The sequence below is a fragment of the Nonomuraea sp. NPDC050643 genome (genome assembly GCF_040654715.1).
Lineage (GTDB): Bacteria > Actinomycetota > Actinomycetes > Streptosporangiales > Streptosporangiaceae > Nonomuraea.
The window spans coordinates 112,224-169,492 of record NZ_JBFAIM010000017.1; the positions used below are offsets into that span (position 1 = coordinate 112,224).

Sequence of the window (57,269 nt, forward strand, 5' to 3'; positions counted from 1 at the left end):
CTGCACCGACTCGAAGAACGTCAGGTCGATCGGGCCCGTCGAGTCGTCGAGCGTGGTGAAGATGACGCGCTGGCCCGAGCGCACGGCGGGCGTCTGGGTCGCCACCTTGACCCCCGCGACCAGGATCTCCGCCCCGTTGCGCTGGGCGAGCAGATCTCTGGAACGTACCACCCCGAGGGCGTCGAGCAGCTCGTCGTGGAAGCTGATGATGTGCCGGCTGATGTCGATGCCGAGGATCTCCAGCTCGGCCTCGACCATCTCCGTCTCCGTCATCTCCGGCAGTTCCCCCGGCGGCAGGTGCTCGCTGAAGCCGAGCGGGAGCTGCACGGCCGCGGCCCGGGGCGGCTCGGGCCGCGAGGAGACGGACATGTGCGAGCTGTAGCGCCTGGACTTGCGCGGGCCCGCCTGCACGCCGATCGCCGAGGCCCGGTCGAGCGCCCCCACCTGGGCGATCAGGTCGCGCCTGGTCAGCTCGCCGGGGCGCCAGCGGGGCCCGCCGGGGCGCAGGTCGTGCAGCGCGTCCAGGCCGCCCACCTGGACGATGCGCTCGATCGTGGGCCGCGAGGGCCGGGCGCGGTCCCAGAAGTCGGCCAGCGACGTGTACGGCTGCCCCGCCACCATGCGCTCCACCTCCGCCTCGCTCACCCCCTTGATCGCCGAGAACGGCACGCGCAGCGCGTAGCCCCTGCCGATCTCCCCGATCCTGAACTCCCTGCGCGGCCGGGCGCCTTCGAGCGCGGCCGGCCGCACGCGCACCTGGACGCGTGGCCCGAGCCGTTCGACCCGCCAGTCCTTGCCCGACTTGTTGATGTCCAGCGGCAGGATCTTCACCCCGCACTGCCGGGCCTCGTCGATGATGACCCGCGGCGGGTACATGCCGGGCTCGTGCGTGAGCACCCCGGCGAAGAACGCCGCCGCGTGGTGCCGCTTGAGCCAGGCCGACTGGTAGGTGGGCAGCGCGAACGCCGCCGCGTGCGCCTTGCAGAACCCGAACGCCCCGAACGCGTCCAGCACCCGCCACGCCCGGTCCACGGCCGCGTCGTCGAACCCGTTGGCCCTGGCCATGGGCACGAACGTCCTGCGCACCCGCTCGCGCCCCTCCGAGGTGTCGAGCGTGCGCCGCAGCTTCTCGGCGAACGACAGGTCGCGCCCGGTCATCACCGAGACGATCTTCAGGACCTGCTCGTGGAACACCACGACGCCGTGCGTCTCGTTCAGCGCCTCGCGAAGCCTCTCGTGCGGATAGTACGGCTGCCGCCACCCGTGCCGGGCCTCCAGATAGGGCGTGACCATGTCGGAGTTGACCGGCCCCGGCCTGAACAGCGAGATGTCCACGATCAGGTCGTGCATCCTGCGCGGCTCCAGCTTGGCCACCAGCTCGCGCTGGCCCGGCGACTCGATCTGGAAGCAGCCCAGGGTGCGGGCGGCGCAGATCATGTCGTAGGTCTCCTGGTCGTCGTGGGACACGTACTGGATCTGGGGGTCGTCGCCGTTCTGGGCGTCCAGCTCGACCACGACGTCGTCCACGCGCTTGATCTCGCTCAGCGCGTACGCCAGCGCGGACTGCATCCGCACCCCCAGCACGTCGAGCTTGAGCAGCCCGGCCTCCTCCACGTCGTCCTTGTCGAACTGCGACATCGGGAACTCCAGCAGGCTGCGCTCCACCGGCGTCCTGTCGCGCAGCCCCGAGTTGCCGATCAGCACGCCGCACGGGTGCAGCGCGATGTGCCTGGGCAGGCCGTCGAGCTTCTCGGCCAGCCGGAACACCCGCTCGAGGCCGGCGTCCCCGAGGCGGCTCTCGCGCAGCTCGGGCAGGTCGTCGAGGGAGGCGGTGATCTGCCTGGCCCTGATGTGCGGGAACGCCTTCGCGATCGCGTCGATCTCGTGCGGCGGCAGGCCCATCGCCCCGGCCACGTCGCGGATCGCGCTGCGCGCCCGGTAGGTCTCCATCATGGACACGCAGGCCACGCGGGCCTCGCCGTAACGTTCGAAGATGGCCTGGTAGCAGTCGAGCCGGCGGGCCGACTCCACGTCCACGTCGATGTCGGGCAGCCCGATGCGGCCCTCGGACAGGAAGCGCTCCATGAGCAGGCCGTGTTCGAGCGGATCGACCTCGCCGATGCCGATGAGGTAGTTGACCAGGCTGCCGGCGCCCGAGCCGCGGATGGCGCAGCGGATGCCCATGCCGCGGATCATGTCGGTGATGCCGGCCACGGCGATGAAATATCCGGACAGGCGCTTGCGCTCGATGATCGCCATCTCGTCCCGCAGACGCGCCCTGGCGTCGCCCGAGCGGTCGAGGCCGCGCCGGGCCAGCCCGTCCTCGACGCGGTGGCGCAGCAGCGGCACCGGGTCGCGGCCGATCTCGGGCAGGTTCAGGCTGGGCGGGTCGTTCTTGAGCGCGAGCAGGTCGAGCGGCTCCATCGAGCACGCCTCGGCCAGCCGCCTGGTGGTGTGGAGCAGCCGCGAGACCCGCTCCTGGTCCGCGCCGCACACCTTGGCCGCCACCTGCCACATCTCCTTGGTGCTCTTGAGATAGGCGTGGGAGGTGGTGCGCTCCAGGTGGCGCGGGTGCAGCGGGACGAGCTGGCGGGCCGCGTCGAGCACGTCGCCCACCTGGTGGTCGGCCGGGTCGAGGTAGCGCGCCGCGTTGGTGAGCACGGCGGGCACGCCCATGGACTCGGCCAGGCCGAGCATGCGCACGGCCGTGATGGCGTCGCGGAAGCCGTACTGGTCGACCAGCTCGATCACCACGCCGGGCACCGCCGCGCGCCAGAGGCCGAGCAGCGTCCTGGCCTGCTCGTCGCGCCGCTCGGCCACCGCGCGGCCCACGTCGGACCGGGGGCCGAGCAGCACCACGAGCCCGTCCTCGGCGCCGAACCCGTGCTCGCCGGGACCGCCCGCCCATTCGCCGACGAGCTCGCGGGTCACCTTGGGCGCGCCGCGCTCGCCCGTGTGGTGGGCGGCCGTGACCAGGCGGCACAGGCGGGACCAGCCCTTCCCGCGGGACAGCACCGTGACACGGTCTTCGGCGTTCGGGCCGGTCCGCGGGCGGGGCGGGCGGAGCCCCGGCACCGGGGTGAAGGCGGAGGCGGGGGCGTCGAGCGCCAGGTTCACGCCGAGCACCGGGGCGATCCCGGCCTCCGCGCACGCCTGGGCGTGCTTGATCGCGCCATAGAGACCGTCGCGGTCGGTCAGCGCCAGGATGTCCATCCCGTGCTCCACCGCCCGGCTCACCAGCGCTCGCGGGAACGCGGTGCCGTAGCGCATGGAGTAGGCGGAGCACACGTTGAGGTGCGGGAACGGGGGCGCCATCAGTCCCACGCCCGCAACAGCAGCCAGCCGTTGCCGGCGGTGTCGTAACGCAGCTCGTAGGAGCCCGACTCGCGCCCGGGACTGGCCTCCACCCGCCAGAACCGGCGCTCGCCGGGATCAGCCTCACTGGTCTTCCACCACTCGCGCGCGACCACCCAGTGGTCGAGGACACGGCGGACGAGGTAGAGCCGGTCGCGCCAGACGAACTGGGCAGGCTCACCGTCCCGGGTCCACACCTCTATCGGATCGCCATAGAGTCTGCTCAAGACGCTTCTCCCCGCGGCTCTGGTCCGTATGCTGAGCCACCCGGGGGAAGACGGGCGCTATGAATCGAACATATGTTCTCAGAGCCCGAAACGCAAGTCGCCGGCCTGCCGCACGAGGGGGTTGGCCCCGATCGAGTTGCGGATGCTGAAGGCCACGCTGCCCGCCCGGTAACGGTCGTCGGACGACTCCACCGGCCTGCCCTCGTGCGTGGTCGTCACACGTCTCTGCCGCAGGAGCGGGCTGCCCCTGCGGACGCCCAGCAGCCGGGCGTCCTCGGCCCCGGCGGGCACGGCGTCGATGAGGTGCTCGCCGTAGGCGAACACGAGGCCGACGGCGGCGTACAGGGCCTCCGTGACGGACTCGCAGTCGGCGGGGAGGCGCTCCACGGCGCCGGCCACCCACTCGGCGTAGACCGTGCGCTCGAGGAGCACGGGCTCGCCCTCCAGCGAGCGCAGGCGCAGCACCTCCAGCACCTCGCCGGACCCCAGCCTGGCGGCCTCGGCGCCGCTGGCGGGCCTGCGCCGCTGGCCGATCACCTCGCCGCCGAAGCGGTAGCCGTTCGAGCGGGCCCACTGGGCGAAGCTGTGCAGTTCGGCGAAGCTCTGGCTGCGCGTGGTGCCGAGCACGATGCGCCGGGCACCCTGGCGGGAACCGACCAGGCCCTCCGCGGCCAGCACGGCCACCGCCTGCCGTACGGTGCCGCGCGCCGCCCGGAAGCGCCCGGCCAGCTCCGCCTCGCTGGGGAGCTGGGAACCGACCGGATGAGCGCCCGAGAGGATCTCGTCCCGTAACTCATCGGCGATCAGTTCATAGCGCGCAACCATCCTCACCATCCCTATTCACGAAAGAGCAATGTTTATGCGACTTACTGGTGCTCGCTTGTTTGTACAAGTTCCCCTACGTTCTTTCCACACCCCCTGGAAAGTGGAGGCGTCGTGTTCACACCTCGCGCCCGCGCGGCCGGCGTTGTCGCAGTCCTAACCGTAGTCACCGCGGCGTGCGGCGCCGCTCCGAGCACCCAGCAGACCACTCAGGCGTCACAAGGCGGGGTGAACGCGGCCACCGCCACCTCCGCCGCCGATTTCGGAGGTCTCGACAAGCTCGTCGAAGCCGCCAAGAAGGAGGGCGACCTCCACGTCATCGCCCTTCCGCCCGACTGGGCCAACTACGGCGAGATCATCGAGAAGTTCCAGGCCAAGTACGGCATCAAGATCGAGAGCGAGACCCCCGACGCGGCCAGCGCCGACGAGATCAACGCGGTCAAGACCCGCAAGGGCCAGGACCGCGCCCCCGACGTGCTCGACCTGGGCCAGTCGTTCGCGATCAGCGGCGCCAAGGAGGGCCTGTTCGCGCCGTACAAGGTGCAGACGTTCGACAAGATCCCCGAGGGCCAGAAGGAGCCGGCCGGGCTCTGGGTCAACGACTACGGCGGCTACGTGTCCATCGGGTGCGACGCCAAGAAGATCAAGACGTGCCCGACGAGCTTCGCCGACCTGCTCAAGCCCGACTACAAGGGCCAGGTCGCGATGAACGGCAACCCGATCGAGTCGGGCTCGGCCTTCGCCGGCGTGTACGCCGCCGCCCTGGCCAACGGCGGCTCCTTCGACGACATCCAGCCCGGGATCGACTTCTTCAAGAAGCTCAAGGAGGCCGGCAACTACAACCCGGTCGAGACCACGCCCGCGACCATCGAGCGGGGCGAGACCAAGATCAGCATTGACTGGGACTACAACAACGCCGCCTACGCGCCCCAGATGGCCGCCAAGGGCCTCGACTGGAAGGTGAACGTGCCCTCCGACGGCAAGTACTTCCAGATGTACGCCCAGGCCATCAACAAGGACGCCCCGCACCCGGCCGCCGCCCGGCTGTGGCAGGAGTACCTCTACAGCGCCGAGGGCCAGAACCTCTACCTCAAGGGCTTCGCCCGGCCCGTCCTGCTGCCCGCGATGACCACCGACGGCAGCGTGGACAAGACGCTGGCCGACAAGCTGCCCTCGGTCGAGGGCACGCCCACCTTCCCGGCGCCCGAGCAGGTCGACGCGGCCAAGGCCAAGCTGGCCACCGGCTGGGACGCCGCGATCTCGGGATGAGCCGCTCCCGCTCACGGGGCCGGCTCGGCGCGCTGCCGCTGCTGGCGTTCTTCGCGCTCGTGTTCGGCGTCCCCGCCGTCGCCCTGGTGGCGGGGGCGTTCACGGTGCAGGGACGGCCGAGCCTGGCCAACCTGTCGCAGAGCCTCCAGGGCGGCTACCTCACCGCCATGATCGGCAGCGTCAAGCTGTCGGCCATGGTGGCGCTGCTGGGGGCCGTCCTGGGCACGTTCCTCGCCCAGGCCGTCGTCACCTCGCGCCGCGCGCTGCTGCGCGAGGCGGTGCTCACCGCGTCCGGCGTGCTGGCCAACTTCGGCGGGGTGCCGCTGGCGTTCTTCTGGATCGCCACCCTCGGCAACTCCGGCGTGGTCAGCGGCCTGATGGGGCTGCCGTCCGGCTCCCTGTACACGTACTGGGGGCTGGTCATCGTCTACCTGTACTTCTCGATCCCGCTGATGGTGCTGGTCATGGCGCCGGCGCTGGACGGCCTGCGGCCGCAGTGGCGCGAGGCGGCGGCCAACAGCGGGGCCACGTCCTGGCACTACTGGCGCTTCGTCGCGCTGCCGGTGCTGGCGCCCGCCATGCTCGGCGGCGTGGTGCTGCTGTTCGGGTCGGCCTTCTCCGCGTACGCCACCGCCAACGCCATGGTCGGGACCGTCGTCCCGCTCGTCACACTGAAGATCGCCAGTGCGCTCACCGGCGACGTGCTGATCGGCTACGAGAACATCGCGCTGGCGCTCAGCCTCGACATGGTCGTGGTCGCCGGGCTCGTGATGGCGATCTACCTGCCGCTGCAGAGGAGGACCTCCCGATGGTTGCACTGACCGGGCTGGAACGTGTCTCCGGGGCCGCCACCCGCCCCCGGGCGTGGCGCGGCGTGGTGTTCCTGCTGGCGGGGGCCTACTTCCTGATCCCCCTCTGCACCTCCTTCTGGTACACGGTCTACACGCCGACCGTGGGCGTGTCGCCGGCCGCGTACGGCGAGCTGCTCACGGCCGACGGCTTCGTGCGCTCGCTGTCGCTCTCGCTCGGGCTGGCCGTGGCCACGATCGCGCTGGTGCTGCTGCTGGCGCTGCCCGCGATGCTGGCCGTGCGGCTGTTCGCGCCACGGCTGCGGCCGGTGATGGAGGTGCTGTGCACGCTGCCGCTGGTGGTGCCGCCGATCACGTTCGTGGCGGGGATCGGGACGTCCCTGCGCATCGGGACGGAGGTGCTGGCCCCGACGCCGTTCTGGGCCACGCTGATCGCGGTGCAGGACCCGGCGTTCCCGGTCGTGCTGGTGCTGGCGTACATGGTGCTGGTGCTGCCGTTCGTGTACCGGTCGCTGGACGCGGGGCTGCGCACGATGGACGTGCGGACGCTGGTGGAGGCGGCCCGCAATCTGGGGGCCTCGTGGCCGTACGTGCTGGTCAGGGTCATCGTCCCGAACCTGCGCTCGGCCCTGGCCAGCGCGTCGTTCCTGACGCTGGCCCTGGTGCTGGGCGAGTACACGGTCGCGAGCCTGCTGGGCTATGAGCCGTTCGCGGTGTGGATCGTGACCGTCTCGGGCTCCAAGGGTCAGCTCTCGGTCGCGGTGTCGATCCTCAGCCTGCTGCTCATCTGGCTGCTGTTGCTGGCCGTCTCTACGGTGTTCGGTAAGGAGAAGGGGAAATGACCGCATCGGTGGAGTTCCGCGGGCTGCGGCGGGTGTTCGGCAAGACGGTCGCGCTCGACGGCCTCGACCTGCTCATCGCGCCCGGGGAGCTGGTCGCCCTGCTCGGCCCCTCCGGCTGCGGCAAGACGACGGCGCTGCGGTGCGTGGCCGGGTTCGAGCGGCCGGACTCCGGGGCGGTGCTCGTCGACGGCAAGGACATCACGGACGTGCCGGCCAGCAAACGGGACGCGGGGATGGTCTTCCAGTCGTACTCGCTCTTCCCCAACCTGAACGCCCGCGACAACGTCGCCTTCGGCCTGCGCGTGCGCAAGGTCCCGGTGGCCACCAGACGGGCGAGGGCGGACGAACTGCTCGAACTCGTCGGCCTGCCCACCCACGCCGACCGCTACCCGCACCAGCTCTCCGGCGGCCAGCAGCAGCGTGTCGCCCTGGCCCGCGCGCTCGCCCTGGAGCCGCGCGTCCTGCTCCTGGACGAGCCGCTGTCGGCCCTGGACGCCAAAGTACGCGTGGCGCTGCGCGAGGAGATCCGCCGTCTCCAGCTCGACCTGGGCATCACCACCATCTTCGTCACCCACGACCAGGAGGAGGCCCTGTCGATCGCCGACCAGGTGGCGGTGCTGCGCGACGGGCGGCTCGAGCAGGTGGGCCCACCCGCCGAGGTCTACGACCGGCCGGCCACGCCGTTCGTGGCGGAGTTCGTGGGCACCATGAACCACCTGGCCGGGCGCGTGTCGGGCGGCCAGGTGACGGTGCTCGGCCAGCTCCTGCCGGTGGACGGGCCGGCGCCCGCGGACCCGTCCGTGGACGTGCTGATCCGCCCTGAGGCGGTCCAGGTCGTGCCGTCGCCCGACGGGCCCTCCCAGGTGCTGGCGGCCTCCTTCCGTGGCTCCTCCGTGCGGCTCAGGCTCGCCGTGGAGGGCGGTGAGGTCCTGGCGGACGTGCCCGGCCACGAGGCGGTGCGGCTCGGGCCGGGGACGCGCGTCACGGTGCGCCTGGTGGAGCGGCCCGTCCTGGTGGCGGCCCGCACGGTCACCGTCCCCGCGCCCGTCGTGGCCGTCGATGCCGTCTGACGTTCCCGAGGCGGTCCTGCTGGACATGGACGGCACGCTGGTGGACACCGAGGGGCTCTGGTGGCGGGCGGTCTCCGGCGTCGCCCGCTCCCTCGGGCGTCCGCTGTCGCCGGCCGACGTCCCGTACGTCCACGGGCGCACGATCGAGGACGTGGCCGCCCACCTGGGCGAACCCGGGCTGGCCGGCCGCCTCACCGACGCCTTCGCCGACCTCGTCCGGCGGGAGCTGGCCGTCATGCCGGGCGCGCCGGAGCTCCTGTCCGGGCTGGCCGCCACCGCCATCCCCACGGCCCTGGTCAGCGCCTCGCCGCGGCGCATCGTGGAGCTGGTGCTGCCTCGGCTCGGGCACGCGTTCGACCTGGTCATCGCCAACGAGGACACGCCCAGGGGGAAGCCGTGGCCGGATCCGTACCTGGAGGCGGCGCGGCGGCTGGGGGCGGCCCCCGGGCGGTGCGTGGCCGTCGAGGACAGCCCGGCGGGAATCGCGGCGGCCAGGGCGGCCGGGTGCCGGGTCCTGGTGGTGTCGCCGCACGAGGGCCTGCCCACGTTCGAGGGGGTGCTCGATGCGGCGATTTCCGCCGGGGACTGACGCTGATCTGCGGCGAGCGGCCCCGTATCGGTAAGCTGACCCGCCGTGAGCGGTGAAACCTCCCACATCGGGCGCTACAGGCTGCTTGGCGTGCTGGGGCGAGGCGGGATGGGCACGGTCCATCTCGCCGAGGATCCCGCTGGGCAACGGGTCGCCGTCAAGGTGATCAATCCGGAGCTCAGCCAGCACGAGCAGTTCCGCATGCGTTTTCGCAGGGAGGCGGACGCGGCGCGGCGGGTGCGCAGGTTCTGCACCGCCGCCGTGCTCGAGGCCGCGCTCGAGGGCGGCCAGCTCTATGTGGTGACCGAATACGTGCCGGGGCCGAACCTCGAGGAGGCCGTACGCCAGTCCGGGCCCCTGCGCGGCTCCAGCCTCGACGCGCTGGCCGTCAGCGTGGCCACGGCGCTCACCGCCATCCACGGCGCCGGGGTCGTGCACCGGGATCTCAAGCCGTCGAATGTGCTGCTGTCGCCCGTCGGGCCGCGGGTGATCGACTTCGGCATCGCGCGGGCGCTCGACACGCTCGGCGGCGTCACCGGCACCGGCGAGCTGGTCGGCACGCCTCGATACATGGCGCCCGAGGTGCTGCGGGGCGAGCCGGTCTCCCCCGCGTGCGACGTGTTCTCGTGGGGCTGCCTGGTGGCGTTCGCGGCCAGCGGACGGGCGCCGTTCGGCGGGGACACGCTGCCGTCGATCGTGTACCAGGTGCTCAACGCCGAGCCCGACCTCAGCGCCGTCGAGCCGGGGCTGCGGGAGCCGGTCAGGGCCGCGCTGGACAAGAATCCCGCCGCCCGGCCGACCGCGCAGCAACTGCTCGACCAGCTCGTGGGGCGGGCGGCCGGGCCTGAGCAGGCGGCGCAGACCGCGCAGGTGACCTGGCAGCAGTCGTACGCCAGCGCTCCGCCCAGGAAACCGCACCGGGGCAGGCTGTACGCGAGCCTCGCGGCGGCCACCGCCGTGCTGGTGGCCGGGGGCGTGACCGCCTGGGCCCTGCTGACGCCGAGCGGGCCGCCCAACGACGTGGCCGTCCTCTACCGCGAGGACTTCACGCAGACCTCCGGCGGCTGGAGCGGCGTCTACGACACCGAGGACTCGGCCAGCTACGGCTATCGCACGGACGGGACGTACGGGCTGGACGTGGAGGACGGATACGAGGAGCGGCGGGCCAAGGCGCCCATCCCCTTCCTCGTCGCCACACCCACGACCACGCCCGACCCGTCGGCCACGCCCACGCCGATGCTGCCGTCGTCGGTCGTGGTCGCCGTCACCGCCGAGGTCAAGAAGTCCACCGGGACGGGCGAATACGGCGTCTACTGCCATGACGTCAACGATGACGACACCTATTACGAGTTCGCGCTGGACACCAAGGGCATGGCCAGGATCCGGCGCATCGTGGACGGGGCCGGGGGGACGCTGGCCCAGCCCGTACAGGTGGAGGGGTTGCCCGGCAAGGCGCGCGTGGTGGCGTCGTGCGAGCAGGCCGGGAGTGTGGTGCGGCTGACGATGTGGGTGAACGACGAGCGGGTGCACCAGGTGGAGGATCCGAACGGGCTGGGGAACGGGTTCGTGGGGGTGTTCGCGCGTACGGCCAAGGACGGCGACTCGCTGCTGAAGACGACGTTCGACGACTTCGAGCTACGCGGGCAGAAGGAGCCGTGAGACCCGCGTCCTCACCCGGAGGGCGGCAGGCTTGAGACGGCTTCCGAGGACTCCCGCCTTGGAACGCCCCGGAAACCCGTGCCCGAGGACTGCTCAGGACCTCTGCCTTTAGGACCGCTCAGAGGACCTCTGCCTTTAGGACCGCTCAGAGGGCCTCTGCCTTGGGGCCGCTGTTCGGAGGACCCCTGCCTTAGAGCTGCTGCTCGGAGGATGCTCCGGCTTGGGGCTGGTCAGAGGACTCCTGCGCGGGCGGCGGCCAGGGCGGCGTCGGCGGCGCGGTCGGCGTCCTGCTCGGTCACCGGCTCGTGCGCGACGAACAGCCGGTAGTAGACGGGGGCGACCGCGACCCTGATCACCTCTTCGACGTCGACGACGTCGGGCAGCTCACCGCGCTCGACCGCCCGCCGCACCACCGCGGCCGACTGCTCGTGCCGGGCCACGAAGAACTCGTGCAGCGCCTTGGCGGCGGCGGGATTCTGTACGGCCGCCGCCACGAACGCCGACGACACCGGACCCAGCTCCGGATCGTCGAACCCACTCCGGACGAGCTGGACGATCCCCCGCAGATCACCCTCGATCGAGCCGGTGTCGGGGATGGGCCACGGCTCGTCCCTGGCCAGCTCGAGAGCGTCGGAGATCAGCCCTTCGACGCCGCCCCAGCGCCGGTAGACCGTCGTCTTGTGCACACCCGACCGCTCGGCCACGCTCTCCACGGTCAGGCCGGAATAGCCCTGCTCGGCCAGCTCGGCGAGCGTGGCCTGCCGCACGGCGTCCCTGACCCGCGCGCTCCGCCCTCCCGGGCGCTTCTGAGACTCCAAAAACTACTCCAGTTGCGTTAGTCACCTCAGCATGGCAAGCTAACGCTACAACAGTTGCGATTGGAGTTCCATCCTGACCAGCCTTCGGAGAGTTTCCAAGTCCTACGGCGAGCGCGCCGTCCTCACCGACGTGTCCATGTCCGTGGGGCCGGGCGAGCGAGTGGGCATCGTCGGCGAGAACGGCTCGGGCAAGTCCACGCTGCTCCGCCTCCTGGCCGGAGTCGAGCGGCCCGACGACGGCGAGGTGCGGGTGGCCGACGACCTCGGCCACCTCGGGCAGACGCTCGCCCTGCCGCTCGAGCACACCGTCCAGCAGGCGATCGACGCCGCCCTGGCCGGCCTGCGCGCCATGGAGCACCGGATGCGCGAGCTGGAGTCGGCACTGACGGAGGAGGCCACCGAGGAGGCCATGAAGGAGGCCATGGACGAATACGGCGAGCTGCTGGCGGCCTACGAGCTGCGCGGCGGCTACGAGGCCGACGCGCGGGTCGACAAGGCGTTCCACGGCCTGGGCCTGGCCCACGTGGGCCGGGAGCGGCCGCTGTCGAGCCTTTCCGGCGGGGAGCGGGCGCGCCTGGGCCTGGCCTGCGTGCTGGCCGCCGCGCCCCGGGTTCTGCTGCTCGACGAGCCCACCAACCACCTCGACGAGGCGGCGCTGACCTGGCTCGAGACCCGGCTGCGCGAGCACCGGGGCGCGGTCGCCGTGGTGTCGCACGACCGTGTCTTCCTCGATCGGGTGGCCACGGCGATCCTCGAGGTCGAGCAGGGCTCCGTCACCCGCTTCGGCGGCGGCTACACCGGCTTCCTCGCGGCCAAGGCGGCGGCCAGGGCGCGCTGGGAGCAGGCCCATGCGGCGTGGTGCGAGGAGGTGCGGCAGGTCCGCGAGCACGCGGCCACCACCGCCCGCCGGGTCGCGGCCGGGCGGGTGATGCGCGACAACAACAAGATGGCCTACGACCGCAATGCCGGGCGGGTGCAGAGCTCGGTGGCCGCCCGCGTCCGCAACGCCCACGAACGGCTCCGCCGCCTGGAAGCCGACCCGGTGCCACGCCCACCGGATCCCCTGCGCTTCCACGGCGCGTTCGACGTGCTCGACGGGAGCGACGGGGGCGACGCGTTCGACGGCGGCGATGGGCTCGCCGAGGGCGACGGCGGCTACGGGAGCGAGGGGCCCGCCGAGGGCGCCGGGAGCTACGGAGGCGAGGGGCCCGCGGCTCCGGAGCCGGAGGCCGGGCCCCGGGTGCTGGTGGAGTTGCGTGACGTCACAGTGGGCGACCGGTTGCGGGTCGGCAAGCTGACGATCAAGGCCGGCGAGCGACTGCTGGTCCGAGGAGCCAACGGGGCGGGCAAGTCCACGCTGCTGCGGGTGATCGCCGAACAGGCCCGGGGCAGGGTGGGTCACCTGGCCCAGGAGGTCACGTTCGACCCCGACCTGACCGTGCTGGCCGCGTACGGTGGCGTGGGTTACCCCGACGAGCGCAGGGCGGCGCTGCTGCGTACCGGCCTGTTCAGGCCCTCGGCGCTCGACCAGAGGGTGGGCACGCTCTCGGTCGGCCAGCAACGTCGACTGGCCCTGGCCACACTCCTGGCCCGCCCCTACGACCTGCTGCTGCTCGACGAGCCGACGAACCACCTCTCACCGGTGCTGGCCGAGGAGTTGGAGCGGGCCCTCGACGACTATCGCGGCGCCCTCGTCGTGGTCTCCCACGACCGAGCCCTCACCGGTGGCTTCCGTGGCACCGAGATCGAGATGACGGAAGGCCACATCCGTTGACCACCACCCCACCCACCCCCCGAACCCGCACCTCTCGGATCCACCTCCATCAACCAACACCCCGGCTCACCGACATTCCCCACCCGAACCCACGCCCCTCGGCACGACCTCCATTGACTGACACCCCAGCTTGCCGACAGTCCCCACCCAAACCCACCCCTCCAGAGCACCTTCGTCAACCAACACCCAGCTCGCCGACGTTCTGGCCCGAACCCTCGCCCCTCAGCACCACCTCCATCAACCAACACCCCAGCTTGCCGACGTTCCCCGACCGAGCCCACGGCCCCTCGCTCTCATCTCCGCCGGAGCGCCTTGGCTTGCCGTCGTCGTTCCCCACCCGAACCCACATCCCACGGGACCACATCCATCGGCCGACACCCGGCTTACCGATATTCACCCTGCCTCGTGGAAGGAGCATCCATTGACCGAGACCCCGGCGAACCGGCATTCCAGAACTCTCGAAGGGACACATATGTTGACCATGATCGGCGAAGGCGCACCATACGGCGTCGCCACCGCACCGGATGGGGCCTTGTGGTTCACGCTCGTCCATCAGGGGCGGGTCGGCAGGATGGTGCCCGGCCAGGATCCGGTGATCCACCAGCTCGAACCGGCCGACGGGCTGCCGACGGTGATCACGCCGGGCCCTGACGGGGCAATGTGGTTCACGGAGTCGAAAGGCGGCCGAGTCTGCCGCATCACCGCCGACGGGCAAACGACGGCCTATCCGATGACCTCTCCATACGGAATCGTGGCGGGGCCTGACAAAGCCATGTGGATCACTCTGATGGAGCCCGGCAAGATCGGCCGCATCGGGGCCGACGGGGTGGTGACGGAGTTCGAGGTGCCGGTGGAGGGTGGCATGCCCTCCTTCATCACGGCGGGTCCCGACGACGCCCTCTGGTTCACCCTCAACCAGGGCAACGCCATCGGGCGCATCTCACTGTCGGGTGAGGTGAGCGTCCATCCGCTTCCCACGGAGGGTGCGGGGCCGGTGGGCATCGCGCCGGGGCCGGACGGAGCGCTCTGGTTCGTGGAGATCGGTGCGGGCCAGATCGGGCGGATCGACACATCGGGAAAGATCACCGAATACCCCCTTCCCGATCGGGCCGCACGACCGCACGCGATCATCACGGGCCCCGACGGCGCCCTCTGGTTCACCGAATGGGCCGCCAACCGCCTGGGCCGCATCACCACCGACGGGGCCATTGAGGAGCACCCGTTGCCGAGCGTGCCGGGCAAGGGCGACGACACCCCAAAGGCCGAACCTCACGGGCTGACGGTCGGGCCTGACGGGGCAATCTGGGTGGCCTTGGAGGCGGGTGCCTTGGCGCGCATGAGCTGACGTCTGATCCGAAAGCAACGATCCAGGTATCACCGGCACCCCTGCACATGGGCGGAAGCGGGGCTATGACGTGCGCGAGGGCAGAGCTGTGGCGAGGGTGGAAGTGAGGGCTTGGGGCGTAGCGGGGGCGGGGTGGTGGCGAGGGTGGGAACCGAGGTTAAGGCTTAGGTGGGGATGGTGGCGAGGGTGGGAGCCAGGGTTGAGGCTTAGGTGGAGGTGGGAGCTGAGGTTGGGGCCTAGGTGGGGCGGGGCTGTGGTGGGGGTGGGTGGCAGGCGTCGGTGGCTGGGGGGTTGACTAGGGGCATGCATGCCATCATCGTCTCCGCCCAGGGCGGCCCAGAGGTTCTCGAGTACGTCGAGCGTCCCGATCCAGTGCCAGGTGAGGGTGAGGTGGTGGTCGACGTCGCCGCCAGCGGGGTCAACTTCATCGACATCTACCACCGCTCCGGCGCCTACCCCCTCAACCTGCCCACCTCCATCGGCTCCGAAGGAGCGGGGACGGTGTCGGCCGTGGGGCCGGGGGTGCGGGACGTTGCCGTGGGAGACGTCGTCGCCTGGGCGAGCGTGCTCGGGAGCTATACCGAGAAGGCCGTCGTACCGGCCGATCGGGTGGTGCCGGTGCCGGAAGGCGTACCGGCCGAGGTGGCGGCGGCGGCGATGCTGCAGGGGATGACGGCCCACTACCTCACCCACTCCACCTACAACGTACGCGAGGGCGATCAGGTGCTCGTGCACGCCGGTGCGGGCGGCATGGGTCAGTTGCTGATCCAGCTCGCCAAGCTCAAGGGCGCCACGGTCTACACCACGGTCTCCACCGAGGAGAAGGGCAAGCTGGCCCGGGAGGCCGGCGCCGACGAGGTGCTGGGGTATGACGACGTCGCGCAGGCCCTGAGCGGCAAGATCCACGTCGTGTACGACGGGGTCGGCAAGACCACGTTCGACGGCGGCCTCGTGGCGCTGCGCCCGCGCGGCCTCATGGCCCTGTACGGCGCCGCCAGCGGCCCCGTCCCCCCGGTCGACCCCCAGGTGCTCAACAAGCAGGGCTCGCTCTTCCTCACCAGGCCCACGCTCGTGCACTACATCGCCGCACGTGAGGAGCTGCTCCAGCGCGCCTCCGACCTGTTCGGCTGGATCGCCTCGGGTCAGCTCGCGATCAATATCTCGCACCGCTACCCGCTGGCCGACGCCCGCCAGGCCCACGAGGATCTGGCTGGCCGGCGTACCACTGGGAAGCTGCTCCTCATACCCTGACCTTCATGGACATCGCAGGATCAATTTGGTCGTTCGCTGCCGTGGCGGCTCTGCTCACGCTCACCCCCGGCCTCGACACGGCCCTCATCCTGCGGACGTCGTTGCTGGCGGGCCGACGCCCGGCGTGGGGAGTCACGCTGGGCATCCAGCTCGGCACGCTCGTCTGGGGCGTGCTGACGGCGGCCGGCCTGTCGGCGCTCCTGGCCGCCTCGCAGCTCGCGTACGACGTTCTGCGCTGGGCCGGGGCGGCGTACCTGGTGTGGATGGGTTTGCGCATGCTCCTGGCCCGGTCGTCCGGGGCGCAGGAGGTCGCGGAGGGGCAGGAGGTCCGGTTCGGTACGGGGTTCCGGCGCGGGCTGGTCACGAACCTGCTCAACCCCAAGGTGGGGGCGTTCTATGTGGCCATGCTGCCGCAGTTCATCCCCGAGGGGGCGCCGCATGCCTTGATGGGGCTGGCGCTGGCCGGGGTGCATGTGGCCGAGGGGCTGGTGTGGAGTGTGGCGCTGATCGGGTTCGCCTCGTTGATGAGCGGGTTCCTGCGGTCGCCGGTCGTGCGCCGGGTCCTTGACCGGGTGACCGGGGTGGTGATCGTGGGGTTCGGGGTGCGACTGGCCGTTAGCGACTGAGTCGGCACGTTCTTCCGCGGGCGGCACGTTCTTCCACGGGCGGCACGTTCTTCCGTGATCGGCACGTCCGTTCGGCGGTGGCTCCGGCGGGGTCGGCCTATCTCGTTCAGGACGACGGCGGCGGTGGAGCTAGCTTGGGGCAGCCTCTCGGTGTCCGGCGGTGGGCTTTGAAGTGGGCCTTCGGGTCCGGTGGTGGGAGCTCGGGGCTGTTCATCGGTGTGCGGCTGTGGCTTGGGGTCGGCTCCCAGTGTGCGGGTGGCGAAGTTCGGGTCAGCTCCCCGGGGTCTGGTGGCGGGAGCTCGGGTCCGCTTCTCGGCGTGCGGCAGTGATTCGGGGCGGCTCCCCCGGTGGACGGCTGGTGGAAGTCGGGGGCGGCTCCCGGGGTCCGGTGGTGAAGGATCGGGTCCGTTTTCCGTGGCTTGGGGCGGCTTGCCGGTGTGTGGCGGGTGGGGGTCGGGTGGTTTCCGGGGCTGGTGGTTGGAGTTCGGGGAGCGATTGGTGGTGGGGTGGGGTTGCTCTTGATCGGTTTTGCTCGGGGCTCTTTTGTGGGGGCAGGGGGTGGGGCGGGTTGGGACGTGTTTTGCTTCCGGGACACGGCGACGAGAGGGTGAAGGGTGTGGAGACCGCGTTCGTGCTCGGTGGCGGCGGTGTGCTCGGTGCACATGAGGTGGGCATGCTGCAGGCGCTCGACGAGGCGGGCGTGCGGCCCGACATGGTGGTGGGCACGTCCATCGGGGCGCTGAACGGGGCGGTCATCGCCGCCGCGCCCACCGAGGCGGTCGAGAGGCTGACGTCGTTGTGGCGTTCCGACGTCGTACGTACGGCCTTCGCCGGTTCCTGGGTGGCCCGGTTGTCCACGCTGGCCAGGACCGGCACCCACCTGCACCCGAGCGGGCCATTGCGTGCGGTTCTGAGCGAGACCGTGCGGGTTTCGCGGATCGAGGAGCTGGAGGTGCCGTTCCAGTGTGTGGCGGCCTCGGTCGAGCGGGCGGCGGCGCACTGGTTCACCGGTGGGCCGCTGGTGGACGCGGTGCTGGCCTCGTGCGCGGTGCCGGGGTTGCTGCCGCCCGTCGTGATCGGCGGTGAGCACTTCTACGACGGCGGCCTGGTGCACAGCATCCCGATCGGGCGGGCCGTACGGCTCGGGGCCAAGCGGGTCTTCGTGCTGCACGTCGGCCGCATCGAACGTCCCCTGTCGCCGCCACGGCGGTTCTGGGAGGTGGGCATGGTGGCGTTCGAGATCGCGCGCCGCCACCGGTTCGCCGAGGACCTGGCCACGCTGCCGCCCGGCGTGGAGGTGCACGTGCTGCCGGCCGGGCTCACCGAACCGCTCTCGCCACTGCGCTACCGCGACGTGTCGCAGATCTCGGCCTGTATCGATCGGGCGTACGAGGCGTCTTCCCGCTACCTGCGTAACAGGAGAACATGAGGACAGTCCTCTGAGGGAGGCCGCGTTGCTCCCACCGCGATTCCTGCGCCGGCTCGTCTTCGCTCCTCTGGTCATCGTCGCGACCGTGTTCATGCTGGTGACGCTGCCGCTCTGGCTCGTCGTCACGGCCGCCGCCTCCATGCGCCTGCCGCCGCCGCAGCGCAGGGGGCCGCGGTTCGTCTGGTTCGGGGTGGCGTGGCTGACCCTGGAGTCGGCCGTGCTGATCGCCTGCCTCTGGCTGTGGCTGGTCGGCGGAGCCCGGGGCCAGGAGCGGCATTACGCGCTGATCGAGTGGTTCCTGTCGAAGGTGTACGCGGCCGCGGTGCGGATCTTCCGGCTCACCGTGGACATCGAGGAGCCAGAGCCCACGCACCAGGAGCAATCGGCCCGGCTGACCCGGCCGATCATCGTGCTGTCCCGGCACGCGGGGCCGGGCGACTCGTTCCTGTTGATCTTCCATTTGCTTGACCGCTACCGGCGGCGGCCCCGGATCGTCATGAAGGCCGCCCTCCAGTACGACCCCTCGCTGGACGTGATCATCAACCGGCTCCCGAATGCGTTCGTGTCGCGCAAGGGCGGACATGGGCGGACCATCGAGGAGATCGAGCGCCTGTCGGAGACGATGGGCGAGCGCGACGCGCTGGTGATCTTTCCCGAGGGCGGGAACTTCACCCCGCGTCGCCGCCGGCTCGCGATCAGGCGGCTGGAGGAGAAGGGGCTGGAGGAGGAGGCGGAGCGGGCACGCGGCATGGACCACCTGCTCCCGCCCCGTCCGAACGGCGCCATCGCGGCCATCGAGTCCTGCCCTGCGGCGGACGTGATCTTCGTGGCGCACACCGGGCTCGACGACCTCATCACGCCGGCGGATATCTGGCGCAAGCTTCCCTATAGCGCGCATATCACTGCGAAGTGGTGGCGGGTGCCCGCCGCCGAGGTGCCCCGGCGCCGGGAGGAGCGGATCCGCTGGCTGTTCGACCACTGGGAGCAGATCGACGCCTGGATCAGCGCCCAACGCCTGGCCCGCACCCGCTGACCGGGCACACTCGGCCAGGGCGGTGGGTGGGCGGTTCAGGGCACTTCAGGCGGTCCGCGCGTGAGCCGCGAGAGCCCAGTGGCCATGAGTGCCCAGTGCTCATGAGTGCCCAGTGCCCATGAGCCTCCAGTGGCCATGAGGCGCAGGGTGCGGCGCAGGGCCGAGGAAGTCGGGCGGTGGCCGGTATCCGAAGACGCCAGGTGCTCAGGTGGTGGTCGGAAAGATGTTGGGGCGGGTGGGGTGTGTGGTTGTGATGATGCCCGAAAGCCCCACCGACGGGGGCGGTGACCGGAAAGCCCTCAAATGTGCGGGTGGTGCCGCGAAAACCCTGGGAGTACAGGTAGGTGCCCCGACGGCCTTGGCAGCGCAGTGAGCGTCCCCGAGGGTCTGGGGGGTCGGGGGGGTGTTCGGGAAGCCGTCCGTGGGTGCGTGGTGTGCGGGGATGCGTGGTGTGCGGGGATGCGTGGCGTGCGGGGATGCGTGGCGTGCGGGGGTGTCAGTGGGTGAGGGGGTGGTCTGGGGCAGGGGGTGGGGGGCCGGGGGGCAGGGTTGGGGCGGGGGGTGGGCCGTGTTCGATGAGGTGGAGCAGGGCGTTCGTGTCGAGATGGTGCTCGACCAGGTCCCCGAGCGCGTCCAGCCGCTCCTCCCGCAGCCCGGCGAAGTCCGTGTCGGGCGCCGGTACGAAGTCGCGCCCCGCCCGCCCCGCCACGTCCGCCAGGAAGGCCCGCCGGAACCCGTCGTTCTCCAGGGCGCCGTGCCACGTGGTGCCCCAGACGTCGCCGGCCCGGCATCCGTCGAGGAACGGCTCGCCCCCGTCCACCGACGCCACCCCATGGTGGATCTCGTACGCCCGCACCGGCTCCCCGTAAGCCACGCCCTCGGGCCGCCCCAGCCGCTTCTCCGGCACGAACTCCACCCGCACCGGCAGCATCCCGAGCCCTTCGACCCGCCCCGCCCCCGACTCCACCTCGTCCACGATCTCCCGCCCGAGCATCTGGAACCCCCCGCAAATACCCAGTACGGGCCCCTTCCGGTCGCGGATCGCCGCCGCCAGCCCGCTCTCGCGCAGCCACGTCAGGTCGCTGACCGTGGCCCGTGAGCCCGGCAGCACGACCAGGTCGGCGTCGTCCAGCTCGGCCGGGCCGGTCACGAAGCGGACCACGACGCCCGGCTCGGCGGCCAGCGCGTCGAGGTCGGTGAAGTTCGAGATCCGCGGCAGCCGGACGACCGCGACCCGGAGGGTCTGCCTGCCGTGCGGAGCGCGTACGGCGACCCTGCGGTTGTCGAGGGCCAGTGAGTCCTCGACGTCCAGCCAGAGCCCGTCGAGCCAGGGCAGTACGCCGTACACGTCGCGGCCGGTGAGCCGTCTGAGCATGTCGAGGCCGGGCTCCAGGAGCTCCCGCGCGCCCCGGAACTTGTTCACGACAAATCCGGAAATGTGGGATTGGTCAGCCGCGTCCAGGAGGCCCACCGTGCCGTAGAACGCGGCGAACACCCCTCCCCTGTCGATGTCGCCCACCACGATCACGGGCAGGTTCGCGGCCCTGGCCAGGCCCATGTTGGCGATGTCGCCGCGGCGCAGGTTGATCTCGGCCGGGCTGCCCGCGCCCTCGCACACCACCACGTCGTACTGCTTCCTGAGCCGCCCCAGCGCCTCCAGCGCCGTGGCGCGCAGCAGGTCCTTCAGCGCGCCGTACTCCATGGCGTCCACGTCCGCGATCGGGCGGCCCATGAGGACGACCTGGCTGCGGCGGTCGCTGCCCGGCTTGAGCAGGATCGGGTTCATGTCGGCGACGGGCTCGAGGTAACTGGCCTGCGCCTGCGCGACCTGGGCCCGGCCGATCTCGGCGCCGTCGGCGGTGACGTACGAGTTGAGCGACATGTTCTGGGCCTTGAAGGGCGCGACCCTGACTCCCTGACGGGCGAGCCAGCGGCAGATGCCGGCGGTGACCACGCTCTTGCCCGCGTCGGACGTGGTGCCCGCGACGAGGAGTGCCCCCTTGACCATGGGATCACCGTACCGGAGCACATACGACGAAATTTCGCAGTAATCCCCCATTTACGAACGCTGTGACTTCTGCCACTCTGGCTAGAACAATGCCCTAGAACGCAATTCTAGATTTCCCTAGTGAAAGGGTGGGCATGGTCGGGACGTTGGGTTCGCCGCGCACAGGAACCATCGACGCGCAGTCCCGCGCGCCATTCGGCTGGGCACCGCTGGTCGTGCTCTTCATCGTCGGACTAGTGGATCGCATCGAGCACAACCTCCTGTCGGGTGTGCTGCCGCTCATCCAGAAGGAATGGGGCTTCAGCGACACCGCCGCCGGCTCCATCCCGACGGCCGCCGCCCTGGCCGCCGCCGTCGTGGCCCTGCCCGCCGGCTATCTGGCGGACCGGTTCAGCCGGACCCGCATCATCGCGGTGGTCGTCTTCGTCTGGGCGATCGCCACCCTGGGCTCCGGCCTGGCCACCGGCTTCGCGATCTTCTACATGATGCGGGTGCTGCTGGCGGCGGCCGAGAACATCGACAACCCGGCCGCGGGCAGCCTGCTCGCCGACTACTACCCGCCCGCCAGCCGGGCCAAGGCGTACGGGCTCACGCGCGTCACCACGTACCTGGGCGGCGTCGGCACCGTGCTCGGCGGGGTGCTGGCCGAGGCGTTCTCGTGGCGTACGGCGTTCCTCATCATGGTCGTCCCCGGAGTGCTCACGGCCCTGCTCGTCTGGTTCCTGCGCGAGCCGCGCCGCGGCGAGCTGGACCGGCTGGTGGCCACGGGCGACGCGGCGCCCCCCACCTCGCCCGCCGCGCCGAAGCCCGAGGTGAAACCGCCGTTCTGGGGCCAGTTCCGCCAGGTGATGTCCATCCCGACCCTGATCTTCGTCTGCGTCGGGCTGTCCTTCCTCACCCTCGGCCTGGCCGGGATCTTCTTCTGGCTGCCCACGCTCATGGTGCGCGACTTCGGCGTCAGCGTGGGCACGGCCGCCTCGCTGAGCGGCCTGATCACCATCGCCGGCACGCTCACCGGCACCCTGGTCGGCTCGTGGCTGGGACGGAAGTGGCACGGCACGCGCAAGGGCGGCCGGCTGCTGGCGGGCGGCGGCGGCATCACCGCCGGCTCGCTGGTGCTGGCGGCGGCGCTGTCCATGGACTCGATCGCCGCCCTGACCGTCCTCGTGCTGGTGGCCTGCTCGCTCATGTCGATCGCGATCCCCAACATGACGGCCTGCCTGGCGGACGTCGTACCGGCCTCTTCGCGCGGCCTCGGCTTCGCCATCCTGCAGTTGCTCATCACGGCCGGCGGCGCGTTCGGCTCGCTGGTCGTGGGCATCGCCTCGGATCAGCTCGGCTCCCTGCTGTCCGGGATGTTCATCCTGATCATCCCCATGGTCGTGGGCGGTCTGCTCACGCTGGGGGCCAGGGCGTCGTTCGAACGCGACGCGCGCAAGGTGCTGGAGGACGCCGGTCGCTGAGCGGCCACGGCGTCCGCGGGCCGCGCGCGGGGCTCATCCTTGCGGCGGCCTGCGCCGCGCCTGCTCCTCCTCATAGGACTGCTGCTGCTCAGAAGGCGGGGACTGCTGGGACGGCGGCGGCTGTTGCTGCTGGTAGGGCGGCTGCTGTTGGGACGGCGGCGTCTGCTGAGAGGGCGGCGTCTGCCGCTGCCCGGTCTCAGGGTCGACGGTCCCACCGCCGTAGCGACGCTGCACGGAGTCCACACCCTTGGTGATCTGATCGTCGTACTTGTGCCCGGTCCGCTCCTTGGCGAACTGCTCGGCACGGTCCATCACCTGGTCGGCCTGCTTGGAGTGCCCTCTGGCCAGGTCTTCGGCCTTCTTCAGCCATTCTGCGATACGGCCCATCACCCTTCTCCGTTTCTTCAGGCTACGGCGCCCCCTACCCCTGCAACCTCGGAAAATGTCTGTTATGCCCCACTTGAGTCTCCCCTGAGGGGAGGCGCGAAGCTGGGGGCATGGACGGGGACACGCTGTACTCGATCGGCGACCTGGCCCGGCGCACCGGGCTGACGGTCAAGACCATCCGCTTCTACGCCGACCAGGGCATCGTGCCTCCCACCGACCGCAGCCCCGCCGGCTACCGCCTGTACGACGTCACCGCCCTGGCCCGCCTCGACCTCGTGCGCACGCTGCGCGACCTGGGCCTGGACCTGCCCACGATCCGCAAGGTCGTGGACCGCGAGGTCTCGCTCCCCCAGGTCGCCGCCGCGCACGCCGAGGCGCTGGCGGTCCAGATCCGCGCGCTGCGCCTGCGGCGCGCGGTCCTGACGGCGGTGGCCAGGCGCGGCTCCAGCCCGGAGGAAATGGAACTCATGCACAAGCTGGCCAGGCTCTCCGCCGAGGAGCGCCACCGCCTGATCGCCGACCTCTTCGGCGGCCTGGACACCGACCCGGCGTTGGCGGGCATCATGCGCTCGCTGACCCCCGAGCTGCCCGACGACCCCGAGCCGGAGCAGGTGGAAGCGTGGGTGGAGCTGGCCGAGCTGGCGAGCGACCCGGACTTCCGCACCTCCCTCCACCGCCTCGCCACCCACCACACCGCCGACCGCCCCACCGCCCACCCCCACCCCACCGACCGCCAAGCCACCGACCCTCACGCCACCGACCGCCGAGCCGCCGACCGCGAAGCGCCCGGGGGCGGCCGGCTTGTGCCGGTCATCGCCCCTGATCCGGCCGCGCTGGCCCGTGACCATGCCGGGCCCGCCCTGGCTCAGGACATCGATCCCGCCGCGCCCGAGGCGACGCCGATCGTGGAGGCCGTGCTCGCGCGCTACGCCGAGGGCCTCCACGACACCACCGAAGTCCGCCACCGCCTGCTGACCCGCCTGGAGGCCGCGAACGACCCCCGCAGGGAGCGCTATCTCGAACTCCTCGCCGTGATCAACGGCTGGCCGCCCCCGCAGAGCCTGGCCCCGGCGCTCGGCTGGTTCATCGAGGCGCTGCGGGCCAGGCTCACCCCGGCAGATCCGCCCGGTCGCGGCCCAGGACGAGCTGGTCGAACAGGGCGCCCCCGCCGGTCGACTTGATGCCGAGGCACCGCACCCGCGGCGGGTTCCCGCCCGTGACGGCCCACAGGTCCACGACGACCTTGGTCCACCCGGCGGCGGGCGGGCCGGGCAGCCGGTGTTCGGCGATCACCGCGTGGTCGGGGTAGGCCGCGTCGCCCACCGACACCGCCACCCCGCCGCCGGGCCAGGGGCGGCCGATCAGCAGGCTCATGCCGGTCGTCGCCTCCGACATCGGCTTCCAGGCGAACTGGAGATACCGGTACTGCCCGGGGCGCGGCGTCTCGGCGATCTCGAAGTCCCAGTTGGGGACCGCGTGCCCGAACGGGACCACGAACGCGGGGCCCGTCTCCCCCGCCGCCGTGAGCTGCAGGCTCTTGGAGCCCGCGTAGGCGTCCGTGTGGCTGAAGGTGAACGGGCGGCCGGGGTAGATGAGCGTGCGCAGGTCGGACTCCTGTTCGTCGAACAGGACCGCCAGGCCGCGCCCGGCGACGGCGTCGGGGTGGGAGCAGCCGAGGGCCTCGCCGTGGAACACCAGCTCGCCCAGGCGCAGGTTGCCCGCGGGCCACGCGCCGCCGCCGGTGCTGACGAAGCGGAACCTGGCCGCCTCCAGCGGCGTCTCCAGCACATGGCTGTGCAGGGCCGCGTCCGACAGCAGGTACGGCCCGTCACGCCACCGCTCGGCCGCCGCGTCCCACCACTGGACGCGTACGTCGCGCAGCCACGACTCCGGATGGGCCGGGTCCTCGGCCAGCGTGATGCCCGTGACGCGGAGCCGGGTGTGGAAGGCGTCCACGACGACGGCGAGCTTGTCGAACCAGCCGCTGTCCACCGACCCCACCGCGTGCCAGGGCAGCCACGGGCCGGGCGGCGGCTCGGCCTTACCGTCGCGCAGCAGGTCGACGGGGTACTGCCAGTCGTACCGGCCGGCCGGCGCGTCGGCGGTCAGCCGTTCGTTGTAGATGAGCGCGCCGGGGTCGGTGAGCAGGTTCGGGGTGAGCGGCAGCGGCGCCGGCGCGGCGTTGCCCCAGCCGGTCTTGCGGGTCGTCGGCGTCGGTTCGGGGGCGAGCAGCTTCGCGCGGGCGTCGGTCTCGGTGGGCGCGAGCAGCCGTTCCCAGCGGGGGCGCAGGCCGGGAGCGAAGCGGATCACGCGGCCCATCCAGGTGGCCACCAGCAGGTCGCCGCCGGGCAGCCAGGCCGGGACCGGCAGCGCAAGCACGTCGCGCTCGGCCACCACGTCGCCGAACCTGGTGAGCACGGTGAGCGTGCCCAGCTCGGAGCCGACCGCGACCCGTGCGCCGTCCGGGGAGATCGCCGGGCGGCGCAGCAGGTCGTCGCCGGTGAACGTCCACAGCAGGCCGCCGCCGGCGGCGAACGCCTCGAGCCGCCGGCCCCGCGTGGTGACGAGGAACTCCCCGTCGGCGGAGAGCGCGATCTCGTCGAAGGAGGCGGGGATGGTGTTGCGCAGGGCGCCGTCGCGGACGACGTACAGGCGGCCTCCGTCGGTGTCGGACCAGAGCGCGACGGTACGGCCGCCGCCCACGGCCCCGCCCAGCGGCCCCGGGAACGTCAGCGACCACAGCTCGCTCCCGTCGGAGGCCCGCAGCGCGGTCGCCGTCGTGCCGTTCATGGTGAGCAGCGTCGAGTCGTCCAGGGCGAGGAGCCGGTGCGGCGTACGCCGGTCCGCCCACCACTCCCGCGACCACCGCTCGCCGCCCGCCCGGTCGAACACCACGAGCCCGAGATCGCCGGACGTCGCCACCCAGGAGCCGCCGGGCGCGACCGCGAAGTTGTTGATCCCGGTGTCGTAGCCCCATTCGGCGACCGCCCAGTCGGTGGCCCGCTTGGGCAGCCCGAACAGCGCGAAGCGCCGCGTCGGCGTGCCGGAGCGGTCGAGCAGGTAGAGGTGGTAGCCCTCGGCGCGGGTCAGGTCGTAGCCCTGTGCCGCGAAGCCCCTGGCCACGGCCTTGGGCGCGGAGGCGAAGTGGTGGCCGATGCGGCGCCGCCACGTGGTGCGGCCGGTGGCCAGGTCCACGCCGTAGAGGTTGTGGTCCCAGTTGAAGCAGCTCAGCGCGGCCGTGCGGCCGTCGGCGGCGATGGCGACGTCGCGGACGTGGGGGCCGAAGCGCTCCTGGAGCCGCTGCGCGGGCGGCCGGTGGCCGGCGGGCGCGATGGCGTACAGGCGGGCGGGCACGGTACGCAGGTCGGTGGTGATCTCGCCCCCGTGGTGCGGCACGACCTCGCCGGCGAGCAGGTCGATCACCCGGTGGCCGGGCGGCACGGTCAGGCGCAGCTTGGTGACCAGCGGCGCCCGATGGGTCATGAGCAGGCCGACCCGCCAGGCCAGCCCCGGCGAGAGGTCGAGCACGGCGTTGTCCACCGCCCACACGTAGCGGACGCGGCCGGCGACCCGCTCGCTCAGCAGCACCTCCGGGTCGTCGCAGACCGCGACCGGGGCGACGACGGCGTCCCACGCCTTGCGGAGCTCGGCGGCGTGGGCGAGGAAGTAGCGGCGGAAGCGCTCGTAGGCGGCGTCGTCCTGCATCGCACTCGGGTCCTGCTCGACCTGGTCGAAGGTGACGGGCAGCGGGGTGAAGCCCTCCAGGAGGTCGGCGCGGCTGCCGCCGTCGTAGTAGACGGGCACGCCCGACCCGCGCAGCGCGGCCTCCAGCTCGGGGTCGAGCCGGACCCGCTGGCCGACGACGAGCACGGCGTCGAAGCGCCTGAGCGACTCGGCGGTGGCGTCCTCGGTGAACACGAAGGAGGCGGGTCGGTGGGCGTACAGGCAGGCGTTGTACGCCTCGAAGAGCGAGTCGAAGTACGCCCCGCCGATGCGGCCGTCCCACACCTCGATGCGCTGCATGCGGGTGGAGACCACGATGGCCACCCGGTCGGCGTTCGCCGCCTCGGCCGTCAGCCGGCCGTACTGGCGGAACACCTCGTAGGCGGCGCGCAGGACCGACGTCTTGCCCGCTCCGCCGGAGCGCGGGTCGCCCGGCTTCGGCCTGGTGCCGCCGGAGCGTTCGTCGGGGAACGCCACGCCGTGCGACGGCCCGTGGCCGGCGCCGGCGTCGCCGGAGGATCCGACGCCGTCCACGCCCCGCATGACCATCTGGAACAGCGTGGGCAGGTACATGCCGCCGGTGCCGTCGTCGTTCCACAGCTCGGGGTGGCCCCACACGGGCTTGCCCGGCCGCCGCTAGAAGTCGACCTGGTGCGGGGTGACCTGCGGCGGCTGGATCTGCTCGGCCTGGTAGTGGAGATCGACCTCGTCGGCGTCGCGGAAGAGCGCGGGCGGGTGGCTCTGCACCGACCGGTACGGCGCGGTCAGCGCGCTGACCTTGCCCGGCGCGACGGCGTCGAGCGCGGCCCGGAAACGGCGCTCGGCGTCCGCCTTGAGGGCGAACGTCCGGTCGGTCACCGTGTCCAGCACGGGCGCCCACGTGCCCGTCTCGCGCGCGTCCTCAAGGGCGGCGTCGTACGCGGCCCGCTCCCCCGGGCCGGTCGCCTCCTCGGCGCCGGTCCGCTGGTACCACCAGTTGGCCGCCCAGCTCCAGCCGCGGAAGGCCGGGTAGTCGAGCAGGTGCCGGGTGACCGCCTGCAGGTCGGCGACCATCTGCTCGGGCGTGCGGGTGTCGTAGGGGGCGCCGAGCGGCAGGCCCGCGTCCATATAGAGCAGGATCGCCTGCTCCCGCATGCCCCGGGCCCCGTAGCCGGCGATCGTGCGCCGCGTCGGGTCCTCGAAGATCGCCTTCTCCGGCGCGACCGCCGCCGGGTCACCGCTGAGCCGCTCGACCGTGGCCTGGTCGGCGGGGTGGTCCTGGAAGCGTCCCTGCCAGCCGTGGCCGAGCCGGTCCACGAACAGGTTCAGGCCGAGCTTGGCCGCCCTGGCCAGGTGGTCCTCGGTCAGGTCGGGCAGGTCGGCGAAGCGGGGACGGTGGGCGCCCGCGCGGCGCGGGTCGCTGGGGAAGCTCTCGATGTAGTCGCCGTGCTGGACGAGGTGGAAGGCGGGCCGCGCGGCGAGCCCGGGACCGAGGTCGAGGTACTGCGGGGCCACGGTGAAGCCGGGCACCTGGGCGTCCAGCACGTAGCGGCCGGGGTCCCAGCCTGCGGTGGCGTCGAGGGTGAGCGTGCCCCGGCCGTCCCGCAGCGGCGTCTCCTCGGCGGTGACCGGCACTCCGCCCGGTCCGAGGACCCGCACGGTGACCGTGAACGGCAGGGCCTGGCCGGCCGCCGCGCGGGCGAGGACCGTGGCGGTGATCGGCTCGCCCCGCCCGTAGGAGAAGCGGTTGAGGGGGGTGAAGATCGACACCGAGCCGTGGGTGTCCGGGGTGCGGATCTCGACCACGGTGTCCACCACGTACTCGGTCAGCCGGCCGGCCCCGTCCGGCGAGACGCGTACGTGGTAGAGCCCCCGTGCGGCGGCCGGGACCGTGTCGCCGAGCTCGGTGAACTCGGGCACGCCGAGCGGGCGCAGCCAGGCCCGCAGTCTGGGCTCGGCCCGCCAGGCGCCGCCGTCGTGGCCGATGGTCAGCGGGTTCGGCCGGCCGGCCGTCCACACCGGCGACGGGTAGCTCACGGTCAGCCGTTCGACGTCGGCGGGGATCGAGCGGAGCAGCCGGCCGGTGGCGGCCTCGTACACCTCGAACAGGACGGCGGGGTCGGCGCGCTTGACGAACAGCTCCGTGCCGCGTGCCCGCAGGCCGGTGACGCCGTGGGACGCCCCGCCGGTCAGGGTGAGCGTGCCGGCCGCGCCGCCGTCGCCGTCGAAGACCCGCACGGCGTCACCGGCCGTGAGGACGTACAGGTGGCCGTCCGCGCTCACGTCGAACGCGCCGAACGTGTCGCCGGCCGGGCGCGCCGGCACGCTCCACAGCGGCCGGCCGTCCATCGCGGACGCCCAGAGCGTCCCGGACGGCCAGGCGGTGTAGAAGCGCCCGGCCGCCTCGGACACGCGCAACCCCACGGCGCCCTGCGTGGCGCTCTCGCCGAGCGCGTCGAGCGGGTACGCCGCGACCGCGAGGGCGTCCGGCCCGACCCGCACCACCCGCAGCCGGTACTGGTCGATCGCGTAGAAGTCATCCGACGCGCCCGGCTGCACGTCGGAGGGCGCCAGCCAGCCGTCCTGGTCGCTGTCGGTGAAGTCGGCCAGCCTCCCGACAGGGTTGAAGTCCCGGTCCCAGAGGGCCACGCGCTTGCTGAAGTGCGCCTCCGCGGTGGCGATGGCGCCGTCGGCGTTGGCGGTGATCGCGAGCACGGCGTAGCCGACCGCTCCGGCCCGCCGCGCGCCGCCGTCGGGCGCGATCCGCAGGGCCTGGCCCACGGGGAACTGGGCGCCGCTGGCGAGATAGACGTGGCCGTCGGCGCCCAGGCCCAGGCGCGCGGCGGCGACGTCGAAATCGGGGTGGTGGCGGGAGATGACCTGGTCCAGCCGCATGGAGGCTCCTCGGGGGTAGGCGTGACCTCTCCATTACCCACCGTGTTCACCCCGTTGTCATGAGTAACCCCTACTCAGTCCCAGGCCGGCATCATGCCCTTGGGGTAGCGCGCGCCGAAGCCGCCCGCCGGGAGGATCTCGGCGATGCGCCGCAGGTCGGCCTCGTCGAGCGTGAGGTCGGCGGCGGCGACGTTCTCCTCGAGCCGCCGGACGCTGCGGGTGCCGGGGATGGGGACGATGTCGTCGCCCTGGGCGAGCAGCCAGGCCAGGGCGAGCTGGGCGACGGTGGCGCCCTTGGTGGCCGCCAGGTCCGCGAGCCGGCTCGTGGCCTCCACGTTCTTCTCGTAGTTGCCGGGCTGGAAGCGGGCGTCCCAGGTGCGCATGTCGGTGGGGTCGTATTCGGCGCCGGGCTTGGCCTGGCCGGTGAGGAAGCCCCGGCCGAGCGGCGAGTAGGGGACGAACCCGATCCCGAGCTCGCGCAGGACGGGCAGGAGGGCCTCGACCTCCCGCTCGAACAGCGAGTATTCCGTCTGCAGCACCGACACCGGCTGTACGGCGTGCGCCCGCCTGATCGTGTTCGCCCCCGCCTCGCTGAGCCCGAAGTAGCGGACCTTGCCGGCGTCGACGAACTCCTTGACCGTGCCCGCCACGTCCTCGATCGGCACGGCGGGATCCACGCGGTGCTGGTAGAGCACGTCGATGACGTCCGCGCCGAGCAGGCGCAGGCTGTTGTCGACGACCTCGCGGATGTGCTCGGGGCGGCTGTCCACGCCGCCGTCCCTGGTGCCGGTGAAGTCGAATCCGAACTTGGTGGCGATGACGACCTCGTCGCGCACGGGCGCGAGCGCGGCGCCGACGATGCGCTCGTTCTCGCCCTGCCCGTAGAGCTCGGCGGTGTCGAAGAACGTGACGCCCAGTTCGTGGGCGCGGCGGATCGTGGTGATGCCCTCCTTCTCGTCCGACGGACCGTAGGCGAGGGAGATGCCCATCGCGCCGTAGCCCAGTGCCGAGGCCGTCAGGCCCTGCCGTCCAAGGTTTCGCTTGTCCATGAGGTTGGTCCCAGAATGTTAGATGCCTCTTACATGATGTGAGAGTACTCTAACATTCGAAAGAGGGGAGAATCGTTCGCCGTGAGCAGTTCCACGGCCCCGCGACGCGGCTACCACCATGGCGACCTGCGCGCCGGGCTGATCCGTGAGGGCATCGCGCTCCTGGCCGAGACGGGGCTCGCGGGGTTCTCGGTGGCCAAGGTCGCCGCCCGGGCGGGGGTGTCGTCGGCGGCTCCCTACCGGCACTTCCCCGATCGTGAGGCGCTGCTGGCCGCGTGCGCGGCGGCCGTCATCGGCGAGTTCACGGACGTCCTGACGGAGGCGGCCGAGCGGGCCGGCCCCGATCCGGTCGACCGGCTGGCCGCCACGGCGGGCGCCTACGCCCGCTACGTCCTCGACCACCGCGCCGGCATCGACCTCGTCTACTCCCACGAGTTCTCCGGCCCGCACAGCCAGACCGTCCAGGAGGAGAGCCGCCGTCTCACCGGCGCCCTGATGACCCTGGTGGCGGCCGTGTTGCCGGAGGACACCCCCTGGGCGGACCTCGTGGACTTCGTCTACGTGCACCTGTCCGCCACGCACGGTTATGCCACCCTGCGCCGGCAGAGCCGCCCGCGCGACCCGGACGCGTACGCCGCCCGCGCGGCCACCGCCGCCCGCGACCACCTCACGGGCTACCTCGCACGTGTGCGGGGGCGGTAGGCGGCCCCGCCGGCGGGAGGCGGCCCTACCATACGCGCATGACCACGCACGGATTCACGCTCACCGCCGAGGGCCCGTTCGACTTCGGCGCCTCGCTTCGTTTCGTCGAAGACTGGCCGGCCACCAGCACGCTGCCCTCCGACGGGCGGGCGCTGCGCTTCGCCTACTGTGCGGAGTCCGACTGGCTGCCGATCGGTGTGAGCGTGACGGGCCGGCCCGGCGGGGTGGCCGTCGCCACGACAAGGGCGCCGGGGCCGGGCATCCGGGGCGAGGTGGCGCGGATCCTGTCCCTCGACGTGGACGGCGGCGGGTTCGCCAAGCTCGGCGAGGCCGACGAGGTCCTCGGCGACCTGCAGCGGCATCGGCCGGGGCTGCGCCCGGTGTGCTTCTGGAGCCCGTGGGAGGCGGCGTGCTGGGCGGTGATCGTGCAGCGCTCCTCGATGCTCATCGCCTCGCGCGTCAAGCAGCGCATCGCGGAGCGCTTCGGCGCGCGGGTCACCGTCGACGGGCACACGTTCACGGCCTTTCCCCCGCCCGTGTCGCTGCTGGACGCGGACGGGCTCGGGCTGCCCGCGCAGAAGGAGGAGTGGGTGCGCGGGCTGGCGCGCGCGGCGCTCGACGGCGTGCTGACCACCGAGCACCTGCGCTCGCTCGCCCCGGAGGAGGCCCTGGCCGAGCTGCGCGCCCTGGCCGGGGTGGGGCCGTTCTCGGCGGGGCTGATCCTGATCCGGGGGGCCGGGGCGCCGGACGCGTTCCCGGGGGACGAGCCGCGGCTGTTCGCGATCCTGCGGGAGGCGTACGGGATGGCGGAGGACGCGCCGCCGTCGGCGTACCGGAGGCTGGCTGAGTCGTGGCGGCCCTATCGGTCGTGGGCCTCGTTCCTGTTCCGGGCGACGTCCTACGGCGTCACCGAGGCCGAATAGTCACGGAGGCCGAATGATCACGGAGGCCGAATGATCACGGAGGCCGAAGAGGGGATCACGTGGACGAACTGATCGCGCACGCGCGGGAGGCGTTCGGCTGGGACGGCGACGTCGCGGCGTCGGCGGGGCCCCGGGGCGCGCTCGGGCAGATCTGGCGGCTGGAGGTGGGCCGCAGGCGCTACGCGCTGAAGGAGATCTTCGCCGAGCCGCCGTCGGAGGCGCTGATCGCGGCGGAGCTGGCCTTCGCACGGCGCGCGGCCGACGCCGGGGTACGCGTTCCGGCCGGCCATCCCGACCGTGAGGGGCGCTACCTGGTCACGACGCCCGGCGGCACCTGGCTGCGCCTGTACGACTGGGTGGACCTGCGCCCCGTGCCGCTCTCGGACCCGGCCACGCCGGGCGCGATCGGCGACCTGCTCGCCCGCCTGCACCGCTGCGCCCCCGCCATGACGGCCGAGGCCGACGGCCACCCGCCCGCCTCCTGGTACGACCACGTCCCCGCCCCGGACGCATGGATCGAGGCCACCACGTCGGAGGCGGCCTGGGCCCCGCGCCTGGCCGACCGGCTCGCCACGCTGCCCGACCTGTCCGGGGCGGTCACCCCGGCCGACCCCGCCGAGCTGATCACCTGCCACCGCGACCTGCACCCGGAGAACGTCCTGGCCGGCCCCACCGGCGACCTGGTGGTCGTCGACTGGGACAACGTCGGCCCGGCCACCCCGGCCAGGGAGCTGGCCCAGGCCATGTTCGACTGGTTCTTCGACGACCTCGACGCCATGGCGGCGCTCTGCGCGGCCTACGTGCGGGCGGGCGGCCCCGGCCGGATCACCGGGGCCGCCGACTTCTCGATGATGCTGGCCACCCGCCTGAACTTCGTGCTGGGCCAGTCGAGGTTGGCGCTCGACCCGCGGACCGAGCCCCGGCACCGGGAGTGGGCCGAACACGAGATCGACGGGACGCTGGACGTCCTGCCGACCCCGCGGCGGCTCTCCGAGGTGCTGGCGCGGGTGGGGCCGTAGCCGGGTCACATGCCGCGGCCCTCCAGCCCGGCGACCGCGATCGTGCCCGAGGTGCCGCGCAGGCCGAACCCGTAGTGGAAGCCCTCCCTGGCCTGCGGCGTGGACAGGGTGGCCCCGATGGCGGCCGTGCGCAGGCGCCGCCACGTGCCGCCGGTGAACGCGTAGGAGGTGATGGTCTCGCCCGACAGGACCAGGGCGAAGCGGTCGCCCGGGCTCAGGGTCAGGGCGGCGTCGCCGGGGGTGTCCAGGAACCGGCCGCCCACGCGCACGTTGAGGCCCGACTGCTTGCGCGTGTGGTTGTACCAGGCGGTCACGTAGGTGTCCTTGTCCTTCACCCAGCCGGTGAACAGGCTGTCCTCGGGGCTGCCGGTCCCGGCGAACGAGCCGGCCGTCACGATGCTGACCGCCTCCCCCGACGACGGCCCGGCCGGGCCCGCGACCAGGCCGAAGAACGGCTGGTCCGCGCTGCCCGCGAAGCGCCCGCCGCCCGCCGACGTCACCGGCACGACCTCGCCGTCGGAGGGCTTGTGGAGGGTGTAGCCCGCCGAGGTGTCGGTGGCGAAGGTGTCCTCCACCTCGGCCCTCGGGTAGGCGGCCGGGTCGAAGGCCACCTCCACCTGCGCGTACGCGCTCACCGCCCGCGCCGGCCCGTCGTACGTCACCGCGGCCCGCACCGGATGGGTGCCGGGGCGGGAGGCGGTCCCGGCGGGGGGTGAGAGCCGCCAGCGGACCGTGAACGTGCCGCCGGGGCGCACCACCGGCGTCGCCGCGCGGCCGACCGGCTCCGCCGACCAGCCGGGCGGCACGGCCAGCGCGGTCGTGACCCGGGTGGCGGGCTTGCGGCCGTGGTTGGCGAAGGTGGTGGTGAGCTCGGCGGGCGGGCCGCCGGGGCGTACGGGGCCGGTGACGGCCACGTCCACGCGGGTGTCGCCGGCGGCGGGTGACCAGGCCTGCAGTTCGCTCACCCCGACGTAGGCGCCGGGCGGGTTGGCGAACACCAGCCGGATCGCCGTCGTGGTCAGGGCCGGGAACGTGATCCGGTTGAGCGCCGCGCCGGCCGGCCGCTCCGGCGCGCGCGCCTGGCCGGGCACCTCCCGCCAGGACTCGCCGTCCCGGTACTCCAGCCGGTACGACGCCGGTGCCCGCACCCCTCCGCCGTCGTCGTAGGCGTAGAACCGCACGTCGCTCACCTGGGTCGGCAGGCCGAAGTCGACGCCCAGGTGGTCCTCGGCGTTCGGGGAGCGGTAGTTCGTCCACCGGCTGTGCGGGATGTCGTCGTAGAAGATCCGCCCGTCCACGGCGTCCCACACGTTGTCGATGCCGCCCGTGTAGGAGGCGAACGGCCGCGGGTGGCCGGTGCCGTGCGGGTTGGCGGCGTCGTTGCCCGGCCGCGACGAGCGGTCGGGGGTGACGGCGGCCGGCACGTGGGCGGTCAGCTCGCCGAGCGCGGGCCGCGCCGCCGCGAGCCGGCCGTCCACGTAGAGGCGCAGGCCCTTGCCCTGGCCGTACCTGGTGCCGTCGCGGTCCCACAGGACCGTCACGTTGTGCCCGTGGTAGGGCACGTTCTCCAGCCCGAAGTGGTCCCAGCCGGCCGGGACCAGCGGGTTGACCACGACCCTGCCGTCCGCCTGCGGGCGCAGCCCGATCAGGCCGCTGATCACCAGGTCGTTGAAGGTGGAGTGGTTGTAGTGCTCGCTGTGCCCGGCGCCGTCGTAGATCCAGCGGGGCTCGTCGGGGTGGTGCGCCTCGGCCACGTAGGGGCGGCCGTTCTTGTACTGGGTGCGCGCGTAGCCCCGCAGCACCTCGTAGTAGTCGGCGGCGGTGACCACGCTCTGGTCGCGGTCGTTGAGCAGGTTGGCCATGGCGGTGAGCGTGGTCGAGGTGGAGTACGGCCAGCTCGGCCCGTTCCATCGGCAGCAGCCGCGCAGCGCGTCCCGCATGAACAGCGGGCTGCGCCGCTCGGCGGTGGTCGGCCCGTAAGGGGCCGCGAACCCCTGCGGGTCCAGCAACTGCGCCCACGCCCGCTCGGTGCCGGGCTTGGCCATGCCGAACGCCCACGGCACGAACCCGATCTGCTCCCTCGTGGACACCAGCCGCCGCTCGGGATCGAGGTCGGCGCGGGCCTTGTGGTAGTAGAAGGAGCGCTCCGGATCCCAGAGGTGGCGGTGCAGCGCGTCGCGGAGCCCGGCGGCCCGCCGCTCGAACGTCGTGGCCAGGGCCCTGTCACCGGGCTTGCCGCGCATGGCGGCGATGGCGGCGATGGCCTTGGCGTCGCCGTACTGGTAGGCGTTCAGGGTGGGACGGTAGCCGGCGCCGCCGTGGTACGGGTCGGCCGGGTCGGTCTCGTAGGAGGAGGCGGTGTACTCCATCGCGTCCCACACGGGGACCGACCAGTACAGGCCGAGCTCCTCGTCGTACTGGCCGCCCCACTTGTCGTACTGGCGGACCAGGTCGGGCAGCAGGTTCTGCACGAAGGACGCGTCGCCGGTGACCAGGTAGCGCTGGTAGGCGGCGTCGGCCGCCCACCAGGCGTACTGGTGGGCCCAGTCGTCGGTGTCCTTGTTGACGTAGTCCTCCTTCGGCTTGGGGCCGGCGCCCGGGCCCCGCAGCCAGTAGGTGAGGTAGTCGTCGATGGGGCGAGGGTCGCGCAGCCAGCGGCCCTCGTAGACGTGGTGGCCGGCGGCGGCGACGATGCCGCCGAGCGGGGCGGCGTAGCCGGGCGCGTTGTGGAACTCGGTGATGACGTGGCCGGTCGTGGTGTCGGTGTAGCGGATGTGCCGCTTGAAGGTGCTCCAGCGGTAGTAGTAGACGTCCTGGATCTCCTGGTCCGGCACGTCCAGGAACGGGATGTTGGCCTCGTACCACTCCGGCTCGGCGTAGCCCGACAGCGGCGCGCGGTGGTCGAGGAAGGACGTGCCTCTGCCGACCTCCGGGTACGCGGGCGGCGGCTGCGGGCCGGCGGCCGCGGGAGCAGGGTGGAGGGCGACCGCCGCGAACATGGCGAGCGCAACCGTCGTGCGTCTCATGGGCACCTCAGAACGTTCTCTCGGGGGGTGCAAGCCCGGTCAGGTACGGTCGCCAACTCCGACCGAATCTGACCGATTATGTCCAACTATCGACCAGGTGCGAGCGAAAGGCAAGATCCGAACCTGCGGGGCCTGGGAGGCGTACCTCATGGCAGGACGAGTTGGGGAGGTCTGCCACGTGCGTCACCGGATCATCGGCCTGAGCGCCGGGATACTGCTGTCGACGGTCTTGATCACCGGACCGGCGGGGGCGCACGGGGCTCTGGAGAGCCCTCTCAGCCGGGCGGCGGCGTGCGGCGCCGAGAACCCGAAGACGGCGAAGTCGGCGGCCTGCCGCGCGGCCGCGAAGGCGGCCGGCTCCGGTCTGCCCGGCGACTGGGACAACCTGAGGGTGGCGAACGTCGCGGGCCGCGATCGCCAGGTGATCCCCGACGGCAAGCTCTGCAGCGCCGGTATGCCGGCCTTCAAGGGCCTCGACCTGGCCCGCTCCGACTGGCCCGCCACCACGTTACGGCCGGGGGCGCGCTTCACGTTCAAGTACCGGGGCACGATCCCGCACCGGGGCACCTTCCGCTTCTACCTCACCAGGGACGGCTACGACCCCGGCAAGCCGCTGAAGTGGTCGGACCTGGAGCGCAAGCCGTTCCTCAAGGCCACCGACCCGAAGCTGGACGACGGCTCGTACGCCATCAAGGGCCGCCTGCCCACCGGCCGGGCCGGCCGCCACCTGATCTACACGATCTGGCAGAACTCCGACACGCCGGACACCTACTACTCCTGCTCGGACGTGATCTTCAGCACCCCCGCCAACAGCGGCGGCCGCCCCCTGCCCCCACCCGCGCAGTACATGTCCTCCGGGTACTCTGGCCTGCCGTGGCTGGTCGGTGTGGGGGCGCTGCTGGCCATCGCCGCGACACTGATCGTCATCGCCCTCCGGCCCGGCCGGGTGAAATAGGCGGGTGAAATAGGCGCGAAGAAGGACGCCCGCATCGGGCAATCAGCCCCGACCCTCTTCTCGGGAAAGGCGCCGGATGCATGATCCTTCTTCATACCCCGCCGTACGGCTGGCCGCGGAGCCGGACGACGCGTCGGTCATCGCGAACTCGCGAGATCAGCCGGAGTGGTTCTCGGTGATCTTCGACCGCTACTTCACCGCGATCCACCGCTACGCCGCCGCCCGGCTCGGGCCCGGCGCCGCCGACGACGTGGCCGCGGAGACGTTCCTGGCCGCGTTCGACCAGCGCGACCGCTACGACCTGACCCGCCCGGAGGCCAGGGCCTGGCTGTACGGCATCGCCACCAACCTCATCGGCCGCCACCGCCGCGGCGAGCTACGCCTCTACCGGGCCCTCAGCCGCTCGGCCGCCCGCGACGACGTCGAGGGCCGCGTCGAGGGCCACGCCGACCGCGTCACCGACCGGGTGACCGCCGAGCAGCTCAGCCCCCGGCTGGCGCGCGGCCTGGAGAGCCTGTCCCGGGGCGACCGCGACGCGCTGATGCTCGTGGCCTGCGCCGACCTCAGCTACGCCGAGGTGGCCTTCGCCCTGAACATCCCGATCGGCACCGTCGGCTCCCGGGTGAACCGGGCCAGGGCGAAGCTGCGCAGGACGCTGGGCCACGCGGCGGAGGGGATCTGAGTCATGGAAGAACTGCAGGAACTGCGCCGCTATCACGACGCGCTGCCGGAGGCCGCTCCGGAGACCATCGGCGCGGCCCGCTCCCGCCTGGCGGGCCACATGCGCGGGAGCGGCCGGCACCGGACCCGCCTCCGGCCGGTGTGGGGGCTGAGCCTGGCCGGGGCCGCCGCCGCGCTGCTCGCCGTGGCCACGACGGTCGTCCCGGACGTCGCCCGGCAGACTCCGGACGTCCCGGGCGCGGCCCAGGAGACGGGCGAGGCGGGAAGACCCTCCGCCTCCGTCACCGCGCTGCGGCTGCGCCCGGTGGCGAACGCCCAGGACCTGGCCGACAACGCGGCGGTGCTGGCCTCCGGCGAGCCGGAATGGAGCGCCGAGCCCACGCAGTGGGGCTACGTGAAGAGCCTGAACGCCCGGACGCGGGTGGACGGCGGGGAGTGGCTGCGCGGCGCGCCCGAGGTGACGACCACCCGCGAGCAGTGGCGGCGGCTCGACGACAAGGCGTTCGCCACCGTGGAACAGGGCAGGCTCGAGATCCACAAGGGATCGGAGTTCGAGGTGGCCTATCCGTACCTGCTCGCCCTGCCGGCCGACGCCGATCGGTTGCTGGCCCGGGTCTACGAGAGCGTCGACACGGAGAACGCCCGCCACCGCGCCTCCTCCCTGCGGTCGGCCCAGGAGCGGGCGGAGAGCAGGGGCAAGACTCCCGAGGAGGCCAAGCGGCTGGCCGAGGAGTCGGTGCCCGAACTCACCCCCGAGCGGCGCGACAGGTGGGCGTTCCAGCTCATCGCGGCGGGCATGAGGGACGCCGCGCTGCCGCCCAGGCTCCGCGCCGCCATGTACGGCGCCATGGCGAAGATCCCGGGCGTCCGCTACGAGGCCGGGGCCTCCGACCTGCTCAAGCGCCGGGGCAGCACGCTCTATCACGTCTTGGAGGGTTATCTGCGCGACGAGATCTTCGTCGATCCGAAGACCTACGCGTACCTGGGCTACCGCACCACCGTGGTCAAGCAGCACCGGGACGGGCCGTTCGGCGTCATGAGGAAGGGCGAGATCCACAACTGGGACGCCCTGCTCGTGGCCGCCGTCGTCGACAAGGCCGGACAGCGACCAGGCTGACCCGGCGACCAGGCTGCGTCGGCGACCAGGCCGACCCGGCGATCGGGCTAGGGCGAGAGGGCGGCCCGGCGGAGCGCCTGCGCGAGGCGGGCGACCGGCTCGGGCGTGGGGCCGGGCAGCCTGGCCAGGATCAGGCGGCGCTGCTCCTGGGGGCCGCCGCGGACCGGGAGGACGCGTATCCCCTCCGGCACGGCCGGGGCGAGCATGACGGGGACCGTAGTCAAGCCGCAACCCGCGGCCACGAGGGTCAGCTTGGCCAGCCAGTCGCGGGCCGTGTGGGCGATCTCGGGCCGCTCGTCCAGGCCCGGCCAGGCGCCCATCCCCGTGCTCTCCGGGCTCGCGATCCAGCGCTGTCCGTGCAGGTCGGCGACGTCGATGTAGTCGCCGCGGGCGAGCGGGTGGGCGGCGGGCACGGCCACCCGCAGGGCGCGTTCGGTGAGGATGCGCAGGTCCAGGGCCGGCGTCTCGGCGTCGGGCGGGCGGAACGGCGGGGCCGAGCCGAGGAGCGCGAGGTCCAGGGCGCCGGCGCGCAGCGCGCGGACCAGCGCCGGCGTGCTGCCCTCCCGGGTGGTGACGGTGATCTCGGGGTGCGCGCGGCGCAGGTCGGCGAGGGCACGTGGGAGCAGGACCGCACCCGCACTGGCGAACCAGCCGAGGCGGACGGTGCCGGGTTCGCCGGGCAGACCGGCGAGCTCGCGCGCCCCCGCGTCCACCTGGTCCACGACGGCAGCGGCGCGGCGCAGCACGATCCGCCCGGCCGAGGTCAGCCGGACGCCATCGTGACGCCGCTCCAGGAGCGGGGCGCCGGCCGCGCGTTCGAGTGCCGCGATCTGCCGGGAGACGGCGGACTGTGTGTAGCCGAGCGCGGTGGCCGCCGCGGTGAGCGTGCCGTGCTCGGCCACCTCGCGGAAGACCCGCAGGGCGGTGAGCGAGGCGTCGGTGAAGGCCATGACAGTTACGCATACCATGCTTGACGAACTCTCGTTGGCCGCATGGGCGCCGCCGTTCCTAGGCTGGCCGCATGATGACACCCCGAGTCGCCCTCGTGACCGGCGCGACGCAGGGCCTGGGCCTGGCCCTGGCCGAGGGCCTGGCCCGGCGCATGAACGCCGCGGACACCGTCTACCTCACCGGCCGTGACCCCGGCAGGGTGGCCCAGGCCGCCGCCGCGGCGCCCGTGTCGGGCGCCCGCGTCAGAGGCGAGCCGTTCGACGTCGCCGACCCCGGTGCCGCCGACCGGCTGGCCGGCCTGCTCCGCGACCGGCACGGCGGCGTGGACGTCGTGTTCGGCAACGCCGTCATGCGCGTCGGCCCCGGCGACGACCCGCAAGCGATCATGGACGAGTACACCGAGGTCAACAACTTCGGCACCACCCGGCTGATGCGGGCCTTCGCCCCGCTGCTGCGCGACGGCGGGCGGCTCATCGTGGTCGCCAGCTCGCTGGGCACGCTGCACCACCTGGCCCCCGTGCTGCACGACCGGTTCGACGGGCTGACGTCGCTGGAGGAGGTGGACCGGCAGGTGGCGGCCTGGCGCGACGCGGTCAAGGACGGCAGGGCCCGCGCCGGCGCGTGGCCGGGCTTCGTCAACATCCCGTCCAAGATCGCCCAGGTCGCCGCCGTACGCGCCCTCGCCGAGCAGCGCCGCGCCGAGGACGCCCGCCGGAACGTCCTGCTCGCCGCCGTCTGCCCCGGCATGATCAACACCCCGACCTCCGCCCTGTGGTGGGACGTGTCCGGCGCCCCCTCCCCCGAGCAGGCCGCCGTGTCGCTCCTCGACCTGGCCCTGACCCCCGCCGACCCCGCGTACTACGGGCAGCTCGTCCGCTTCGGGAAGGTGCTCCCCTGGCGTCCGTGACCTCCTACGCGGTCACCAGGGACCACGCCCGGGAGCCGGGTGCGCGGATTCGACGGGGGCGCGCGCATTTTTCCGCGCGGGCGGGGAAGCAGGAGAAGTTCCAGGGGCCGGGACGTCCGTTTCGGGACGGCGTGCCGCCTCTTGATCTCTATTGTAAAGTCCGCAGCGATGCGGGCTCCGGGAGGTGACCGCGTTCGGGAAGGTGGCGTGAGTGACGGTCGGCGCTGAAACGCAGATCACTGATCTGAGCATGAGGGATCACGCTTGTCTGACGTTCGGCGAGTCAGAGGAACTGCTCGACCTCACCGCGGCATTCGTACGCGACGGCCTGGCCGAAGGGCAGCGGGTCGTCTGGCTGGCGGAGGAGCCACAGCGCAGGCTGGCCGAGCTGGGGCGGCGAGGGATCGTCGCGGGGGAGGCCACGGCCGCGGGACGGATGATCATCATGACGTGTCAGGAAGGGCTGCTGGACGGGCAGGCGTTCGCCGTCGAGCACGCGATGCGCTGGTTCCACACCGAGCTCGCCCGCTCGGCGGACGCCGGCTACCCGGGGCTGCGGGTGGCGCTGGACATGAGCTGGGCCTTACAGCCGGTGAGCGGCATCGAGCAGTTGCCCGCGTTCGAGGAGGAGATCGCCGCCACGCTGGCGGGCACCAACGCCGCGGTCCTGTGCCAGTACGACCGCGCGCGTTTCGACCCGATCACCCTGGCCTCGATCTCGGGCTTCCACACCCGCTCCGTCGCCGCGGCCACCTATCACCACGACCCGCTGCTGCGGATCTGCCGCCAGTACGCGCCGCCGGGGATCCGGCTCGCCGGGCAGTTGGACCGGACGGCGGAGAGCGCGCTCGGGCTCGCCTTGAGCGAAGCCATCCGCTTGGATGGCGACATCACGGTTAACATGGCGGAATTGTCGTTCATCGACCTGTATTGCGCTCGGATGATCATTGATGCCGCCCGTAGCCTGTCCCCTTCCCGTCTGGCCGTCCTCCGCTGCTCCCCGCCCATCAGCTCGCGGTTCCATCTGCTGGGCGCCTCGGCCGTGCCCGGGGTCGACCTGGTGACCGTCGATGGATGATCGGCGGCCGGCGGCGGCATACCGGGAGACGCAGCGGTCCCCCGGCGCCCCGGCCATCCTCGACCAGCACTTCGACCAGGGTTCCCTGTACGCGCTGCGCGCCGCGCTGGAAGCGCACGCGGTCGGCGCGGGCCTGCCCGAGGGCCGCACCGCCGACCTGGTGCTCATCGTGCACGAGCTGGCCACCAACGCCGTCCTGCACGGCTCGGGCAGGGGCCGGATGCTCATGCGGGCCGACAACGGCACGCTCGACTGCCACGTCACCGACGCGGGCGTCACCACCCGGCGGCGCGAGACCCCCGACTGGCCGTACGAGCCCGGCCACGGCCTGTGGATCGCCCGCTCCCTCAGCGACCGGTACGCCGCCACCCAGGGCCCCGGCGGCACCACCGTCAGCGTCGGATTCACGCTCCCGCCCCCCGGCCGCCCGCCGTTCGAGCTCACCCGGCACGACCAGAACGGCCGCACCACGCTGCGACTGGTGGGCGACCTCGATCAGCGCACGGCCCTCGACGTCACGGACGCCGTGCGTGCCACGTTCGCGGACGGTCCAGGCCGCCGCCTGGTCCTGGACTTAACCGGCATGACCTTCTGGGACTCCAGCGGCATCGCCGCCATCGTCATGGCCCAGCAGCACGTCAACGCCACTCCGGGCGCGTTCATGACCCTGGCCGGCCTGTCCGGCGACTTCGTGAGCCGCCTCGAATCCCTCAGCGTCGTCCCCCTCACCTACGACGACCCCTCGAAGTGAGCCGGTGGGTCCGGTGGTCGAGCACCGTGGCCGAGACGATGTGCGCGCTCAGTCCTTTCCTCTTCGCCTCCGCGGCCTCGGGCAGCCACGCGGGCGTCCGCTCGTCGAGCGGGTAGATCATGACCTCCACCTCGACCGTCCGCGCGCCGTCCGCCGGGGTGACGTCGATGTCCCAGGGCGCGCCGTCCCAGAACAGGTCCTCCGTGCGCTCCCCCACCGTCGCGGTGGCCACGTCGCCGACCAGGTCGAGGCGGAGCAGTACGCGCTCGCCCGCCGTCCCGCCCGTGGGCACCGTGATCGTGTAGCGGGCCGCGTGCGCGGCGAACGTGCCCGCATCGGGCGCCGAGGCGCGGCCTGGGACGGTGACCGGCCGGACCGGGGGCGGCGTGGCCTCGGCGGTCCGCACGACCTTCACGGGCACGTCCGCGCGGGGCCCGTCGACGTCGTGCCGCTCGAAGGACTCCCCGGTGAAGAGCTCGACGGTGGCGGGACCCGTGCTGACGGCGGCCGGCTCACCGTCCTCCAGCAGCACGACGTCGGCCTCGGAGATCGCCAGGCGCCCGTCACCGAGAGGCCAGGCCCGCCGGGCGTCGGCCGCGTCGAGGACCAGCAGCCGCAGCCACGCCCCCTCGGGCGTCTCGACCGTCAGCGGCTCCCGTGAGCCCGGCAGATCCTCCAGGATCGCCTCTCCGTCCCGCTCCAGCACCGGATGCCCGCTCACCCGCGACCCGGCCGGCAGCGACAGGTGGCCCGGCACGCCGTCCGCCTTCGTCAGGACCAGCACCGGATCCTCCCCCTCCAGCACGGTCAAGATCCCGAGCGTGGCCCAGTTGACCGTGACGCCGTGCACGCCGAGCCGGACCGGCCAGCACAGGAACCTCCCGCTGGGCAGGTCCACCGGCCGGTGCGGGAACACCACGCGCGACTCGTCGAGCGCGACGTCGAAGCGCACGTCCCGGTGGGCGGGCAGCGGCTCGTACGGCTGGTGCGTGTTGACGAAGACGAACCCCTCGCGCCCGTCCGAGCGCAGTGACCAGCGCAACGTGGTGCGGTCGCGGACGTCGAGCGCGCCGGGGATGGTGGCGTTCATGCCCGCCAGCCGGTCGCCGAACGCGGCCAGGAAGGCGTGCTGGCCGCGCAGCAGGTGGAAGCTGTCGCGGGTCTGCAGATGGGCGCCGACCGGGGCGTGGAAGTCGTAGTTGTGGGCCGGCAGGTCGTTGGGGTAGCCCGTGGTGTGGGATTCCTGCAGGCCGGGGCGGGGGTTGGTGCCTCCGGCGTACATGTAGTAGCCCTGCCAGGCCGAGCCGCTGCCGAGCTTGCACAGGGCGACGGCGGCGATGTCCGCGCCCGTGGGCCACGGGCGGCGGTGGTAGGCGGTGGCCATGCCGCCGCCCAGCTCGCAGGTGGCCGCCGGGAAGTCGGGATGCTTGGCCCCGGGGACGCCCGTGCTCCTGTCGCCGGCCAGGTCCTTGCCGATGCCCGGGTCGTCCCACTGGTGGGAGAAGTGGAAGTGGGTGCGGAAGGAGTCGTGCCAGCCGTCGGAGGTGTCCACCCAGAAGCCGTCGGTGTAGCCGCCGTACAGGGGGAAGACCTCGCCGACCGGGATGTCGGCGCTGCCCCAGGCGGTGGCCGTCCAGAGCGGGGCGTGCAGGCCGGCGTCGCGGGCCAGGCCCTTGAGGGTGACGAGGTGGTCGCGCTGGTCGTACAGCTCGTTCTCGAGCTGGATGCCGATGATCGGCCCGCCGGGCCCGCACAGCCCGCCCAGTTCCCGCCCCAGATGCCCGAACCACCGCCGCACCTCCTCCAGGTACGCCGGATCGTCGCTGCGGGCCGGAGCCACCCAGTCGGGCAGGCCGCCGTTGCGCGCCTCGCCGTGACACCACGGCCCGACCCGCACGATGACCTCCAGCCCGGTGTCCTGGCAGAGCCGGACGAACGCCGCCACGTCGAGCCCGGCGCCGAACACCGGCTCCCGGTCCTGGTGCTCCTGGTGGTGGATCCAGAAGACGTAGGTGGACACCACGCCGACCCCGCCCGCCTTCATCAGCCGCAGCGCCTCCTGCCAGCGGTGGCGGGGCAGGCGGCTGTAGTGCAGCTCGCCCGTCACGGGGATCCACCGGCGGCCGTCGCGCCAGAGAGAACGGCTGGTGAGAGCGAGGCCGGGACGCGGATCCTCGGCGCCGGCCATGGCGGGGCGGGTCTCGGGGAGATCCCAGGGGAGGTGCTGCACGGCATGGGGGGCCGGGGACGTCATGGGAGCCTTTCGGGTGAATCGATTCAACCGCCGCGCCTGAGCCCGCGCGGCGTCCGCCCATTGTCCTGCATCCGGCCCGGGACCATGCTCGTCCCGGACCGGGGCGGCCGTCTCCCCCGGGTCAAGGGGCGGCGGTCACTTCGAGGTACGGCGGGCGCGGCGGGCCCGCGCGTGGCCGTTGCCGGAGGTCTCGACGAGCGGGGTGTCCACCAGGTGCTCGACCAGGAACCAGACCTGCAGCTCGCCCGTCCGGATCACGTTGGAGACCAGCAGGTCGTTGGTGCCGTCGTCGCCCAGGTCGGCGGCGCGGCCGGCCACCTCACGAGAGCGGATGAGGATGGTCTCGTGCGCCTCGATCAGCCGGGACAGCATCGCCGGGACCTCTTCGGCGCCGTTGGGCGGGCGCGGCACGGAGGTGATCTCGGCCACGTGCCGGGGGTCGCCGACCGCGATGCCGCCCAGCGTCTGGATGCGCTCGGCCATCTCGTCCACCAGCGTGAGCTGCTCCGACGCGTGCTTGTCGAGCAGCAGGTGGAGCTGGTAGAAGGTGGGGCCGCGCATGAGCCAGTGGTGCTTCTTGTACAGCGCGTACAGGATCTGGGTGTCGGCCAGGATCAGGTTGAGGCGTTCGCAGGAGTAGGTCCTGGCCTCGTCGGACAGACCCAGCGGCCACTTACGCACGGTGCCGAACTCCTGGATCTCGGTCCCGTCCACATGCAGCCACGGCTGGCTGCTCGACTTCTTCGACGCTTTCGCGTTGCCTTTCACGGCCACGGTCTACTCCTGGTGCGCTTCATCCGGACATTCCGCCCTCGGACCTGCCCGCGCATCGCCCGGCCGAGCCCAGAGCCTGGCAAAGGTTGTGAAGGTCACCTTTGGGCGTTCGGCCGGAGCCGCTCGCTGATCGCCCCGAACGGCTGATCGGGGCGATCAGGCGAGGTCAGCGGGGGCGGCGGCCGGGAAGCATGTCGTCGTGCGGCAGCTCGGCCGCCTCCGGCATCCGCCTGGCGGGTGACACCTCCGCCCAGCGGCGCAGCGTGTCGGTGGCCGCGGCGCGATCGGCCTCCGCCAGCCGGGAGATGCTCGCGCCGTGGTTGGAGCCGGGCGCGACGTACAGGAACGAGTCGCGCCGGCTCGGGGTGAACCGCTCGGCGCTCCACGGGTCGTTCTCGCCGTAGACGAACAGCATCCGCTCCGACCTGGTACGGACCCAGTGGTCCACGTCGAGCATCGGCCGCGGGTCGTGCCGGGAGCGGAGCTCGGCGGGGAGCAGCCCGTTGGGCTCGTAGAGGCCGCGGTAGCGGGTCAGGCCGCGCAGGTGCCGGAACGACAGGGAGGCCCACCCGAGCTGGGTGCCCGCCTGGTAGTAGTACGGCAGGTAGTAGTCGAGGCCCTGGTCGGTGTAGAAGCCGAAGAAGGTGACGTTGTCGATCCAGGCGTACAGTTCGGCGTCCGTGGCGGTCGCCGGGGGCACCGAGGCGCAGTCGGCGGCGGACAGGTACTGCCAGAACGCCCATGCCGTGTCGAGGATCGTCAGCTCGAACGACCGGTCCGCGGTGCCGAGCGTCCTGGTGAAGGTGTAGCCGTTGCGCGCGGCGTCCTGCTCCAGGAGCGCGACCATCCGGTCCCGCCGCTTGAGTGCCTCACGCTGCACGTTCTCCAGCGCGGTACGGCAGGCGGCGTCGCCGACGCGGGCGAAGAACGTGTCGTACTCGCGGTCCAGGGGGTTGACCCGGTCGTTGGGGGCGACATAGGCGACCACCCCGTCCACGTCGCCGGGGTAGAAGCGCCGGTGGTAGACGGAGGTCATGCCGCCCTTGCTCGCGCCGGTCTGGATCCACCTGCCCGAGTAGATCGTCTTGAGCGCCCGCACGATGCGGTGCTCGTCCGTGGCCTCCTGCCAGATGGTCAGGTCGTCCCAGTCGGCCGAGGACGGGCGTGAGGAGCGGAAGAAGCGGTGCTCGACGGAGACCTGGTTGCCGTCGAGCAACTGCGTCGGCTCCGTACGCGAGGGGCCGGGGTTCACGGGCAGCCCGTACCCGCCCGTGAAGAGGACGACGGGCGAGTCGGCGGAGCGGTGCAGCAGGGTGAGCCGTTGCTGGAAGGTCCCCTTGCCGGGCCTCCTGTGGTCGACCGGCTGCGTGTAGGTGAGGTTGAAGAACCGGTAGCCGGTCGGCTGGGTCTCCGACACGACGGTCAGGCCGGGGACGGCCTTGAGCCGGTCGAGCAGGTCGTCCTGCGGAGCCGTCCGGGCGGCGGCGGGGGATGTGCAGAGGGTGAGGGCCGTCGCGACGGCCATCGAGGCCGCCAGCGCGGCCAGGAACCGGGATCGCACGGTTTGCGTCTCCTTGGCGGGGGGTCGTATCGCCCGACGCTATACCGATCATTCCCGGCCGAACAGGTTACCCGGAGCCTCGCGCCCTTCCCGTGATCCGCGGGTAGGGGAAGGGGGCGAGGTAATCATGGACTATGGCCGCCCCCGGCTGGGGACGTCGAGCTGCCTGCTCGGTGAACCGGTCCGGCACAACGGCAACCACAGCCGGGCCCGGTTTCTCACCGACGCGCTGGCGCCTTTCGTGGACTGGGTGACGATCTGCCCCGAGGTGGAGATCGGCCTCGGGACGCCGCGCGAGTCGCTGCGCCTGGAACGCTCGGATGACGGCCCGCGGCTCATGACCCGCCGCACGCGCCAGGACCTCACCTCCGCGATGACGGCGCTGGCCGCCCACCGGGCCGCGTCCCTGGACGTCGACGGATACGTGTTCAAGGCCAAGAGCCCGAGCTGCGGCATCCACGGCATCCCTCTCTACGCCGGGGACTGCGCCGTGAGCCGGAACAACCGCGGCCTGTTCGCCGGCGCCGTGATCGAGGCGCATCCGCTGCTGCCCGTCGAGGACGAGGGCCGGCTGAACGACGCCGTCCTGCGCGAGGCGTTCACCGAGCGGGTCTTCGCCCACGCGCGGCTGCGGGCCTTCACCCGGGAGCCATGGCGGCCCCGCGACCTGGTGACCTTCCACTCGCGGCACAAGATGCAGTTGCTGGCGCACTCCCCCGAGGGCTTCCGCGAGCTGGGCCGGCTGGTGGCGCGGGCGGGCATCCTCGACCCGACCGAGCTGATCGACGCCTACTGCGCCGCGTTCCGCGCGGCGATGGCCGCCAAGGTCTCGGTCGGCCGCAACGTCAACGTGCTGCACCACTGCCTCGGCATGGTGAGCGACCTGCTCGACCCGGCCCGCCGGGCCGACCTGGCCGGGGTCATCGCCGCCTACCAGCGGCGCGAGGTGCCGCTCAGCGTGCCGCTGACGCTGCTGCGCCACCACGCCCGGGGCGAGGCGGCCACGTACGTGGAGGGGCAGACGTATTTCGCGCCGTATCCGGAGCAGCTCGCCCTGCGCAACCACGTGACCGCGTGAGACGGCCCGGCGGGGTCAGGGCGACGCGGGGGCCGGCAGGCCGAGTGCGCCGAGGTCGATCCGCAGGTCGGCGCGGTCGCGGGTGGCGCGGATGAGGGCGGCGTTGGGCTCGTCGACCTCGGCGACCCAGCGGGTGGCGTGGCCCGGGGACTTGCCGAAGTGGACGTGCCGCCGGACCAGGCGCTCCAGGCGGACGCGGTCGTCCAGGTCGGCGTACCAGACCTCGGTCATGGCCGCGCGCACCTGCGGCCAGGCGCCGTCACCTGCGAGCAGGTAGTTGCCCTCGCTGACCACGACCCGCGCGAGCGGCGGCACCGCGATGGCGCCGGCGATCGGCTGCTCGATCTCGCGGTCGAAGGACGGGGCGTAGACGACGTTGCCGGTCTCGGAACGGACGCGGCGCAGCAGGGCCAGGTAGCCGTGGGCGTCGAAGGTGTCCATGGCGCCCTTGCGGCCCAGCCGTCCGAGGCCCTCGAGCGCGACGTCGGCCAGGTGGAAGCCGTCCATCGGCACCCAGACGGCGGGCAGCCCCGACGCGGTCAGCCGGTCGGCCAGCCACCCGGCCAGCGTCGACTTGCCCGCGCCCGGGCAGCCGGCGATGCCGATCAGCACCCGCTCCCCGGAGGCGGCCAGATCACGGACGCGGTCGGTCAGCCACGCTCCGGTGTGCGGCGCCATCGCCCGGCGCTCCGCCGCACCGCTCATCGGACGGCGCCCCGGCCGTCGGCGTGCACGAACATGTGGTCCTTTCCGAGGCCGTCAGAGGAGGGTGAGCGCGTCGCCGCGGCGCTCGCGCAGGGCGGCGACGACCTTCGCGATCGGGCCGCCGCGCGCGCTCGCGGGCCACACGACGCCGAGCCGGAAATGGAGGTCGGGGTCGTCCAGCGGCACCAGGACGAGGCCGATCTCGCCGAGGATGCGCCCGGCGAAGGTGCTGGGGGTGAACAACGACAGGGCGCGCGAGTGGGTGATGTGCGCCGCGATCTGGACCACGTCGTTGTGCGGCAGCTCCCGGATCCGGGTGACGCCGCCGGCGCGCAGGTGCTCGCGCAGCCCTTTCATCACCAGCGGGTGCACCTTGGGCGAGGTGAGCAGCATCTGCCGGTCGGCGATCTCCGGGAGCGTGAGCCGGGGCCGGCCGGCGAGCGGGTCGTCGGCGCGCATGACGACGGCGAAGCGGTATTCGGCCAGGGCCAGGCTGCGCAGGTCGGGGTCGTCCACGGGCAGGTGGACGACGGCGAGGTCGAGCTTGCGCGCTCCGAGCAGGGCGAGCAGCCCCGCCGACGGCTCCAGGGTGAGCGGCAGCTCGATCCCGGGGCTCACCTGGGCGAACGTGTCGAGCACCTCGTCCAGCACCTGGGTGGGGGCGAGCGGGGTGGCGCCCACCCGCACGGACGTGGGGGCGGAGGCCGGGCCCGCCGCCACGTCCGCCAGCGCGTCGAACCTGGTCAAGACGTCACGGGCGGGCTCCAGGAAGGCGAGCCCGAAGGCGGTCAGCCCGACCTCGTGGTAGCGGCGGTCGAACAGGTCTCCGCCCAGCTCCTTCTCCAGCTCCCTGATCCGGCGGCTGAGCGGTGAGGACGTCACGTGCAACCGCTCGGCGGCGCGGCCGAAATGCAGCTCCTCGGCCACCGCGACGAAATACCGCAGTTGCTGGATGTCCATGCCGCTCAGCGTAACGGCGGCGCGGCCTCACCCGTCGTTCAGGCGACCGGGCGGAACACCGGGACCGCCTCGCCTCCCTCGGGCCGCTCGAACGCGACCCGCACCGGCAGCCCGCCGCGCACGTCCTCGGGCGCGATCTCGGTGAGCCGGGCCTGCACCCACGGCCCCTCGTCGAGCTCGACGATCGCGACCACGACAAGCGGCGCGCCCTTGGCGTGGACGACGGACCAGCTCTCCACCCGCCCCGTCCCGGCGGCGGGCGTCCAGGACGGATCGGGCGCGCAGCAGTCAGGGCAGGTGCGCGTCTGGGGCGCGGCGTGCCGGCCGCACGCGTCGCAGCGCCGGATCAGCAGCTCACCGCGCTCGGTGCCGTCGAAGAACTCGGCGGTGGCCGCGTCGCGGTGAACGATTCCCACGGGCATCGGCATGCTCCTATCGCGCGTGCGGGCTGAGGATGAGGGTGGAGTGGTGGTCGAGCACGCCGCCGTTGCCGCTGACCAGCACCATGTCGTTGCGCGGCGCCTGCCGGTCCCCGCCCTGGCCGCGGGCCTGGATGACGGCCTCCGACAACGGGGTCATGCCCCACATGTAGTACGCGGAGAGCTGGCCGCCCCCGGTGTTGACCGCCAGGCCGCCCTCCGGCCCGAGCACGCCGCTGGCGGCGAAGGGACCGCCCTCGCCCTTGGGGCAGAAGCCGTAGTCCTCCAGGGAGATGAGCGCGGTGTAGGTGTAGCAGTCGTACAGCTCGGCGACGTCGATGTCGGCGATCGTGATCCCGGCCATCTTCAGCGCCGTGGGGCCCGACAGGGCGGCGCCGCTGACCAGGCCGTACTCGCTGTCCCTGCCCATGACGTACCCGGGGTGGGCCTGTCCCCAGCCGCGGATGTGCACGGCGGGCTGGGCCAGGTCGGCGGCCCGCTCGGCGGAGGTCACCAGGACGGCGACGCCGCCGTTGCTGACCAGGCAGCAGTCGAGCAGGTGGAAGGGCTCGGCGATCCACCGGGAGTTCTGGTGGTCCTCAAGCGTGATGGGGTCGCGCATCTGGGCCAGGGGGTTCCTGACCGCCCATGCGCGCTGGGCGACGGCGATGTGGCCGAGTTGCTCGCTCGTGGTGCCGTACGTGCGCATGTGCCTGCGGGCGGCCAGGGCGTACATGGTGTTGGCGCTGGAGATGCCCGAGGCGGCGGCCAGTCCCTGCCAGCCGGCCGGTGGGCCGCCCGCGCCCGCGTAGGCGGCGCCGCCGCCCGTGCTCCTGTCCTTGAGGGGGGCGTCGGCGAAGACGCAGGCCACGACGTCGGCCATGCCGGAGGAGACGGCCATGGCGGCGTACTGGACCATGGCCCCCGCCGACGAGCCGTACGCCTGCACCTCCGACAGCAGCCGCAGGTGGCGCAGCCCGAGGTCGCGCTGGAGGCTCAGGCCGACGTCGCCGCTGATGCCGGCGTTGGTCAGCAGCCCGTCCACGTCGTACGGCTCCAGCCCGGCGTCGGCGACGGCCCGCCGCACCGCGTCGGCGGCGAACTCGGCGGCGGTGCGGCCGTAGACCTTGCCCATCTCCGTGATGCCGAGACCGGCGATGACGGCGTTCATCGGCCCTCCCAGACGGGGGCGCGCTTCTCGGCGAAGGCGCGCGGACCTTCCTTGGCGTCGGCGGAGCGCATGATGGCGGCCGTCTCGGCGGCGGTCCGCTCCCAGGCGGCCTGTTCCGAGGGGATCGAGCCGCCGGCGATGCCGCGCGCGATCCGCTTGCTGGCCTGCACGGACAGAGGCGCGTTCGCGCTGATCACCTCGGCCAGGGCGAACGCGGTGGTCAGCAGCTCGGCCCGCGGCACGACCCGGTTGACCAGCCCGATCCGCAGCGCGTCGGCGGCGCTCACCGGCTCCCCGGTCAGGAGCAGCTCCATCGCCACCTTGGTGGGCAGGTGCGCGGCCAGCCGGAACGCGCCGCCCGCGCCCGCGATGATGCCGCGCTTCACCTCCGGCAGCCCGAACGCGGCGCTCTCCGCGGCCACCACCAGGTCGGCCCACAGGGCGATCTCGGTGCCGCCGCCGAGCGCGAACCCGTTGACGGCCGCGATCACCGGCTTGGCGATGGGATGCGTCACGCAGCCGGCGAAGCCCCAGTGCGGTTCGACCCCTTCGGTGGTGAACTCCCCGCGGGCCACCTCCTTGAGGTCGGCTCCGGCGCAGAACGCCTTGTCGCCCGCCCCGGTCAGCACCACGGCGCGGACGGAGGCGTCCGCGTCGGCCTCGTCCAGGGCCTGTCCGACGGCCCTGGTGAGCGCGGCGTTCACCGCGTTGCGCGCCTCGGGCCGGTTCAAGGTGATCAGCATGATGTGGTCGCGGCGCTCGACGAGCGCGGCAGGCTCACCCATGGTCAGTTCCTCTCCATCGTCGTCTCCTCCAGCACGCCCCTGTCGATGAGCGCCTGGGTCTCGATCTCGGCCAGGCCGAGCAGCCTGGCCGCCACCACCCGGGTGTGCTCCCCCGCCAGCGGGGCCGGGCGCAGCTCGGGCTCGGCGATCCGGCGGAAGGCCGCCGGGCCGTTCTCGGTGCGCAGCGGGTGCCCGATGTGCGGATGACGCATCTCGCGCAGGAATCCCCGGGCGGTGAGCTGGGGGTCGTCGAGGTACTCGATGACGCGCCGCATCATCCCGGCGGGCACGCCGGCCGCCTGCAGCCGCTCCATGCACGCGCGTGGCGGCGTGAGCGTCGTCCACGCGGTCACGGCGGCGTCCACGAGCGCGCGGTGCTCGCGGCGGCCCGCGGCGGTGGCCAGCCGGGGGTCGGCGAGCAGGTCGGCGCGGCCGATGACCGCGCACAGGCTCCGCCACTGCGCGTCGTCCTGGACGTCCACCACGCACCACTCGTCGTCGCCCGCGCACGGGTAGACCCCTTGGGGCGCGTCCCACTCGCCGCTGTTGCCGTGGGCGGTGAACGTGCCGGGCTCCAGCGACTCGCGCAGCAGGCTCGTGGAGAGCTGGGTCAGGATCGTCTCGGCCTGGGAGACGCTGACGGTGCCGCCCCTGCCGGTACGCCGCCGAGCGATCAGTGCGGACAGCACGGCGACGGCCCCGACGCGGGCGGCGACGTGGTCGGGATAGATCGTGATGGCGTCGCAGAACCCGTCCTCGACGCCGGTGTCACGCCAGAGCCCGGTCAGCCCCGTGGAGGCGCGGACGAGGGGGCCGTATCCCATGCGCCGGCTCCACGGGCCCGTCGAGCCGAGCGCGCTGCTGTCGGCCATGACGACGCGCGGGTTCAGCGCGCCGATGACGTCGTGGCCCAGGCCCAGGGACTCCAGCGTGCCGGGCTTGAAGTTGGACAGGATGACGTCGCAGTCCGCGGCCAGGCGTTTGAAGAGCTCCAGTCCTTCGGGCGAGCGGAGGTCGATCCCGGCGCTGAGCTTGTTGCGGTGGCCCCAGGCGAAGCCGGCGGTGATGACCTCGCCGCCCAGCGACTGGCGGCTGCCGTCCGGGTACGCCCGGCTCTCGATCTTGATGACCTCGGCGCCCTGGTCCGCCAGCAGCCTCCCCAGCTCGGCGCCGACGACGATGACGCCCAGGTCCAGCACGCGCAGCCCTTCCAGCGGCCGGCGGGGGCCCGGCTCCGGCACGGGGGCCGGCACCGCTGCCGGGCTCGGCTTCGGCGCGGCGGCCCGCGCGCGGGCCTGCTCGGCGGACACCTCGGCGTCGTGCTCGCCCACCTCGGGGGCGCGGTGGCGGATTCCGGCCCGCGCGCCGTCCACCTCGACGTACCCGGACGGCAGGCGGCCGGTCAGCCCGGGGGCGATCTCGGCGTCGACCAGGCCCTCGCGGGCGGCGAAGTGCGGGCCGGCCAGCACGTCGCCCGGCTCGAGGAGCGCCGCGATGGGGACCCCGCGCTCCTGTCCCTGGGCCACGAGCTCGTCCCGGGTGCGGTGCCTGAACAGCTCGCCGATCAGGGCGTGCAGCCGGTCGGACGCGCCGTAGCGGCCGGCCAGGGTGTCGTAGGCGGAGTCGGCGAACTCCTCGGGCTCGCCCAGCCAGCCGAACATGCCCCGCCACTGCCGCCTGGCCAGCACGCAGATCCGTACGTGCCCGTCGGCGCATGGGAAGATCGGATACAGGTTGCCCGCGTGGGGCCGGCCGCGCGGCAGGTCGGTGGCCGGCACGCCGCCGGTCGCCGAGCCGCCGATGCCGAACCCGGGGTCCAGGGCCTGGGCGGTCAGCTCGTGCACGGAGCAGTCGACGTGGTCGCCGAGCCCGGTGTCGAGCCGGTTCAGGTAGGCCAGCAGGCCCGCGTACGCCGCCTGGACGGCCGCCGACTCGTACGCGAGCGGCCCGGGCGGCAGCACCGGCGCGCGCCCGGGAATGCCCGACCGCGACAGCACCCCGCCGAGCGCCAGGTGCGTCCAGTCGGTGCCGGCCCAGTCCCGGTAGGGGCCCGTCTGCCCGAAGTCGGTGATCGAGACGACGACGAGCGCCGGATTGGCCGCCAGGAGCGCGTCCGCGCCGAGGCCGAGCGCCGCCATGACGCCGGGCCGCTCGGTCTCGATGAGGAGGTCGGCACCGGCGGCCAGGCCGAGGAGCCGGTCACGGCCGGCCGGATCGCGCAGGTCCAGGGTGATGCCGCGCTTGTTGGCGTTGTGCGTGGCGAAGTACAGGCTGACGCCGTCGTGGACCGGCTCCCGCCGCCGTGTCGGCGCGCCGCCCGGAGGCTCGACGCGGATGACGTCGGCTCCGAGGTCGGCCAGGAACCGGCCGCACATCTCGGCCTTGCCGTCGGCCAGATCGATGACGCGCAGGCCGGTGAGGGGGAGGTCCCCGGGTGCGGGCATGGCGAGATCACCCCACTGTAGGAAAGGGCTGGAGGAAAGGGCTGTGTGAAGGACGCCGGCAGACGACCTGTCCTGGGCGGCGCCGCCGGACGCGGCCGGCGGATTTCCTGACGATGTCACGCGGATTCCGGTCTGCAAACGTCCGATACGGCAACGTGGCACGCGTCCGGATCCGCAACGTGCCTGTTGACGCGGGGTGACCGGCCGTCCCAGACTCCCGCTCATGGACGTACAGCAGCTCCGGTGTTTCCTCGCGGTGGCCGAGGAGCTCCACTTCGGGCGGGCCGCGGAGCGGCTTCACCTGACCCCGTCACCGGTCAGCCGCGCCGTCCGGGAGCTCGAGCGGGAGCTCGGGGCCGAGCTGTTCGTACGCCGCTACCACCAGGTGGAGCTCACCGCCGGCGGCACCGCCCTGGTCGGCCGGGTACGCGACATCCTGCGGCAGCTCGACGGCCTGAAGGAGGCGCTCGACGAGGCGTCCGGCACCCGCGTGGTGCGCGTGGGCGGGACCCACCTGTGCCCGCCGGCCGTGATGGACCGCTTCCTGCTGGTCGCCGAGGAGAGGTTCCCCGCCCACCAGATCGCGGCGACGATGGCGCCGTCGGCCGAGCTGCTGCCGGCCCTGGAGCGCGGCGAGCTCGACGCCGCCCTCGTCCATCTGCCGTTGGACCGCTCCGATCTCGACGCCCTCGTGGTGGCCCGCTACCGCTTCTCCGCGGCGATGCGGGCCGACGACCCCCTGGCCACGGCCTCCGAGCTGCGGTTGCGGGATCTCACGCACCGCACGCTGACCGTCGGCCCGCCCTCGCCCCAGCCCCTGGCGATGAACCGGCTGCACCGGCGGCTGAGGGACGCCGGGATCACCTCGTTCCACGAGATGCCGGGCCACGACGCGGTCATGCTGGCCAGCCACGTCCGCCTCAGCCACGGCCTCACCCTGACGCTCGACCCGCGCAACGGCGGCAGCGCGCGGGTCTTCGACGATCCGGCCTTCGCCGTCGTCCCGCTGCGCGACGATCTGGAGTTCCTGCTCGGTGTGGCCTGGTGCCGCTCCCGGGCCGGGCAGGACGAGGTCGTCCGGGGGCTGATCCAGGCCGTACGCCAGGAGTGGGCGGCCGGCACCCTGACCCTCTGACGGGCCCGCACATTGCGTTTTCGCGCATGTGCACGTGCGCCAAACCGCGATGGTCACCGGCGTCGGCGGCTGTTTACCGTTCCAGACACATCACCGCCCGTGAGCTCCGTCACAGCCGCCCGCCCCTCATGCCCCGGATCCGGCACACGTGCGCCTCCGGCTCATGCCGTTCCCACCGAACTCGAAGGAGGCCGCGATGTCCTCGACACCGGTCGACTCGCCCATCCCCGACGGCGCCGTCCCGCCGGCCGCAGGCCACGACGTCGACGCCCGCATCGACGCGATGCCGAAGGTCGGGCTCAGCAACGCGGCCTGGACCGCCCTCATGCTCTGCTTCTTCTTCGCCAACTACGACATCTCCGTCCTGACGATCACCCTGCCGTCCATGCGGGACGCGTTCGGGCTGACCGGCGCCGAGCTGGGCTACCCGGTCACCTGGAACCTCGTGGGCTACTGCATCGGCGCCTACGCGTTCGGGCACGTCGCCGACCGGCACGGCCGGCAGCGCGGGCTCGCGCTGACGATCCTGGCCCTCGGCCTCGGCGGGCTGCTCACCGCGTTCTCCTGGGACGTGTGGTCGCTGACCTTCTTCCGCTTCCTGACCGGCTGCGGCATGGGGGCGGTGCTGGCGCTGTGCTCGGCCTACATCGGCGAGTTGGCGCCGAAGAACCAGCGCGGCGGCTACCTGTCGCGCCTCTACCTGGTGGGCACGGTGCTGCTCCTGGTGGTGGGGTTCGCGTCGCTGCCGGTCCTCGCCGCCTCCTCCGACGGCTGGCGCTATCTCCTGGGCTTCGGCGGTCTGGTGCTCCTGGTGCTGCCGCTGGTGGGCAGGCACGCGCTGGTGGAGTCGCCGCGCTGGCTCGTCACCAGGGGACGCGGGCAGGAGGCGGACCGGATCGTGCGCGAGATGGAGTCTCGTGTCGGCCTGCCGGAGGGCGGTGCCGTGCCGGCCGCCGCGCGCACCGCCGCGCCGCCGGACGCGCCTGAGGCGTCGGTGCCCGCCCGTGCCCTGTTCAGGGCGCCGTACCTGAACCGCATGCTCATCGTGCTCGGCTTCTGGTTCATCTTCTACATCGCGATGTACGGCTACGCGAGCTACCTTCCGCTCATCCTCGAGGGCATCGGCATCTCCACCTCGGACGCGATCCTGGTCACCGTCCTGAGCCGGGTCATGCCGCTGATCTCCGTCGTCGCGGCCGTGCTGCTGGTGGAGCGCATGGAACGGCGGACCATGGTCGTCATCGGCACGCTGGTGTTCGCGGCGTCCCTGCTGCTCATCACCCTGAACCTGGGCGAGGCGGCGGCCACCGCGGGCGCCCTGTTCAGCTCGTTCGGCATCGCCTTCATGGCCACCCCGGCCTACACCTACACCGCCGAGGTGTTCCCGACCCGGGCGCGGGGCACCGCCTCGGCCATCGCGGACGGGGTCGGGCATCTGGGCGGCGCGGTCAC

46 protein-coding genes (2 of these 46 cut by a window edge) are annotated in these 57,269 nt (G+C 72.6%); 26 read left to right on the forward strand and 20 right to left on the reverse strand.

The genetic code is table 11. From position 1 onward, the window contains the following. From dnaE to AB0I15_RS24180, 3 genes are all read right to left on the reverse strand, one after another. On the reverse strand, window positions 1–3,315 hold the 5' portion of the coding sequence (gene dnaE, locus AB0I15_RS24170; RefSeq protein ID WP_358099736.1) for a DNA polymerase III subunit alpha. It extends 330 nt beyond the left edge of the window; 3,315 of the gene's 3,645 nt are visible here — the first part of the coding sequence; its start codon is at window positions 3,313–3,315; the stop codon falls past the left edge of the window. Further along, window positions 3,315–3,581, reverse strand: coding sequence for a DUF6504 family protein (locus AB0I15_RS24175; protein ID WP_358099478.1), 267 nt, complete (start codon window positions 3,579–3,581; stop codon window positions 3,315–3,317). The genes dnaE and AB0I15_RS24175 overlap by 1 nt, the downstream gene beginning before the upstream one ends. 78 nt (window positions 3,582–3,659) lie before the next feature. Beyond that, window positions 3,660–4,406, reverse strand: a complete 747-nt coding sequence (locus tag AB0I15_RS24180; RefSeq protein WP_358099481.1) for a GntR family transcriptional regulator — start codon at window positions 4,404–4,406, stop codon at window positions 3,660–3,662. A 225-nt stretch (window positions 4,407–4,631) separates the two neighbouring features. Between AB0I15_RS24180 and AB0I15_RS24185 the strand changes: the two genes are divergently transcribed. From AB0I15_RS24185 to AB0I15_RS24210, 6 genes are read left to right on the forward strand one after another with little or no spacing between them, the layout of a single operon-like run. Then, window positions 4,632–5,672: an extracellular solute-binding protein gene (locus AB0I15_RS24185; RefSeq protein WP_358099484.1), complete on the forward strand. Its 1,041-nt coding sequence runs from the start codon at window positions 4,632–4,634 to the stop codon at window positions 5,670–5,672. Then, on the forward strand, window positions 5,669–6,493 hold the full coding sequence (locus AB0I15_RS24190; RefSeq protein WP_358099487.1) for an ABC transporter permease subunit: 825 nt from the start codon (window positions 5,669–5,671) through the stop codon (window positions 6,491–6,493). Before AB0I15_RS24185 ends, AB0I15_RS24190 begins: the two co-directional genes overlap by 4 nt. Next, window positions 6,481–7,323 carry an ABC transporter permease subunit gene (locus tag AB0I15_RS24195; protein WP_358099490.1) on the forward strand — a complete coding sequence of 281 codons (843 nt, stop codon included), beginning with the start codon at window positions 6,481–6,483 and terminating at the stop codon, window positions 7,321–7,323. Before AB0I15_RS24190 ends, AB0I15_RS24195 begins: the two co-directional genes overlap by 13 nt. After that, entirely contained in the window at window positions 7,320–8,393 is a 1,074-nt protein-coding gene (locus AB0I15_RS24200; protein WP_358099493.1) for an ABC transporter ATP-binding protein, read from the forward strand. The genes AB0I15_RS24195 and AB0I15_RS24200 overlap by 4 nt, the downstream gene beginning before the upstream one ends. After that, window positions 8,383–8,982 carry an HAD family phosphatase gene (locus AB0I15_RS24205; RefSeq protein WP_358099496.1) on the forward strand — a complete coding sequence of 200 codons (600 nt, stop codon included), beginning with the start codon at window positions 8,383–8,385 and terminating at the stop codon, window positions 8,980–8,982. The genes AB0I15_RS24200 and AB0I15_RS24205 overlap by 11 nt, the downstream gene beginning before the upstream one ends. A gap of 45 nt (window positions 8,983–9,027) precedes the next feature. Further along, a complete protein-coding gene (locus AB0I15_RS24210) occupies window positions 9,028–10,641 on the forward strand; it encodes a serine/threonine-protein kinase (protein WP_358099499.1) in 1,614 nt (537 codons plus the stop codon). Window positions 10,642–10,871: 230 nt separating this feature from the next. On the opposite strand, the gene AB0I15_RS24215 is transcribed toward AB0I15_RS24210, so the two are convergent. After that, window positions 10,872–11,459 carry a TetR/AcrR family transcriptional regulator gene (locus AB0I15_RS24215; RefSeq protein ID WP_358099501.1) on the reverse strand — a complete coding sequence of 196 codons (588 nt, stop codon included), beginning with the start codon at window positions 11,457–11,459 and terminating at the stop codon, window positions 10,872–10,874. Window positions 11,460–11,589: 130 nt separating this feature from the next. On the opposite strand from AB0I15_RS24215, the gene AB0I15_RS24220 reads away from it, so the two are divergent. From AB0I15_RS24220 to AB0I15_RS24245, 6 genes are all read left to right on the forward strand, one after another. After that, window positions 11,590–13,233, forward strand: coding sequence for an ABC-F family ATP-binding cassette domain-containing protein (locus AB0I15_RS24220; RefSeq protein WP_358099504.1), 1,644 nt, complete (start codon window positions 11,590–11,592; stop codon window positions 13,231–13,233). Window positions 13,234–13,654: 421 nt separating this feature from the next. After that, window positions 13,655–14,578, forward strand: a complete 924-nt coding sequence (locus AB0I15_RS24225) for a virginiamycin B lyase (RefSeq protein WP_358099506.1) — start codon at window positions 13,655–13,657, stop codon at window positions 14,576–14,578. A gap of 303 nt (window positions 14,579–14,881) precedes the next feature. Further along, window positions 14,882–15,829: a quinone oxidoreductase gene (locus tag AB0I15_RS24230; protein ID WP_358099509.1), complete on the forward strand. Its 948-nt coding sequence runs from the start codon at window positions 14,882–14,884 to the stop codon at window positions 15,827–15,829. Between the two features lie 41 nt (window positions 15,830–15,870). Then, window positions 15,871–16,455: a LysE family translocator gene (locus AB0I15_RS24235; protein ID WP_358099511.1), complete on the forward strand. Its 585-nt coding sequence runs from the start codon at window positions 15,871–15,873 to the stop codon at window positions 16,453–16,455. 616 nt (window positions 16,456–17,071) lie between these two features. Further along, the gene (locus tag AB0I15_RS24240; protein WP_358099514.1) at window positions 17,072–17,884 is read left to right on the forward strand and encodes a patatin-like phospholipase family protein; all 813 of its coding nucleotides are present in this window, start codon (window positions 17,072–17,074) and stop codon (window positions 17,882–17,884) included. A gap of 25 nt (window positions 17,885–17,909) precedes the next feature. Beyond that, entirely contained in the window at window positions 17,910–18,917 is a 1,008-nt protein-coding gene (locus tag AB0I15_RS24245; protein ID WP_358099517.1) for a 1-acyl-sn-glycerol-3-phosphate acyltransferase, read from the forward strand. Window positions 18,918–19,413: 496 nt separating this feature from the next. Here the strand turns inward: AB0I15_RS24245 and AB0I15_RS24250 are convergent, their stop codons facing one another. Then, complete coding sequence (locus AB0I15_RS24250) at window positions 19,414–20,925, reverse strand: cobyric acid synthase (protein WP_358099520.1); 1,512 nt, start codon at window positions 20,923–20,925, stop codon at window positions 19,414–19,416. A gap of 134 nt (window positions 20,926–21,059) precedes the next feature. Here AB0I15_RS24250 and AB0I15_RS24255 point away from each other — a divergent pair, with 134 nt between their 5' ends. Beyond that, a complete protein-coding gene (locus tag AB0I15_RS24255) occupies window positions 21,060–22,388 on the forward strand; it encodes an MFS transporter (RefSeq protein ID WP_358099523.1) in 1,329 nt (442 codons plus the stop codon). Window positions 22,389–22,421: 33 nt separating this feature from the next. On the opposite strand, the gene AB0I15_RS24260 is transcribed toward AB0I15_RS24255, so the two are convergent. Beyond that, window positions 22,422–22,775, reverse strand: coding sequence for an antitoxin (locus tag AB0I15_RS24260; protein WP_358099526.1), 354 nt, complete (start codon window positions 22,773–22,775; stop codon window positions 22,422–22,424). Between the two features lie 110 nt (window positions 22,776–22,885). Here AB0I15_RS24260 and AB0I15_RS24265 point away from each other — a divergent pair, with 110 nt between their 5' ends. After that, entirely contained in the window at window positions 22,886–23,956 is a 1,071-nt protein-coding gene (locus AB0I15_RS24265) for a MerR family transcriptional regulator (protein WP_358099529.1), read from the forward strand. Here the strand turns inward: AB0I15_RS24265 and AB0I15_RS24270 are convergent. The 3 genes from AB0I15_RS24270 to AB0I15_RS24280 all read right to left on the reverse strand — a co-directional run bounded on the left by AB0I15_RS24270 (window position 23,883) and on the right by AB0I15_RS24280 (window position 30,421). Then, window positions 23,883–27,116: a PQQ-binding-like beta-propeller repeat protein gene (locus tag AB0I15_RS24270; protein WP_358099532.1), complete on the reverse strand. Its 3,234-nt coding sequence runs from the start codon at window positions 27,114–27,116 to the stop codon at window positions 23,883–23,885. The genes AB0I15_RS24265 and AB0I15_RS24270 overlap by 74 nt on opposite strands. An 18-nt stretch (window positions 27,117–27,134) precedes the next feature. Next, window positions 27,135–29,372, reverse strand: coding sequence for a hypothetical protein (locus AB0I15_RS24275; RefSeq protein ID WP_358099535.1), 2,238 nt, complete (start codon window positions 29,370–29,372; stop codon window positions 27,135–27,137). Window positions 29,373–29,446: 74 nt separating this feature from the next. Further along, complete coding sequence (locus AB0I15_RS24280) at window positions 29,447–30,421, reverse strand: aldo/keto reductase (RefSeq protein WP_358099538.1); 975 nt, start codon at window positions 30,419–30,421, stop codon at window positions 29,447–29,449. Between the two features lie 81 nt (window positions 30,422–30,502). Between AB0I15_RS24280 and AB0I15_RS24285 the strand changes: the two genes are divergently transcribed. Genes AB0I15_RS24285 through AB0I15_RS24295 form a run of 3 tightly spaced genes read left to right on the forward strand, consistent with a single transcriptional unit; the run spans window position 30,503 to window position 33,065 of the window. Continuing rightward, a complete protein-coding gene (locus tag AB0I15_RS24285) occupies window positions 30,503–31,123 on the forward strand; it encodes a TetR/AcrR family transcriptional regulator (protein WP_358099540.1) in 621 nt (206 codons plus the stop codon). A gap of 38 nt (window positions 31,124–31,161) precedes the next feature. After that, window positions 31,162–32,046, forward strand: coding sequence for a hypothetical protein (locus AB0I15_RS24290; RefSeq protein ID WP_358099543.1), 885 nt, complete (start codon window positions 31,162–31,164; stop codon window positions 32,044–32,046). 59 nt (window positions 32,047–32,105) lie between these two features. Continuing rightward, on the forward strand, window positions 32,106–33,065 hold the full coding sequence (locus AB0I15_RS24295; protein WP_358099546.1) for a phosphotransferase: 960 nt from the start codon (window positions 32,106–32,108) through the stop codon (window positions 33,063–33,065). A 5-nt stretch (window positions 33,066–33,070) separates the two neighbouring features. Here AB0I15_RS24295 and AB0I15_RS24300 read toward each other — a convergent pair whose 3' ends face one another. Continuing rightward, window positions 33,071–36,091 (reverse strand): NEW3 domain-containing protein, encoded by a 3,021-nt coding sequence (locus tag AB0I15_RS24300; RefSeq protein ID WP_358099549.1) that lies wholly within the window; start codon window positions 36,089–36,091, stop codon window positions 33,071–33,073. A gap of 148 nt (window positions 36,092–36,239) precedes the next feature. On the opposite strand from AB0I15_RS24300, the gene AB0I15_RS24305 reads away from it, so the two are divergent. The 3 genes from AB0I15_RS24305 (at window position 36,240) to AB0I15_RS24315 (ending at window position 38,844) form a co-directional block, all read left to right on the forward strand. After that, window positions 36,240–37,046: a lytic polysaccharide monooxygenase gene (locus AB0I15_RS24305; protein ID WP_358099552.1), complete on the forward strand. Its 807-nt coding sequence runs from the start codon at window positions 36,240–36,242 to the stop codon at window positions 37,044–37,046. Window positions 37,047–37,122: 76 nt separating this feature from the next. Beyond that, the gene (locus AB0I15_RS24310; protein ID WP_358099555.1) at window positions 37,123–37,728 is read left to right on the forward strand and encodes an RNA polymerase sigma factor; all 606 of its coding nucleotides are present in this window, start codon (window positions 37,123–37,125) and stop codon (window positions 37,726–37,728) included. A gap of 3 nt (window positions 37,729–37,731) precedes the next feature. Continuing rightward, complete coding sequence (locus tag AB0I15_RS24315; RefSeq protein ID WP_358099558.1) at window positions 37,732–38,844, forward strand: hypothetical protein; 1,113 nt, start codon at window positions 37,732–37,734, stop codon at window positions 38,842–38,844. 47 nt (window positions 38,845–38,891) lie between these two features. On the opposite strand, the gene AB0I15_RS24320 is transcribed toward AB0I15_RS24315, so the two are convergent. After that, window positions 38,892–39,794, reverse strand: coding sequence for a LysR family transcriptional regulator (locus AB0I15_RS24320; RefSeq protein WP_358099561.1), 903 nt, complete (start codon window positions 39,792–39,794; stop codon window positions 38,892–38,894). A gap of 71 nt (window positions 39,795–39,865) precedes the next feature. Between AB0I15_RS24320 and AB0I15_RS24325 the strand changes: the two genes are divergently transcribed. The 3 genes from AB0I15_RS24325 (at window position 39,866) to AB0I15_RS24335 (ending at window position 42,531) form a co-directional block, all read left to right on the forward strand. After that, entirely contained in the window at window positions 39,866–40,702 is an 837-nt protein-coding gene (locus AB0I15_RS24325) for an SDR family NAD(P)-dependent oxidoreductase (RefSeq protein ID WP_358099564.1), read from the forward strand. Window positions 40,703–40,952: 250 nt separating this feature from the next. Further along, a complete protein-coding gene (locus AB0I15_RS24330; protein WP_358099567.1) occupies window positions 40,953–41,780 on the forward strand; it encodes an MEDS domain-containing protein in 828 nt (275 codons plus the stop codon). Further along, entirely contained in the window at window positions 41,773–42,531 is a 759-nt protein-coding gene (locus AB0I15_RS24335; RefSeq protein ID WP_358099570.1) for an ATP-binding protein, read from the forward strand. Before AB0I15_RS24330 ends, AB0I15_RS24335 begins: the two co-directional genes overlap by 8 nt. Here the strand turns inward: AB0I15_RS24335 and AB0I15_RS24340 are convergent. From AB0I15_RS24340 to AB0I15_RS24350, 3 genes are all read right to left on the reverse strand, one after another. Further along, window positions 42,506–44,785 (reverse strand): beta-galactosidase, encoded by a 2,280-nt coding sequence (locus AB0I15_RS24340; protein ID WP_358099573.1) that lies wholly within the window; start codon window positions 44,783–44,785, stop codon window positions 42,506–42,508. The two genes, AB0I15_RS24335 and AB0I15_RS24340, sit on opposite strands and share 26 nt — an antisense overlap. A gap of 135 nt (window positions 44,786–44,920) precedes the next feature. Further along, window positions 44,921–45,559 (reverse strand): DNA starvation/stationary phase protection protein, encoded by a 639-nt coding sequence (locus AB0I15_RS24345; protein WP_358099576.1) that lies wholly within the window; start codon window positions 45,557–45,559, stop codon window positions 44,921–44,923. A gap of 166 nt (window positions 45,560–45,725) precedes the next feature. Continuing rightward, window positions 45,726–47,120 (reverse strand): S28 family serine protease, encoded by a 1,395-nt coding sequence (locus AB0I15_RS24350; protein ID WP_358099578.1) that lies wholly within the window; start codon window positions 47,118–47,120, stop codon window positions 45,726–45,728. A 127-nt stretch (window positions 47,121–47,247) separates the two neighbouring features. Here AB0I15_RS24350 and AB0I15_RS24355 point away from each other — a divergent pair, with 127 nt between their 5' ends. Further along, window positions 47,248–48,198 (forward strand): DUF523 and DUF1722 domain-containing protein, encoded by a 951-nt coding sequence (locus tag AB0I15_RS24355; RefSeq protein ID WP_358099581.1) that lies wholly within the window; start codon window positions 47,248–47,250, stop codon window positions 48,196–48,198. 15 nt (window positions 48,199–48,213) lie between these two features. On the opposite strand, the gene AB0I15_RS24360 is transcribed toward AB0I15_RS24355, so the two are convergent. Genes AB0I15_RS24360 through AB0I15_RS24385 form a run of 6 tightly spaced genes read right to left on the reverse strand, consistent with a single transcriptional unit; the run spans window position 48,214 to window position 54,682 of the window. Then, entirely contained in the window at window positions 48,214–48,903 is a 690-nt protein-coding gene (locus AB0I15_RS24360) for a nucleoside/nucleotide kinase family protein (RefSeq protein ID WP_358099584.1), read from the reverse strand. Window positions 48,904–48,957: 54 nt separating this feature from the next. Next, window positions 48,958–49,863 carry a LysR family transcriptional regulator gene (locus AB0I15_RS24365; RefSeq protein ID WP_358099587.1) on the reverse strand — a complete coding sequence of 302 codons (906 nt, stop codon included), beginning with the start codon at window positions 49,861–49,863 and terminating at the stop codon, window positions 48,958–48,960. Between the two features lie 38 nt (window positions 49,864–49,901). Continuing rightward, a complete protein-coding gene (locus tag AB0I15_RS24370; RefSeq protein WP_358099590.1) occupies window positions 49,902–50,285 on the reverse strand; it encodes an OB-fold domain-containing protein in 384 nt (127 codons plus the stop codon). A gap of 10 nt (window positions 50,286–50,295) precedes the next feature. Continuing rightward, window positions 50,296–51,453 carry a thiolase family protein gene (locus AB0I15_RS24375; protein WP_358099593.1) on the reverse strand — a complete coding sequence of 386 codons (1,158 nt, stop codon included), beginning with the start codon at window positions 51,451–51,453 and terminating at the stop codon, window positions 50,296–50,298. After that, window positions 51,450–52,238, reverse strand: a complete 789-nt coding sequence (locus tag AB0I15_RS24380; RefSeq protein ID WP_358099596.1) for a crotonase/enoyl-CoA hydratase family protein — start codon at window positions 52,236–52,238, stop codon at window positions 51,450–51,452. Before AB0I15_RS24380 ends, AB0I15_RS24375 begins: the two co-directional genes overlap by 4 nt. A gap of 2 nt (window positions 52,239–52,240) precedes the next feature. Continuing rightward, entirely contained in the window at window positions 52,241–54,682 is a 2,442-nt protein-coding gene (locus AB0I15_RS24385) for a CoA transferase (protein ID WP_358099598.1), read from the reverse strand. 223 nt (window positions 54,683–54,905) lie between these two features. Here AB0I15_RS24385 and AB0I15_RS24390 point away from each other — a divergent pair, with 223 nt between their 5' ends. Next, a complete protein-coding gene (locus AB0I15_RS24390) occupies window positions 54,906–55,817 on the forward strand; it encodes a LysR family transcriptional regulator (protein WP_358099601.1) in 912 nt (303 codons plus the stop codon). 196 nt (window positions 55,818–56,013) lie between these two features. Beyond that, window positions 56,014–57,269, forward strand: partial view of an MFS transporter gene (locus tag AB0I15_RS24395; RefSeq protein WP_358099604.1) — the 5' portion only. It continues 145 nt past the right edge of the window; 1,256 of the gene's 1,401 nt are visible here — the first part of the coding sequence; it begins with the start codon at window positions 56,014–56,016; its stop codon lies off the right edge, out of view.

Excerpts from the sequence above, each read along its gene's own strand:
- AB0I15_RS24180 (WP_358099481.1), bottom strand. The coding sequence starts at position 4,406 with ATGGTTGCGCGCTATGAACTGATCGCCGATGAGTTACGGGACGAGATC.
- AB0I15_RS24190 (WP_358099487.1), top strand. The coding sequence starts at position 5,669 with ATGAGCCGCTCCCGCTCACGGGGCCGGCTCGGCGCGCTGCCGCTGCTG.
- AB0I15_RS24195 (WP_358099490.1), top strand. The coding sequence starts at position 6,481 with ATGGTTGCACTGACCGGGCTGGAACGTGTCTCCGGGGCCGCCACCCGC.
- AB0I15_RS24200 (WP_358099493.1), top strand. The coding sequence starts at position 7,320 with ATGACCGCATCGGTGGAGTTCCGCGGGCTGCGGCGGGTGTTCGGCAAG.
- AB0I15_RS24205 (WP_358099496.1), top strand. The coding sequence starts at position 8,383 with ATGCCGTCTGACGTTCCCGAGGCGGTCCTGCTGGACATGGACGGCACG.
- AB0I15_RS24230 (WP_358099509.1), top strand. The coding sequence starts at position 14,882 with ATGCATGCCATCATCGTCTCCGCCCAGGGCGGCCCAGAGGTTCTCGAG.
- AB0I15_RS24250 (WP_358099520.1), bottom strand. The coding sequence starts at position 20,925 with ATGGTCAAGGGGGCACTCCTCGTCGCGGGCACCACGTCCGACGCGGGC.
- AB0I15_RS24255 (WP_358099523.1), top strand. The coding sequence starts at position 21,060 with ATGGTCGGGACGTTGGGTTCGCCGCGCACAGGAACCATCGACGCGCAG.
- AB0I15_RS24260 (WP_358099526.1), bottom strand. The coding sequence starts at position 22,775 with ATGGGCCGTATCGCAGAATGGCTGAAGAAGGCCGAAGACCTGGCCAGA.
- AB0I15_RS24265 (WP_358099529.1), top strand. The coding sequence starts at position 22,886 with ATGGACGGGGACACGCTGTACTCGATCGGCGACCTGGCCCGGCGCACC.
- AB0I15_RS24275 (WP_358099535.1), bottom strand. The coding sequence starts at position 29,372 with ATGCGGCTGGACCAGGTCATCTCCCGCCACCACCCCGATTTCGACGTC.
- AB0I15_RS24280 (WP_358099538.1), bottom strand. The coding sequence starts at position 30,421 with ATGGACAAGCGAAACCTTGGACGGCAGGGCCTGACGGCCTCGGCACTG.
- AB0I15_RS24290 (WP_358099543.1), top strand. The coding sequence starts at position 31,162 with ATGACCACGCACGGATTCACGCTCACCGCCGAGGGCCCGTTCGACTTC.
- AB0I15_RS24300 (WP_358099549.1), bottom strand. The coding sequence starts at position 36,091 with ATGAGACGCACGACGGTTGCGCTCGCCATGTTCGCGGCGGTCGCCCTC.
- AB0I15_RS24305 (WP_358099552.1), top strand. The coding sequence starts at position 36,240 with ATGGCAGGACGAGTTGGGGAGGTCTGCCACGTGCGTCACCGGATCATC.
- AB0I15_RS24310 (WP_358099555.1), top strand. The coding sequence starts at position 37,123 with ATGCATGATCCTTCTTCATACCCCGCCGTACGGCTGGCCGCGGAGCCG.
- AB0I15_RS24315 (WP_358099558.1), top strand. The coding sequence starts at position 37,732 with ATGGAAGAACTGCAGGAACTGCGCCGCTATCACGACGCGCTGCCGGAG.
- AB0I15_RS24320 (WP_358099561.1), bottom strand. The coding sequence starts at position 39,794 with ATGGCCTTCACCGACGCCTCGCTCACCGCCCTGCGGGTCTTCCGCGAG.
- AB0I15_RS24325 (WP_358099564.1), top strand. The coding sequence starts at position 39,866 with ATGATGACACCCCGAGTCGCCCTCGTGACCGGCGCGACGCAGGGCCTG.
- AB0I15_RS24330 (WP_358099567.1), top strand. The coding sequence starts at position 40,953 with ATGAGGGATCACGCTTGTCTGACGTTCGGCGAGTCAGAGGAACTGCTC.
- AB0I15_RS24335 (WP_358099570.1), top strand. The coding sequence starts at position 41,773 with ATGGATGATCGGCGGCCGGCGGCGGCATACCGGGAGACGCAGCGGTCC.
- AB0I15_RS24340 (WP_358099573.1), bottom strand. The coding sequence starts at position 44,785 with ATGACGTCCCCGGCCCCCCATGCCGTGCAGCACCTCCCCTGGGATCTC.
- AB0I15_RS24355 (WP_358099581.1), top strand. The coding sequence starts at position 47,248 with ATGGACTATGGCCGCCCCCGGCTGGGGACGTCGAGCTGCCTGCTCGGT.
- AB0I15_RS24360 (WP_358099584.1), bottom strand. The coding sequence starts at position 48,903 with ATGAGCGGTGCGGCGGAGCGCCGGGCGATGGCGCCGCACACCGGAGCG.
- AB0I15_RS24365 (WP_358099587.1), bottom strand. The coding sequence starts at position 49,863 with ATGGACATCCAGCAACTGCGGTATTTCGTCGCGGTGGCCGAGGAGCTG.
- AB0I15_RS24370 (WP_358099590.1), bottom strand. The coding sequence starts at position 50,285 with ATGCCCGTGGGAATCGTTCACCGCGACGCGGCCACCGCCGAGTTCTTC.
- AB0I15_RS24375 (WP_358099593.1), bottom strand. The coding sequence starts at position 51,453 with ATGAACGCCGTCATCGCCGGTCTCGGCATCACGGAGATGGGCAAGGTC.
- AB0I15_RS24380 (WP_358099596.1), bottom strand. The coding sequence starts at position 52,238 with ATGGGTGAGCCTGCCGCGCTCGTCGAGCGCCGCGACCACATCATGCTG.
- AB0I15_RS24385 (WP_358099598.1), bottom strand. The coding sequence starts at position 54,682 with ATGCCCGCACCCGGGGACCTCCCCCTCACCGGCCTGCGCGTCATCGAT.
- AB0I15_RS24390 (WP_358099601.1), top strand. The coding sequence starts at position 54,906 with ATGGACGTACAGCAGCTCCGGTGTTTCCTCGCGGTGGCCGAGGAGCTC.